The sequence below is a fragment of the Glutamicibacter soli genome (genome assembly GCF_052322135.1).
GTDB lineage: Bacteria > Actinomycetota > Actinomycetes > Actinomycetales > Micrococcaceae > Glutamicibacter > Glutamicibacter soli.
Genome location: NZ_CM125969.1, coordinates 2229171 through 2284729 on the forward strand (window position 1 = coordinate 2229171; position 55559 = coordinate 2284729).

Annotated in this window: 54 protein-coding genes, 7 tRNA genes and 1 riboswitch (2 of these 62 cut by a window edge); of the genes, 30 read left to right on the top strand and 31 right to left on the bottom strand. The window is 67.5% G+C overall.

Translation table 11 applies throughout. The features are described 5' to 3' along the window. From ACTX90_RS10540 to hisI, 4 genes are all read right to left on the bottom strand, one after another. Window positions 1–145: the 5' portion of an HGxxPAAW family protein gene (locus ACTX90_RS10540; protein WP_047119394.1), read on the bottom strand. It extends 104 nt beyond the left edge of the window; 145 of the gene's 249 nt are visible here — the first part of the coding sequence; its start codon is at window positions 143–145; the stop codon falls past the left edge of the window. 148 nt (window positions 146–293) lie between these two features. After that, the gene (locus ACTX90_RS10545) at window positions 294–884 is read right to left on the bottom strand and encodes a Trp biosynthesis-associated membrane protein (protein ID WP_443442061.1); all 591 of its coding nucleotides are present in this window, start codon (window positions 882–884) and stop codon (window positions 294–296) included. Next, complete coding sequence (locus ACTX90_RS10550; RefSeq protein ID WP_047119396.1) at window positions 881–2449, bottom strand: anthranilate synthase component I; 1569 nt, start codon at window positions 2447–2449, stop codon at window positions 881–883. Before ACTX90_RS10550 ends, ACTX90_RS10545 begins: the two co-directional genes overlap by 4 nt. 102 nt (window positions 2450–2551) lie before the next feature. Continuing rightward, window positions 2552–2953, bottom strand: a complete 402-nt coding sequence (gene hisI / locus ACTX90_RS10555) for a phosphoribosyl-AMP cyclohydrolase (RefSeq protein ID WP_047119397.1) — start codon at window positions 2951–2953, stop codon at window positions 2552–2554. Window positions 2954–3113: 160 nt separating this feature from the next. Here hisI and ACTX90_RS10560 point away from each other — a divergent pair, with 160 nt between their 5' ends. Further along, window positions 3114–3731: a TIGR03085 family metal-binding protein gene (locus tag ACTX90_RS10560; RefSeq protein WP_443442062.1), complete on the top strand. Its 618-nt coding sequence runs from the start codon at window positions 3114–3116 to the stop codon at window positions 3729–3731. Between the two features lie 97 nt (window positions 3732–3828). Here the strand turns inward: ACTX90_RS10560 and hisF are convergent, their stop codons facing one another. From hisF to ACTX90_RS10625, 13 genes are all read right to left on the bottom strand, one after another. Further along, window positions 3829–4599: an imidazole glycerol phosphate synthase subunit HisF gene (gene hisF / locus ACTX90_RS10565; RefSeq protein ID WP_047119399.1), complete on the bottom strand. Its 771-nt coding sequence runs from the start codon at window positions 4597–4599 to the stop codon at window positions 3829–3831. A gap of 28 nt (window positions 4600–4627) precedes the next feature. Next, window positions 4628–5476 carry an ATP phosphoribosyltransferase gene (hisG, locus tag ACTX90_RS10570; protein WP_047119400.1) on the bottom strand — a complete coding sequence of 283 codons (849 nt, stop codon included), beginning with the start codon at window positions 5474–5476 and terminating at the stop codon, window positions 4628–4630. Between the two features lie 147 nt (window positions 5477–5623). Then, a complete protein-coding gene (locus ACTX90_RS10575) occupies window positions 5624–5887 on the bottom strand; it encodes a phosphoribosyl-ATP diphosphatase (protein ID WP_047120776.1) in 264 nt (87 codons plus the stop codon). Window positions 5888–5996: 109 nt separating this feature from the next. Continuing rightward, entirely contained in the window at window positions 5997–6488 is a 492-nt protein-coding gene (gene ribH, locus ACTX90_RS10580) for a 6,7-dimethyl-8-ribityllumazine synthase (RefSeq protein ID WP_047119401.1), read from the bottom strand. Window positions 6489–6523: 35 nt separating this feature from the next. Next, entirely contained in the window at window positions 6524–7777 is a 1254-nt protein-coding gene (gene ribB, locus ACTX90_RS10585; RefSeq protein ID WP_424677986.1) for a 3,4-dihydroxy-2-butanone-4-phosphate synthase, read from the bottom strand. Further along, entirely contained in the window at window positions 7777–8403 is a 627-nt protein-coding gene (locus ACTX90_RS10590; RefSeq protein ID WP_047119403.1) for a riboflavin synthase, read from the bottom strand. The genes ribB and ACTX90_RS10590 overlap by 1 nt, the downstream gene beginning before the upstream one ends. Window positions 8404–8507: 104 nt before the next feature. After that, window positions 8508–9548 carry a bifunctional diaminohydroxyphosphoribosylaminopyrimidine deaminase/5-amino-6-(5-phosphoribosylamino)uracil reductase RibD gene (gene ribD, locus ACTX90_RS10595; RefSeq protein WP_443442063.1) on the bottom strand — a complete coding sequence of 347 codons (1041 nt, stop codon included), beginning with the start codon at window positions 9546–9548 and terminating at the stop codon, window positions 8508–8510. A gap of 5 nt (window positions 9549–9553) precedes the next feature. Then, on the bottom strand, window positions 9554–10255 hold the full coding sequence (pnuC, locus tag ACTX90_RS10600; protein ID WP_047119405.1) for a nicotinamide riboside transporter PnuC: 702 nt from the start codon (window positions 10253–10255) through the stop codon (window positions 9554–9556). 119 nt (window positions 10256–10374) lie between these two features. Beyond that, window positions 10375–10512, bottom strand: a riboswitch (FMN riboswitch). Between the two features lie 41 nt (window positions 10513–10553). Then, window positions 10554–11216 carry a ribulose-phosphate 3-epimerase gene (rpe, locus tag ACTX90_RS10605; RefSeq protein ID WP_053798341.1) on the bottom strand — a complete coding sequence of 221 codons (663 nt, stop codon included), beginning with the start codon at window positions 11214–11216 and terminating at the stop codon, window positions 10554–10556. Window positions 11217–11312: 96 nt separating this feature from the next. Further along, window positions 11313–12875, bottom strand: a complete 1563-nt coding sequence (locus ACTX90_RS10610) for an RsmB/NOP family class I SAM-dependent RNA methyltransferase (RefSeq protein ID WP_047119407.1) — start codon at window positions 12873–12875, stop codon at window positions 11313–11315. Then, window positions 12872–13804 (bottom strand): methionyl-tRNA formyltransferase, encoded by a 933-nt coding sequence (fmt, locus tag ACTX90_RS10615; protein ID WP_047119408.1) that lies wholly within the window; start codon window positions 13802–13804, stop codon window positions 12872–12874. The genes ACTX90_RS10610 and fmt overlap by 4 nt, the downstream gene beginning before the upstream one ends. Before the next feature lie 3 nt (window positions 13805–13807). Further along, entirely contained in the window at window positions 13808–14371 is a 564-nt protein-coding gene (gene def, locus ACTX90_RS10620; RefSeq protein ID WP_047119409.1) for a peptide deformylase, read from the bottom strand. An 86-nt stretch (window positions 14372–14457) separates the two neighbouring features. Continuing rightward, window positions 14458–15207 (bottom strand): cytochrome, encoded by a 750-nt coding sequence (locus ACTX90_RS10625; protein ID WP_443442064.1) that lies wholly within the window; start codon window positions 15205–15207, stop codon window positions 14458–14460. A gap of 294 nt (window positions 15208–15501) precedes the next feature. On the opposite strand from ACTX90_RS10625, the gene ACTX90_RS10630 reads away from it, so the two are divergent. The 9 genes from ACTX90_RS10630 to ACTX90_RS10670 all read left to right on the top strand — a co-directional run bounded on the left by ACTX90_RS10630 (window position 15502) and on the right by ACTX90_RS10670 (window position 18030). Further along, window positions 15502–15574: transfer RNA gene (locus tag ACTX90_RS10630), tRNA-Gly, on the top strand. Window positions 15575–15628: 54 nt separating this feature from the next. Continuing rightward, window positions 15629–15699 (top strand) — tRNA-Cys (locus ACTX90_RS10635). Between the two features lie 26 nt (window positions 15700–15725). After that, window positions 15726–15797 (top strand) — tRNA-Val (locus tag ACTX90_RS10640). 46 nt (window positions 15798–15843) lie between these two features. Continuing rightward, window positions 15844–15919: transfer RNA gene (locus tag ACTX90_RS10645), tRNA-Gly, on the top strand. A gap of 52 nt (window positions 15920–15971) precedes the next feature. Then, a tRNA-Val gene (locus ACTX90_RS10650) sits at window positions 15972–16043 on the top strand. 22 nt (window positions 16044–16065) lie between these two features. After that, window positions 16066–16141 (top strand) — tRNA-Gly (locus tag ACTX90_RS10655). Between the two features lie 18 nt (window positions 16142–16159). Next, window positions 16160–16232 (top strand) — tRNA-Gly (locus ACTX90_RS10660). Window positions 16233–16449: 217 nt separating this feature from the next. Continuing rightward, window positions 16450–16668 carry an antitoxin gene (locus ACTX90_RS10665; protein ID WP_047119410.1) on the top strand — a complete coding sequence of 73 codons (219 nt, stop codon included), beginning with the start codon at window positions 16450–16452 and terminating at the stop codon, window positions 16666–16668. Window positions 16669–16839: 171 nt separating this feature from the next. Then, window positions 16840–18030, top strand: a complete 1191-nt coding sequence (locus ACTX90_RS10670) for a benzoate/H(+) symporter BenE family transporter (RefSeq protein ID WP_120989271.1) — start codon at window positions 16840–16842, stop codon at window positions 18028–18030. A 21-nt stretch (window positions 18031–18051) separates the two neighbouring features. Here ACTX90_RS10670 and zapE read toward each other — a convergent pair whose 3' ends face one another. After that, entirely contained in the window at window positions 18052–19092 is a 1041-nt protein-coding gene (gene zapE, locus ACTX90_RS10675) for a cell division protein ZapE (RefSeq protein ID WP_047119412.1), read from the bottom strand. 209 nt (window positions 19093–19301) lie between these two features. Between zapE and ACTX90_RS10680 the strand changes: the two genes are divergently transcribed. The 3 genes from ACTX90_RS10680 to ybaK are packed head-to-tail and all read left to right on the top strand — an operon-like array spanning window position 19302 to window position 21196. Next, window positions 19302–20216, top strand: coding sequence for a sulfurtransferase (locus tag ACTX90_RS10680; RefSeq protein ID WP_047119413.1), 915 nt, complete (start codon window positions 19302–19304; stop codon window positions 20214–20216). Continuing rightward, window positions 20213–20653, top strand: a complete 441-nt coding sequence (locus tag ACTX90_RS10685; RefSeq protein WP_424573010.1) for a SufE family protein — start codon at window positions 20213–20215, stop codon at window positions 20651–20653. The genes ACTX90_RS10680 and ACTX90_RS10685 overlap by 4 nt, the downstream gene beginning before the upstream one ends. A gap of 39 nt (window positions 20654–20692) precedes the next feature. After that, complete coding sequence (ybaK, locus tag ACTX90_RS10690; RefSeq protein WP_047119415.1) at window positions 20693–21196, top strand: Cys-tRNA(Pro) deacylase; 504 nt, start codon at window positions 20693–20695, stop codon at window positions 21194–21196. 21 nt (window positions 21197–21217) lie between these two features. On the opposite strand, the gene ACTX90_RS10695 is transcribed toward ybaK, so the two are convergent. Next, window positions 21218–22441, bottom strand: a complete 1224-nt coding sequence (locus tag ACTX90_RS10695; protein WP_047119416.1) for an alpha/beta hydrolase — start codon at window positions 22439–22441, stop codon at window positions 21218–21220. 61 nt (window positions 22442–22502) lie between these two features. On the opposite strand from ACTX90_RS10695, the gene msrB reads away from it, so the two are divergent. The 8 genes from msrB (at window position 22503) to ACTX90_RS10735 (ending at window position 32109) form a co-directional block, all read left to right on the top strand. Beyond that, a complete protein-coding gene (msrB, locus tag ACTX90_RS10700; RefSeq protein WP_424573011.1) occupies window positions 22503–22925 on the top strand; it encodes a peptide-methionine (R)-S-oxide reductase MsrB in 423 nt (140 codons plus the stop codon). 148 nt (window positions 22926–23073) lie between these two features. Beyond that, the gene (locus ACTX90_RS10705) at window positions 23074–24459 is read left to right on the top strand and encodes a DUF6421 family protein (protein ID WP_047119418.1); all 1386 of its coding nucleotides are present in this window, start codon (window positions 23074–23076) and stop codon (window positions 24457–24459) included. 38 nt (window positions 24460–24497) lie between these two features. After that, a complete protein-coding gene (locus ACTX90_RS10710; RefSeq protein ID WP_082344788.1) occupies window positions 24498–25244 on the top strand; it encodes an SDR family NAD(P)-dependent oxidoreductase in 747 nt (248 codons plus the stop codon). Between the two features lie 149 nt (window positions 25245–25393). Beyond that, entirely contained in the window at window positions 25394–26455 is a 1062-nt protein-coding gene (locus ACTX90_RS10715; RefSeq protein WP_047119420.1) for a threonine aldolase family protein, read from the top strand. Between the two features lie 77 nt (window positions 26456–26532). Next, complete coding sequence (locus ACTX90_RS10720) at window positions 26533–27171, top strand: DUF3000 domain-containing protein (RefSeq protein ID WP_047119421.1); 639 nt, start codon at window positions 26533–26535, stop codon at window positions 27169–27171. A gap of 38 nt (window positions 27172–27209) precedes the next feature. Beyond that, window positions 27210–28457, top strand: a complete 1248-nt coding sequence (locus ACTX90_RS10725; RefSeq protein WP_047119422.1) for an HRDC domain-containing protein — start codon at window positions 27210–27212, stop codon at window positions 28455–28457. A gap of 304 nt (window positions 28458–28761) precedes the next feature. Continuing rightward, a complete protein-coding gene (locus ACTX90_RS10730) occupies window positions 28762–29970 on the top strand; it encodes a thiolase family protein (RefSeq protein ID WP_047120778.1) in 1209 nt (402 codons plus the stop codon). A 12-nt stretch (window positions 29971–29982) separates the two neighbouring features. Next, window positions 29983–32109, top strand: a complete 2127-nt coding sequence (locus tag ACTX90_RS10735) for a 3-hydroxyacyl-CoA dehydrogenase NAD-binding domain-containing protein (protein ID WP_443442065.1) — start codon at window positions 29983–29985, stop codon at window positions 32107–32109. A gap of 84 nt (window positions 32110–32193) precedes the next feature. On the opposite strand, the gene ACTX90_RS10740 is transcribed toward ACTX90_RS10735, so the two are convergent. Beyond that, the gene (locus tag ACTX90_RS10740) at window positions 32194–32772 is read right to left on the bottom strand and encodes a dihydrofolate reductase family protein (RefSeq protein ID WP_047119424.1); all 579 of its coding nucleotides are present in this window, start codon (window positions 32770–32772) and stop codon (window positions 32194–32196) included. 134 nt (window positions 32773–32906) lie between these two features. Here ACTX90_RS10740 and ACTX90_RS10745 point away from each other — a divergent pair, with 134 nt between their 5' ends. Next, window positions 32907–33380, top strand: a complete 474-nt coding sequence (locus ACTX90_RS10745) for a Rieske (2Fe-2S) protein (RefSeq protein WP_053798350.1) — start codon at window positions 32907–32909, stop codon at window positions 33378–33380. An 86-nt stretch (window positions 33381–33466) separates the two neighbouring features. On the opposite strand, the gene ACTX90_RS10750 is transcribed toward ACTX90_RS10745, so the two are convergent. Beyond that, entirely contained in the window at window positions 33467–34441 is a 975-nt protein-coding gene (locus ACTX90_RS10750; RefSeq protein ID WP_047119426.1) for an aldo/keto reductase, read from the bottom strand. Between the two features lie 135 nt (window positions 34442–34576). On the opposite strand from ACTX90_RS10750, the gene argG reads away from it, so the two are divergent. Next, the gene (argG, locus tag ACTX90_RS10755; RefSeq protein ID WP_443442066.1) at window positions 34577–36004 is read left to right on the top strand and encodes an argininosuccinate synthase; all 1428 of its coding nucleotides are present in this window, start codon (window positions 34577–34579) and stop codon (window positions 36002–36004) included. Window positions 36005–36133: 129 nt separating this feature from the next. Here the strand turns inward: argG and ACTX90_RS10760 are convergent, their stop codons facing one another. The 6 genes from ACTX90_RS10760 to dxs are packed head-to-tail and all read right to left on the bottom strand — an operon-like array spanning window position 36134 to window position 40481. Next, window positions 36134–36397 carry a hypothetical protein gene (locus tag ACTX90_RS10760; RefSeq protein ID WP_146955824.1) on the bottom strand — a complete coding sequence of 88 codons (264 nt, stop codon included), beginning with the start codon at window positions 36395–36397 and terminating at the stop codon, window positions 36134–36136. A 44-nt stretch (window positions 36398–36441) separates the two neighbouring features. After that, the gene (locus tag ACTX90_RS10765; protein ID WP_424573017.1) at window positions 36442–36777 is read right to left on the bottom strand and encodes a hypothetical protein; all 336 of its coding nucleotides are present in this window, start codon (window positions 36775–36777) and stop codon (window positions 36442–36444) included. A gap of 6 nt (window positions 36778–36783) precedes the next feature. Next, on the bottom strand, window positions 36784–37275 hold the full coding sequence (locus tag ACTX90_RS10770; protein WP_443442067.1) for a GNAT family N-acetyltransferase: 492 nt from the start codon (window positions 37273–37275) through the stop codon (window positions 36784–36786). Between the two features lie 18 nt (window positions 37276–37293). Further along, window positions 37294–37863 (bottom strand): hypothetical protein, encoded by a 570-nt coding sequence (locus ACTX90_RS10775; RefSeq protein WP_047119431.1) that lies wholly within the window; start codon window positions 37861–37863, stop codon window positions 37294–37296. A 60-nt stretch (window positions 37864–37923) separates the two neighbouring features. Further along, a complete protein-coding gene (locus ACTX90_RS10780) occupies window positions 37924–38517 on the bottom strand; it encodes a DUF402 domain-containing protein (RefSeq protein WP_443442068.1) in 594 nt (197 codons plus the stop codon). After that, complete coding sequence (gene dxs / locus ACTX90_RS10785) at window positions 38514–40481, bottom strand: 1-deoxy-D-xylulose-5-phosphate synthase (protein ID WP_053799427.1); 1968 nt, start codon at window positions 40479–40481, stop codon at window positions 38514–38516. The genes ACTX90_RS10780 and dxs overlap by 4 nt, the downstream gene beginning before the upstream one ends. A gap of 291 nt (window positions 40482–40772) precedes the next feature. Here dxs and ACTX90_RS10790 point away from each other — a divergent pair, with 291 nt between their 5' ends. The 7 genes from ACTX90_RS10790 to ACTX90_RS10820 are packed head-to-tail and all read left to right on the top strand — an operon-like array spanning window position 40773 to window position 49330. Further along, window positions 40773–43253 carry a GMC oxidoreductase gene (locus tag ACTX90_RS10790; RefSeq protein WP_120989260.1) on the top strand — a complete coding sequence of 827 codons (2481 nt, stop codon included), beginning with the start codon at window positions 40773–40775 and terminating at the stop codon, window positions 43251–43253. After that, on the top strand, window positions 43240–45141 hold the full coding sequence (locus ACTX90_RS10795; protein WP_146955826.1) for a hypothetical protein: 1902 nt from the start codon (window positions 43240–43242) through the stop codon (window positions 45139–45141). Before ACTX90_RS10790 ends, ACTX90_RS10795 begins: the two co-directional genes overlap by 14 nt. Further along, window positions 45138–46190 (top strand): alpha/beta hydrolase, encoded by a 1053-nt coding sequence (locus ACTX90_RS10800; protein WP_244910783.1) that lies wholly within the window; start codon window positions 45138–45140, stop codon window positions 46188–46190. Before ACTX90_RS10795 ends, ACTX90_RS10800 begins: the two co-directional genes overlap by 4 nt. Continuing rightward, window positions 46187–47113 (top strand): acetoacetate decarboxylase family protein, encoded by a 927-nt coding sequence (locus ACTX90_RS10805; RefSeq protein ID WP_161446993.1) that lies wholly within the window; start codon window positions 46187–46189, stop codon window positions 47111–47113. Before ACTX90_RS10800 ends, ACTX90_RS10805 begins: the two co-directional genes overlap by 4 nt. After that, window positions 47110–47607, top strand: a complete 498-nt coding sequence (locus ACTX90_RS10810; RefSeq protein ID WP_053798359.1) for a hypothetical protein — start codon at window positions 47110–47112, stop codon at window positions 47605–47607. The genes ACTX90_RS10805 and ACTX90_RS10810 overlap by 4 nt, the downstream gene beginning before the upstream one ends. Next, window positions 47604–48029 carry a hypothetical protein gene (locus tag ACTX90_RS10815; RefSeq protein WP_161446992.1) on the top strand — a complete coding sequence of 142 codons (426 nt, stop codon included), beginning with the start codon at window positions 47604–47606 and terminating at the stop codon, window positions 48027–48029. Before ACTX90_RS10810 ends, ACTX90_RS10815 begins: the two co-directional genes overlap by 4 nt. After that, the gene (locus ACTX90_RS10820; protein ID WP_443442069.1) at window positions 48026–49330 is read left to right on the top strand and encodes a patatin-like phospholipase family protein; all 1305 of its coding nucleotides are present in this window, start codon (window positions 48026–48028) and stop codon (window positions 49328–49330) included. Before ACTX90_RS10815 ends, ACTX90_RS10820 begins: the two co-directional genes overlap by 4 nt. A gap of 52 nt (window positions 49331–49382) precedes the next feature. Here the strand turns inward: ACTX90_RS10820 and ACTX90_RS10825 are convergent, their stop codons facing one another. From ACTX90_RS10825 to ACTX90_RS10840, 4 genes are all read right to left on the bottom strand, one after another. Further along, window positions 49383–50273, bottom strand: coding sequence for an aminoglycoside phosphotransferase family protein (locus ACTX90_RS10825; protein ID WP_443442070.1), 891 nt, complete (start codon window positions 50271–50273; stop codon window positions 49383–49385). A 166-nt stretch (window positions 50274–50439) separates the two neighbouring features. Next, window positions 50440–53148, bottom strand: a complete 2709-nt coding sequence (gene acnA, locus ACTX90_RS10830) for an aconitate hydratase AcnA (RefSeq protein WP_047119440.1) — start codon at window positions 53146–53148, stop codon at window positions 50440–50442. A 191-nt stretch (window positions 53149–53339) separates the two neighbouring features. Continuing rightward, a complete protein-coding gene (locus tag ACTX90_RS10835) occupies window positions 53340–54662 on the bottom strand; it encodes a class I SAM-dependent RNA methyltransferase (protein WP_052772400.1) in 1323 nt (440 codons plus the stop codon). 5 nt (window positions 54663–54667) lie between these two features. Then, a protein-coding gene (locus tag ACTX90_RS10840; RefSeq protein WP_181728012.1) for an APC family permease crosses the window boundary here: on the bottom strand, window positions 54668–55559 show its final stretch. It continues 1127 nt past the right edge of the window; the window shows 892 of its 2019 coding nt (coding positions 1128–2019); the start codon falls outside the window, past its right edge; the stop codon is at window positions 54668–54670.

A 55559-nucleotide genomic window follows, 5' to 3' on the forward strand; every position in this document is an offset into this window, starting at 1 on the left:
AGAAGGTCCAGTTCAGGTTCGCGAAGGCGATGCCGCCGGCAATCGCGCCGACCATCATGGTCAGGACGCAAGCCCAGGCTGCGACGGAGTTACCGTGGCCAATCTGCTCGGTGTATACCGGATCGATCTCGGTTTTCTGCGACATTGCTCGATGTCTCCTTGGTTGTTGTGGTGCGTGCGCCTGCCCGGTAGCCGGGCCTGCACGGTGATCTGCTTGCTTCCATTCTGCCATCTGAGTTCGCTTCAGTCCTATTCCTGCGGCGAACGTGTCGACCAGGTGGCCGGAATCACGTTCAGCGCGGGTCCTCGGTGGGGTCTTCGCCGTCGGAAAGCTGCTCCCAGCTGGAGATGTTCCGCGAGGAGGCGTCCTTGGGTTCAGCCGCGGTTTTCCCCGCCGACCGGGAATACTTGTCCGCCTTGATCGCCCAGCTGCGGGCGACGGCCAGCACCAGCACCGCCTGCACGCAGATCAGCGCACCGCCGGCGATGGCCACCGCCGGCCAGGCGCTCACGGAGTACTCGGCGGCGTTCTGCGCCAGGCCGGTCGCGGTGGACACCGCGGTGAAGGCGGCGGCCTGCGGATCGGCCAGCGTGGCCACGCCGGCGGAGATGATCGCGAGGCCTGCCAGCAGGCAGATGGCGGCGATGATGTAGCGGGAGATCTTGCCGGCGATCAGCAAGGCCAGTGAGCCGGCGAGCACCGCGATGGACAGCGCGGTGGTTGCGGCCGCCGCGGCGGCGCCGTCGACCACGATCTGCGGGATCTGCACGGTGCCGGACTGCACATCGACGGTGATCCAGGTGCGGGTGGCGGACCACAGCACGATCACGGCGCCCAGCGCACCGAGGAAGGCCAGATTGCGGGCAGTCAGTTTCTGCTTCACTTGCTCTCATCCGATTCGGTGGTGGTGTGCGCGGCATGCATGGACTGCGCGGCCCAGACGGCCCGCAGCGGCGCGGCCGCCTTGTTCACGGTTTCCAGGGCCTCGTCGGCGAACCTCGAGTCGTTCACGATGCCGCCGCCTGCCTGCACGTAGGCGCGCCCGCCCTTGAGCAGGGCGGAGCGGATGGCAATGGCCATGTCCATGTCCCCGGCGAAGTCCAGGTAGCCCACGACGCCGCCGTAGATGCCGCGGCGGTAGGGCTCGTACTGATCCAGCAGCTGCAGGGCGCGCGGCTTGGGCGCCCCGGACAGCGTCCCGGCCGGGAAGGTCGCGGCAAGCACGTCGTACGCGTCCACGTCCTCGCGCGCCTTGCCCACGACGTTTGAGACCAGGTGCATGATGTGGCTGAAGCGCTCGACCTCCATGAACTGGGTGACCTCCACGCTGCCGGCCTGGCAGACCTTCGAGAGGTCGTTGCGCGAGAGGTCCACCAGCATCAGGTGCTCGGCGCGTTCCTTCTGGTCGTTGACCAGCGACTTCTCATGCAGCTGGTCTTCCTCGTAGTTCGCCCCGCGCGGCCGGGAGCCGGCGATCGGGTGGGTGACGACGTGGCCGTCGTTGACGGTGACCAGCGCTTCCGGGGAGGAGCCGACGATCTGGAACGGCTCGCCGTGCTCGTTGACGAAGTTGAACAGGTACATGTAGGGGCTGGGGTTGGTGGCGCGCAGCACGCGGTAGACGTCCAGCGCGTCGGCCTGGGTTTCCAGCTCGAAGCGGCGCGAGACCACGATCTGGAAGACCTCCCCGTCCACGATCGCCGTCTTGGACTTGGCCAGCGCATCCAGGTAGCCGGATTCCTCCCAGGAGTGCGTGACGGAGGACATCAGCTGCTGAGCGGGCACGTCGGTGCCGGACAGCGCCGCGGCGGTGCCCGGCAGCGGGGCGTCGAGCTTCTCAAGCATGCCCTGCAGGCGCGTCACGGCGGCGTCGTAGGCCGCCTCGGCGCGTTCGTCGCTGTCATCGAAGTTGATGGCGTTGGCGATCAGCGTCAGCGTGCCCTCGGTGGCGTCGTGCACCGCCATGTCGCCGACCAGGTTCATGCTCAGCTCGGGCAGGTTCAGGTCGTCGGCCGGCGGGTGGGGCAGCTTCTCCCAGTGGCGCACGCAGTCCCAGCCGATGAAGCCGACCATGCCGCCGGTCAGCGGGGGCATGCCGGGGATCGGCTCGGTGTGCAGGGCGCGCACGGTGTCGCGCAGCACCTCGACGCCGACGCCGCCGGTGGGCAGGCCGGCCGGGGCGTTGCCCTGCCAGTAGGCCTGGCCGCCGCGGGTGCTCAGGGTGGCAGGCGAGTTCACGCCGATGAAGGAGTAGCGGCTCCAGACGCCGCCGGCCGCGGCCGACTCCATCAGGAAGGTGCCCGGGCGGCCGCCGGCCAGGGTGCGGTACAGGCCGATCGGGGTGAGCGAGTCGGCCAGCACCGAGACCGTCACCGGGATGACGCGGCGGGTGGCGGCCATGGCGAGGAATGCCTCGCGGGTGGGGGTAATCGTGCCGAGGGTTTTCATCTGTTTCTTCTTCTACGCGCTGATCGATGCTCTGGTCGTCCGGCCCGTGCGCGGGCCTTGGTGCGGGCGATGCCTGGGCAGTGCGGCCGGATCCGGTGCGGCCTAGGCCGGGCGGTGGCCGACGACGGCCGGCAGCTCGCGGCCGGTGAAGCAGGATTCGGTGCCGGTGTGGCATGCGGCGCCCACCTGGTCGACCTGCAGCAGCAGCGCATCGCCGTCGCAGTCCAGCGCCGCGGACTTGAGGAACTGGAAATGTCCGGAGGTATCGCCCTTGCGCCAGTACTCCTGGCGGGAGCGGGAGAAGAAGGTCACCCGGCCGGTGCCCAGCGTGCGGCGCAGGGCCTCGTCGTCCATCCAGCCGAGCATCAGCACCTTGCCGGTGTCGTGCTGCTGCACGATGGCGGCGAACAGGCCGTTGGCATCGCGCTTGAGACGCTGCGCGATCGCAGGGTCGAGTTCCGGGGATTCGGGGTCCGGGCGCGGACCCTCATGAGAAGTAGCCATCCCCTACAGCATACTGCGTGCGCGCCCGATCCCGTGCCCCGTGACCTGCGGGTTGACGCCGGCCGGGCCCGGAGGTGCCCGACACCCGCCGCGCATTGCGCGCACGGCACCGCGAAGCGTGCTAGTTTCAGAGGTGATGCACTTAGTTCACGCTTCCCGATTGGCGTTGGCCGAGACGCTGCTGGCCGCAGGTCCCACCGCCGAAACCCTGTGCGCCGGCTGGCAGACCCGCCACCTGGCCGCGCACCTCGTCCTGCGCGAGAATTCGCTGCTCTCTGCCGGCACGGTGTTCAAGCCGCTGTCCGGGAAACTGGAGGAGAAGCTGCGGCAGACCGCCGCCGAGGCGCAATCCCCCGAGCGCTACGCCGCGCTGGTGCGCCGCTTCCGCTCGGGGCCGGCGAAGTACTCGCCGTTCGCCATCGACAAGGTCGACCAGGCCGCGAACCTGAGCGAATACTTCGTCCACACCGAGGACGTGCGCCGCGCCCGCGGGCAGTGGGCCCCGCGCGTGCTGGACAAGGAGTACACCGAGATGCTCTGGCAGTCGCTGACCCGGATGTCCCGGCTACTGTTCCGCAAGGCCCCGGTCGGCATCATCCTCACCCGCCCGGACGGCCAGCGCCACGTGGCGAAGAAGGCCCGCAACGCGGTGTCGATCAGCGGCCCGGTGCCGGAGCTGATGCTCTATGCGTTCGGGCGCACCGAGCACTGCCTGGTCACCTTCGAGGGCGGGGACACCGCGCTGGAAATCATCAAGCGCTACAAGCCCTCGCTCTAGTCCCCGCCGCCTGGACCCTCAGTCCGCGGGCGTTCACGACGGCGCAAAAAGTGCCGGCCCCCTGGTGGAAGGGGCCGGCGCTTTTCTGCCTGCGGCGTTAGCGGACCGGGTAGCCGGCCTCGCGGATCTTCTGCTTGACGCGGGCGATCATGTCGATCGGGCCGAAGTGGAAGATCGAGGCGGCCAGCACCGCGTCGGCGCCCGCCTCGATGGCCGGCGGGAAGTCCTCCGGGCGCCCGGCACCGCCGGAGGCGATCAGCGGGACGCTGACCTCGGCGCGCACGGCGCGGATCATTTCCAGGTCGAAGCCGTCCTTGGTGCCGTCGGCGTCGATGGAGTTCAACAGGATCTCCCCCACGCCGCGCTCGGCCGCTTCCTTCGCCCAGGCCACCGCGCACATGCCGGTGCCCTGGCGGCCGCCGTGGGTGGTCACCTCGTAGCCGGAGGCGATCGACGGGTCGGTGGTGCGGCGCGCGTCCAGGGACAGCACCAGCACCTGCGAGCCGAAGCGCTCGGTGATCTCGTTGATCACCTCGGGGCGGGAGACGGCGGCGGTGTTGATCGAGGCCTTGTCGGCGCCGTTGCGCAGCAGCCGGTCCACGTCTTCCACTGCGCGCACGCCGCCGCCGACGGTCAGCGGGATGAACACCTCTTCGGCGGTCTGGCGGACCACCTCGTAGGTGGTTTCGCGGTCCGAGCTGGACGCGGTGACGTCCAGGAAGGTCAGCTCGTCGGCGCCGGCCAGGTTGTAGCGGCGGGCGAGCTCCACCGGGTCCCCGGCGTCGCGCAGGCCTTCGAAATTCACGCCCTTGACCACGCGGCCGGCATCGACGTCGAGGCAGGGAATCACTCGAATTGCAACGCTCATCGCGAATTGCTCCTTGGGTGCGGGCCGGCTAGATGCGGCAGGCGTGGATCTGGCTGACCAGGATGGCGCGGGCGCCCACGTCGTACAGCTCGTCCATGATGTTGTTGGTCTGCGACTTCTTGACCATGGCGCGCACCGCGCACCATTCGGAGTTCGCCAAATCGGAGACGGTCGGCGACTCCAGGCCCGGGGTCAGCGCGCAGGCCTGCTCCACCAGGTCGCGGCGCACGTCGTAGTCCAGCATCACGTACTGGCGGGCGACGAGCACGCCGCTCAGGCGCCGGGTGAGCACGTCCAGGCCAGCAGGCTGGTGGCCGATGCGGCCGATCAGCACGGCCTCGGAGGCCAGCAGCGTCTCGCCGAAGATCTCCATGCCGGCGGCCTTGATGGTGTTGCCGGTTTCCACCACGTCGGCGATCGCGTCGGCCACGCCCAGGCGGACCGAGGACTCGACGGCGCCGTCCAGGCGGACGACGGAGGCGTCGATGCCCGACTTCTCAAGGTAGTGGCGCAGCAGCACGTCGTAGCTGGTGGCGATGCGCTTGCCGTTCAGCTGGCTGGCGTCGGTGTAGGCGCCGACCGGGGCGGCGAAGCGGAACGCCGACTTGCCGATGCCCAGCGGGATCAGCTCCTCTACGTCGTCGTCGACATCCGCGTCCAGGTACAGGTCGCGGCCGGTGATGCCGACGTCCAGGATGCCACGGCCGACGTAGACGGCGATGTCGCGGGGGCGCAGGTAGAAGAATTCAACGTGGTTGTCCTCGTCCACCATGACCAGTTCGCGCGAATCGCGGCGCTGGAGGTAGCCGGCCTCCTTGAACATGGTGGAGGCGATATCGGACAGGGCACCCTTGTTGGGCAGGGCTACGCGGAGCATAAGGTGACTCGTTTCAGGAGTGTGGCGCTGCGGCGTGGTGCCAAAAACAAGCGCCAAGGAGTGGTTTCGTTGGCCGTTGCTACTGCCGCCGTGCGTAGGCGCGGTGCGGATCGCCGGACAGGGATCCGACCGCGGCCCGCGCGACGGCTAGAGATGCTTGTAAACGTCGGCCAGGGACATTCCCTTGGCGATCATGAGGACCTGCACGTGGTAGAGCAGCTGCGAGATTTCCTCGGCGGCTTCCTGGTCCGATTCGTACTCGGCGGCCATCCACACTTCGGCGGCTTCCTCGACGATTTTCTTGCCGATGCCGTGGACACCGGAGTCGAGTTCGGTGACGGTACGAGAGCCTTCCGGGCGGGTTTGGGCCTTGAGCGACAGTTCGCTGAAGAGCTCCTCAAAAGTTTTCACATCCACCAGTCTAGCGTTTCGCGCGGTCGGGGCCGAACTCGGGGCCTGCTTTGTGACGGCTCGGCCCCGGGCTCGGACCCGGCCGCGCGGCGGTGCTCCGGCCGGCGGCTCAGCCCAGCGCCGCGACGGTCATGACCGCGGCGCTGTAGGCCTCGTAGCCCTTGTCTTCGCTGGAGTTCTCCAGTCCCGCGCGGTCCAGGCCCTGCTGCTCGGTGTCGCAGGTCAACACGCCGAACCCGATCGGGGTCTTGGTGTCCACGCTCACATTGGTTAAGCCGTTGGTCGCGGCCAGGCAGACGTAGTCGAAGTGCGGGGTGCCGCCGCGGATGACCACGCCCAGGGCGATGACCGCGTCGTAGTCCCCGGCCAGGGTGGCTGCGGCGACCGGCAGCTCGAAGGTGCCCGGGACGCGGATCAGCGTGGTGGACGCTTCAAGCCCGGCGTCCTTCGCTGCGCGCTGGGCGCCGTCGATCAGCCCGTTCATGATGACCTCGTGCCAGCTGGCCGCGAGGATGGCGACCTTCAGCTGGGAGAAGGCGTCGCCAGCGGCCAGCGCCTTCAACTCCTCGGCGACGTTGGCGGGTGCTCCATGCTTGCTCATGGTGGGATGTCCTTTGTTCGTGTCGGTGTCGGCGCTCAGGCGCCGTGGTAGGTTTGCGCCTGCGCCTCGTCCTGGGCGGAGTCCTGCGGCAGGCCCAGCTGGTGGCCGAAGCGGGCCTGCTTGGTGCGCAGGTAGGCTTCGTTCTCGCGGCGCGGCGGCACCAGGCTGGGCACCAGCTCGGCGACCTGGATGCCGGCCTCGGTGAGCTTGTCCCGCTTGTCCGGGTTGTTGCTCAGCAGCCGGATGGATTGCAGGCCCAGCTTGGCCAGGATCGCGGCGACCGCGAAGTACTCGCGCGCGTCGGCCGGGAAGCCAAGGTGCAGGTTCGCATCCAGCGTGTCCAGCCCGCGCTCCTGCAGGGCGTAGGCGCGCAGCTTGTTGACCAGCCCGATGCCGCGGCCCTCGTGGCCGCGGATGTAGACCAGATGCCCGCCCTCGGCGGCGATCCGGGTCATCGCGGCCTGCAGCTGCTCGCCGCAGTCGCAGCGGTAGGAGCCGAGCACGTCGCCGGTGAGGCACTCGGAATGGATGCGCACCAGGTTGCCGGGCTCGGCGCCGTCCGGGCCCGGATGGCTGAGCACCAGGTGCTCGTGGCCCTCGACCAGCGCGGCGCGGGCGGTGAATTCGCCGAAGCCGGTGGGCAGCGCGACCGGGTCGGTGAGCTCGATTGCGTCGTTGATGCGGCGCCATCGGGCCAGGTCGTCGATCGTGATCAGCGGCAGGCTGTGCTCGGCGGCGAAGACGCGCAGCGCGTCCAGCCGCATCATCTCGCCGTTGTCGTGGGTGATTTCGCCGATCACGCCCACCGGGGACAGGCCTGCGGCGCGGCACAGGTCCACGGCGGCTTCGGTGTGGCCGCGGCGCTCGAGCACCCCGCCGGCGGCGGCGCGCAGCGGGAAGATGTGCCCGGGGCGGTGCAGCTGCTCCGGGACGGTGTCCGGGTCGGCGAGCAGCCGGCTGGTCAGCGCGCGGTCGGCGGCGCTGATGCCGGTGCTGATGCCGCTGGCGGCGTCGCAGCTGACGGTGAAGGCGGTGCCCTTGGCGTCCTGGTTGATGCCGACCATCGGGGCCAGGCGCAGCGCGTCGGCGCGTTCGGCATCCAGCGGAACGCAGATGACCCCGGAGGTGTAGCGGATGGTGAAGGCCATCAGCTGCGCGGTGGCGTGCTCGGCGGCGAAGATGATGTCGCCCTCGTTTTCGCGGTCTTCGTCGTCGACGACCACTACGGCGCGGCCGGCGGCCAGCGCGGCCAGGGCGGCGGGGATGGAATCAAAGGATGCGGCAGCCATTAGTTTCGACCTCCAAAAGCGTTCAGGCGGGCGACGTACTTGGCCAGGACGTCGACCTCGATGTTGATGCGGTCCCCGACCTGGCGGGAGCCCATGGTGGTTTCGGCCAGGGTGATGGGGATGATGCCGACCTCCACCCAGTGCCCGCCGGCAGGCGTATCGGCCGGGGAGACGGCGGTGAGCGTCAGCGAGATGCCGTCCAGCGCGATCGAGCCCTTTTCCGCGGTCAGCGGGGCGTACTGATCGGGCACCGAGACGCGGAAAGTGGTCCACTGCCCGTGGTCCTCGCGGGCCAGCACGGCGCCGACCGCGTCGACGTGGCCCTGCACGACGTGGCCGTCGAGCCGGGCCCCGGCCGGGGTGCAGCGTTCGAGGTTCACGATGGAGCCCTCGGCCAGCTGGCCGGTGGTGGTGCGGTTCAGCGTTTCGCCCATGACGTCGACGCTGAGCGTGTCCCCGTCCAGCGCGGTGGCGGTCAGGCAGACGCCATTGACTGCCAGCGAGCCGCCCAGGCCCAGGTCCTCGGTGTGCCCGGGGGCCTTCAGGGTGAGGACCGCAAGGTCCTTGCGCGGATCGGTGGTGATGCCGGTGATGGTGCCGGTTCCGGTGACGATTCCGGTGAACATGGTTGGTGGTTTCCTTAGTCTGAAGTGCGTGGGACCGCTGGTTTTCGGGTGCGGCAAAGCCGCCGCCCGGGGCGCGGTGGTGGTGCGGGAGTGCTGGATGGCGCCTAATTGTCCGGCAGCGGTTCCAGGTGCAGCATAATGTCGGGGCCGAGCCGGGCTAGCGTTTCGCCGCTGAAGGCGTCGATCCGGTAGGCGCGCGCGTCACTCAGGGTGCGGGTGGCGGCGATGTTCACCGAACAGTCCCCGGCGCCGATGATGACCGGCGCCTGGTAGCAGTAGATCTCGTCCGCGAGGTCGGCGGCGATGAAGGCCGAGGCGACGGTGGCGCCGCCCTCGATCAGCAGGTGCCCGTAGCCCAGCTCGCTCGCGCGGGCGATCAGCTCGTGCACCTCGCGGGTGCGCACCTGTTCCCAGTGCTCGTCGAAGGCCAGGGCCAGGGTTCCGGGCAGTTCACGGCGGCCCATGACCAGCCGGTGCGGCTGGCGCGGCAGCGCGGTGCCGTCGGCGGCGCGGGCGTTCAGCCGCGGGTCGTCGTGCACCACGGTGTTGGTGCCGACCACGATCGCGTCCACCCGGGCGCGCAGCGCGTGGGCGTGCGCCCGGGACTGCGCTGAGGTGATCCACTGGCTGGTGCCGTCCGGAGCGTTGATGCGCCCGTCCAGGGACTGGGCGGTCTTGACCGTGATGAACGGGCGGCCCTGTTCCTTGGCGCGGATCCAGCGGTGGTTCAGCTCGCGGATCGCGGAGGCCTCGCGCGCCTGGCTGACCTTCACGCCGGCGGCGGAAAGGTAGTCCGCTCCCCCGCTGGCGGCGGTGTCGTCGGCCTGCCCGTAGTGCACCGCGCCGAGGCCCGCATGGGCGATGGCCGCCGCGCAGGGACCGGTGCGCCCGGTGTGGTTGCACGGCTCCAGGGTGACGACCATGGTCAGCGTGGCGGCGCGTTCGCGGGAGATCCGGCCCAGGCGGCGCAGCGCGTCGATCTCCGCGTGCGGGCTGCCGGCGCCCTGGTGGTAGCCGGTGGCGATCAGCGAACCGTTCTCGTCCAGGATGCAGGCGCCGACCAGCGGGTTGGCGCCGCGGTGTCCCCGGCGGGCGGTTTCCAGCGCGGTTTCAAGTGCCGCGTCGAGCTGCTGTTCGGTGGCCATGGCGGTTACCGCTTGGACTGCAGGGTCGGGTCGGGCAGCTCGGTTTCCACCGCCGGCTTGTCGCCCTTCTTGGCCCGGGCCCAGACGAAGAAGCCGATCAGCGTGAAGGCGCCGTAGAACAGGTACATGAACGCGCTGGCGTAGTAGCCGGCGGAGAACAGCAGCGGCACGCCGACCGCGTCGACCGCGACCCAGATCAGCCAGAACTCGACCCAGCCCTTGGCCATGCCGAAGGTCGCCAGCAGCGATCCGACGAAGGTCCACGCGTCGGCCCAGACCGGCTCGTAGGAGCCGAGGATGCGGAACAGCGGGGTGAGCGCCACGGTGCCCAGCACCAGCGTGGCGGCCAGGCCAAGGCGGATCTTGTTCGAGGCCCAGACGGGGGTGACGGCGCTGCCGCTGCCGTCGCGGGCCTGCTTCCAGCGGTACCAGCCGAAGATCGAGACCGAGATGAACATGATCTGGCGGCCAGCCTGGCCCCAGAGGTTCGCGGCGTAGTCGGTGTCGAACAGGCTGCCGAGGAATACTGTCAGCAGCAGCAGGTTGCCGACGATGCCGACCGGCCAGGCCCAGACCTTGCGGCGCATGCCGCCCACGGCGCTGGCCAAGCCGAAGATGTTGCCGACAACCTCGCGCACCAGCAGTGCCGAGGAACCTACCGCAATTTGTGAATTAAAAGCTTCAATGAGCCACCGCAGGAAATCCATCTTTCCACCCTTCTCGAAGCGGCGGCTCCGGGGGGTGTGCATTTGATGGACCTGCGGCATGGGCCGAAGAATACGGCTCCGCTCAGGGAACCGCCGGCACTACCGCAAGGCAAATCAAATTCGTGCTTCTCCCATCCAGACTTTAACTGTCGGTACCGGAATTCCACCGGCTCAACCGCTTCCTCGGCTTGTGGCCTTGGACGCGGGTCGCGGACTATCACCGCCGGTTCGGACTTTCACCGACCCCGGAGCACGTATTTACGTTTACATTCGTTATTGTTGCATACTTTGTGGCGCTTCAGTGCGCACCCAGCGCAAGATTGCGTAATACGTCGATTTCCACCGACGGCTCCGGCGAAGCGTACACCGCGGACCCGGCGACGAACACGTCGGCCCCGGCTTCCGCGGCGCGCAGGATGGTGTCGCGCGAGACGCCGCCGTCGATCTGCAGGGCGATGGGTTTGCCGGAGCCGTCGATGGCGGCGCGGGCGCGGCGGATCTTGGGCAGCACCAGGTCCAGGAACTTCTGGCCGCCGAAACCCGGTTCGACGGTCATCAGCAGCAGCATGTCCAGCTCGCCGAGCATGTCCAGGTAGGGCTCGATCGACGTGGCCGGGCGCAGCGCCATGGCGGCCTTGGAACCGGCGGCGCGCAGCTCGCGGGCCAGCCGGATCGGCGCAGCGGAGGCCTCCACGTGGAAGGTCACCGAGTCAACACCCAGCTGCGCGTATTCCGGGGCCCAGCGGTCGGCGTCCTCGATCATCAGGTGCACGTCGATGGGCAGCTCGCTGACCTTGTGCAGCGCCTCGACCACCGGCTTGCCCAGGGTCAGGTTGGGCACGAAGTGGTTGTCCATGACATCCACGTGCACGCCGTCGGCGGTGTGGATGCGCTGCAGCTCGCGCTCCAGGTTGGCGAAGTCGGCGGAGAGGATCGAGGGGTGGATGCGCGCGGTGCTCAACGGTGGCTCCTTGGGTTCGGGCAGGGGCTGGATACTTCTCAAGCCAATACTGCCAGCGTCCGGGCGGACGCTGGCAGTTGGTGACGCGGCGCGGCCTTATTCGGCCGGGGCGGCCTTGGTCAGCAGCGCCATGAACATCGCGTCGGTGCCGTGCAGGTGCGGCCACAGCTGCGCGGTGGAGCCCTCGCCCAGCGCGTGGCCGGCGGCCGGTGCGTCCTGGTACATCACCTTGGCGACCTCGGCGCCGGTGTCCAGCAGCTTGGCCTGCGGGGTGCGCTTGAGGAAGTCCTCCACCACCAGGCGGGTTTCGGCCTGGTGCGGCGAGCAGGTCACGAAGCCGACTACCCCGCCCACGCGCACGGCGCGGAAGGCGGCGTCCAGCAGCTCGCCCTGCAGGGCGGTGAGCTCCGGGATATCGCGCGGGGCCTTGCGCCAGCGCGATTCGGGGCGGCGGCGCAGCGCGCCCAGGCCGGAGCAGGGGGCGTCGACCATGATGCGGTCGTAGTCCCCGGCGTAGTCTTCCCCGCCGTAGGCGCGGCCGTCCTGCTGGGTGACCATCCAGTAGTCGTGCGGCACCGCGTCCATGGAGTTCTCCACCAGGCGGGCTCGGTGGGCGGTGGGCTCGTTGGCGGTCAGCCGGGCGTCGCGCTGCACGGCCAGCGCGCCGAGCAGGGCCGCCTTGCCGCCGGGGCCGGCGCACAGATCCAGCCAGTAGCGGTCGTCGCCGGCTTCCGGCAGCTCCACGTTGGCCAGGGCGCGGGCCATGACCTGGCTTCCGGCGTCCTGCACGCGCACGGTGCCTTCGCGCACCCCGGGGACCCGGGCCACGTCGCCGTGCTTGTAGGTGGCCGAATCGGCCAGCAGGGTGCCGGGTTCCGCGCCGGATTCCAGCGCGCCGGACAGGTCGCCGAGCCCAGGCAGGGCCACCAGGTTGACCACCGGGGCGGCGTTGTCGGCTTCCAGCAGCGCTGCCAGCTCGCCGGCGTCGCGGCCGTGGGCGATCAGCGCGCCGCGCAGCGCGCGCACGATCCAGTCCGGGTGGGAGTGCTCGATGGCCAGCTTCGCGGCGTCGCCCTCCGCGGCGGCGGTGAGCTGCTCGATCCATTCGCCGGCCTCGCGTTCGCTCACGCGGCGCAGCACGGCGTTGATCAGCCCCGAGGGGCCGGCGCCGATCTGCGCGCGGGCCAGGGACACGGTCTCGTCCAGGGCGGCGTGCTTCGGCACGCGCATGGCAAGCAGCTGGTGGGCGCCCAGGCGCAGCGCGTCCAGGATCGCCGGGTCCAGCTCGGCCAGCGGGCGGTCGACCAGCGTGGTGAGGATCGCGTCGTACAGCCCCTGGCCGCGCAGCGCGCCGTAAGCCAGTTCGGTGGCGAAGCCCGCGTCGCGGCGGTCCAGCTGGTATTCGCGGATCAGCTTGGGCAGCACCAGGTTGGCGTAGGCATCCGCGCCGGACACCTCGCGCAGGGTCTTGAAAGCGACCAGGCGGGCCGGGTCGGCGCTGCGCTTGCGCTGGCCGGGGGCGGCTTGCGAGTACTGGCGCGGGCGCCCGCCCTGGCCGCGGTTGCGGGTGCGCCCGGCCTCGTTGCGGCGCTGGCCGTCGCCGTGCTCCGCGCCGCGGCGCCCTGGGCGGGAATTCCCGCGCTGTTCGTTCGCGCTCATGCGAAGCTCACTTCCGTTCCCTGGGTCAGCATGCCGCGGGCCCAGTCTGAGGCGTTCATCATCTTCTTGCCCGGGGGCTGGATCATTGTCGGTTCAAGGGCCCAGGTGGCGGTGCCGATGAGCACTGTGGGCTGCTTGCCCGGTTCGATGCGCAGCTGCCCGGGAGCCAGGCCGGCCACGTCGCGGCGTTCGCGCAGCGGGCCGAACTTGTAGCGCTGGCCCCCCACCGCGCACCAGGCGCCGGGGAACGGGGTGGTGCCGTGGGCGCGGCGGCGGATCTCGGTGGCCGGGCGGGTGAAGTCCAGCTGCGCGTCCTCGTCGGTGATCTTCGGCGCGTAGGTGTGCGACCCGGTCTGAGGGACCGCGACTGCCTGGCCGGCGTCCAGCGCCTGCAGGGTCTGCACCAGCAGCATCGAGCCGGAGGCGCTGAGCCGTTCCAGCATCACTCCGGCGGTATCCAGCTCGTTGACCACCTCGGTGACCTGGCCGAAGACCGGGCCGGTGTCCAGCCCGGTTTCCAGCTGGAAGGTCACCGCGCCGATGATGTCGTCGCCGTTGATGATGGAGTGCTGCACCGGGGCGGCGCCGCGCCAGTTCGGCAGCAGCGAGAAGTGCAGGTTGATCCAGCCGTGGCGCGGGACCAAGAGCGCGGCTTCCGGGACCAGCCCGCCGAAGGCGACGATGGCGGCGGCGTCCAGATCCAGGCCCTGCAGCTGCTCGGTGACCTCGGCGGTGATCTTGGAGGCCTTGATGACCGGCAGGCCGAGCTCCGCGGCGCGGGCGGCAACCGGCGAAGGGGTCAGCACGCGCTTGCGGCCCAGCGGGGCGTCGGGGCGGGTGAGCACGGCGGCGATGTCGAATCCTGCCGCGTGCAGCGAGTCAAGGGAGGTGACGGCGACCTGCGGGGTGCCGGCGAAGAGGATGCGCACGGGCTACTTCCCCAATCCTGCGCCGAAGCTGGAGCCCAGCGATCCGGAGCGCTTGGCGATGGTCTGGTTGGCGGTCTGCGAGTAGCTGGTGGCGCGCAGCTTGCGCCAGGCCGCCTTCTTCTCGTCGGCGGGCAGGCGGTCAAGGAAGAGGATGCCGTCCAGGTGGTCGGTTTCGTGCTGCACGCAGCGCGAGAGCATGCCTTCGCCTTCGAGCACCAGCGGGGTGCCGAACTTGTCGAAGCCGGTGGCGCGCACATGGCGGCGGCGCGGGACCGGGGCGGCGATGCCGGGGATGGACAGGCAGCCTTCGACCTGGTCCTCCTGGAAGTCATCGCTCAGCTCGAGCACCGGGTTGATGATGTGCCCGCGCTCCTCGCCGATCTGGTAGGTGAAGACGCGCAGCGATACGCCGACCTGCGGCGCGGCCAGGCCGGCGCCGTCGACGTTTTCCATGGTCTGGTCCATGTCCTCGACCAGCTTTTGGATTTCCGGTCCGAACTCGGTCACCTCCTGCGCTGGGGTGCGAAGGACGGGATCACCGATGATCCGAATTCCCAAAATTGCCATAGTTCTTCAAACTGCCTTCTGTTGTTTTCAGCGGATCGCCCGGTCCAGCCGCGCCAGACCCAAGCCCATCCAGTCTACGCGGTCGATCACGGCTGGCGCTGAGGTGGTGGAGTGATTTCCACCAGCGTGGCCCGTGACCTGGCGATCCTGTAGGACGCCTCCCAGTTGCGGCGCAGCGCGTAGAACTTGGCCCAGTAGTCGGGCATGGCGGCCGCAGGCGCCATGAAGGTGCGGCTGCCGGTGGGGCCCAGGGCCACCGCCAGCAGCATGGTGTCAGCACCATACGGCCACGGCTCCCACTGCCCGGCCTCCGCGTCGGCGACCCGCTCCTCGGCCTTGCAGGCGGCGGCAAGCTGCATGATCACCTTGTCGTCGGGCCGCTTGACGAAGCCGTCGCGGTCGCTGGTCTTTGTTTTGTAGTCGACCAGGCAGTCCCTTCCGCCGATCTTCGCGACCAGGTCGATGGTCCCGGCGTAGCCGATGCTCTCGTTCCACACGGTCACCTCCGCGGCCACCGGCTCCACCCGGTAGTCGCGCCACCAGAATTCAAAGTGGGCGGCGTAGTCCTGTTCGCCATGGGCCTGCAGCAGTTGGCGCGCCGAATCCAGTTCGTGCGGCTGGCCTAGTTCCGCCAGCGCCCACTGCTCTGCATAGTTGTGCACCCGGTCGCCACGTGCGGCCGCCGCATCACGGTAGGACTCCGCCGCGGTAGCCGAATCACGCACGAGCGACCTCATACGGCCGAGCTCGGAGATGGACGCGGCAAGCCGGGCATCCTCGGATAAGGACTTGGCTGCCATGTAGCCCGCCCAACCGGTGAGGTCGACATGGTCCATACCAATGATTGTCGTAATCGATGGAACCGTTGCCTCGCCGCCGACCCGGCGGCTGTACATGCGGCCACGATCGGTCTGAATCGCTAGTTTCGGTGACGTCATATACACGATGATTGCACCGCAGGTGGACACTTCGCCCCTAGTCGCCGCGCGTTTAGGAATTATTCCCCGTAATTCCGCGGGTTTTGGGCTTTGTGAACCAGATCTCAGCCTTTCGATTTGGAAGCTTGGGAAAACTCGTATAGAGTTTTTACTCGTTGGAAAGAACGAAAACGTTCCAACAACAACCATTTTGCGGACATAGCTCAGCTGGTAGAGCGCAACCTTGCCAAGGTTGAGGTCGCGAGTTCGAACCTCGTTGTCCGCTCGCAAAAAGATACACCGACTAGGTAAAACTAGTCGCCTGGCTTCGGCCGGATTTGGTGGGGTGGCCGAGAGGCGAGGCAGCGGCCTGCAAAGCCGTATACGCGGGTTCGAATCCCGTCCCCACCTCGCAATGAAGATTGCTCATCTTTTTTGCGCGATTGGCGCAGCGGTAGCGCGCTTCCCTGACACGGAAGAGGTCACTGGTTCGATCCCAGTATCGCGCACGGAACTCGTAGTCCACCAGATTACGGATTTCATAACTAAATATATGCGGTCATAGCTCAGCTGGTAGAGCGCAACCTTGCCAAGGTTGAGGTCGCGAGTTCGAACCTCGTTGACCGCTCCAAGAATTCATCGGTAAAATGATAATTCTGTCGGGATTCTTCATTGAATCTTCGGCGCGATTGGCGCAGCGGTAGCGCGCTTCCCTGACACGGAAGAGGTCACTGGTTCGATCCCAGTATCGCGCACTGGATACAGTTCAGTGTCCATGCGGTCATAGCTCAGCTGGTAGAGCGCAACCTTGCCAAGGTTGAGGTCGCGAGTTCGAACCTCGTTGACCGCTCCATAACTTCATATAGATCCTGCGGTCATAGCTCAGCTGGTAGAGCGCAACCTTGCCAAGGTTGAGGTCGCGAGTTCGAACCTCGTTGACCGCTCCGAAAAACTTGGGACCCACACATCAGTGTGGGTCCCAAGTTTCTTTCTCAGCTAAAACTGTTAGTAGTTTCCTGCTCAGCGGGCACTTCCGTGGCTTCGATCTGGCCCTGAAACATATTTGTTCGCCGTGTGAACTACCCAACGCGAAGGCTGCACCCTATGATGGGACGCAGGAGTTGAGGGCAAGAGGCCCTCCGTGTTGAAGGGAGGTGTCCATTGGCAGGTTTTAACGAGCTAAAGGGCAAGGTCGAAGGACTGGCACTGAAAGCCGGAGAATTCGCGAGCCAGAACTCTGACAAGATTTCAGACGGCATCGACAAGGCCGGGGACTTCATCGACCGCAAGACCGGCGGCAAGTACGCCGACAAGGTCGATGGCGTTCAGGATGGAGCCAAGAACTTCCTGGGCAACCTCGGAAACAAGGATCAGGCCTAACGTCCAGTCGTTAGAGCTTTGGCCTTACCCTAGGCACGTAGGAAAGCGCCACCCCAGCGGGTGGCGCTTTTCTACGTTTCCGGGCAGGTTGCCCGCTCCTGCCGATCCCACATCTTGGTCGGCGGATCGCCGCAATTTCCCACCCGGCTCGCGAACCGATAGAAACTAAGCATGGAAAGCAACATCATCAGCCGTCCGCGTCTGCCACGCGAAGCCGTGCTCGCCGGGTTCATCACCACCATGGTCGGGTTCACGTCGTCTTTCGCAGTGGTCATCACCGGGCTGCTGCAGGCGGGAGCAAGCCCCTCACAGGCATCCTCCGGCCTGCTCGCGCTGACTTTCCTAGTGGGAGTAGCCTCTCTGGTACTGTCCCTGAAGCACCGGCTGCCGATCACCGTTGCCTGGTCCACACCGGGCGCGGCGCTGCTGGCAAGCCTGGCTGCGGGCAGTTTCAGTTTCGCCGAATCCGTCGGCGCATTCATTATCAGCGGCGTGCTGATCATGCTCACCGGGCTCATCCCGGTGCTGCACCGGCTGCTGACTTCGATTCCCGTGCCGATCGCCCAAGGAATGCTGGCCGGCGTGCTGATTCCGCTGTGCCTCAAGCCCTTCACCGCGCTGGGCAGCATCCCGGTGGCGGCGGTGCTGATCCTGGCGGTGTTCCTGGCGGGGCTGCGTTTCCTGCCGCGTTATGCGGTGGCCCTGAGCATGCTCGGCGCTGTGGGGTGCGGACTGTTCTCGATCGGCGCTTCCCATTCCTGGGCGCAGATCGAGGTGCTTCCGACGCTGGAATTCGTGGCGCCGGAGTTTTCCTGGCAGGCGGTGGCGAGCATCAGCCTGCCGCTGTTCATCGTGACCATGGCCTCGCAGAACATCCCGGGCGTGGCAGTGATGTCGTCCTTCGGGTTCCGCACCCCGTGGCGTTCGAGCATGTTGTCCACCGGGTTCGGGAGCGCCGCCGGCGCCTTCTTCGGCGGCCATGCGATTAATCTGGCGGCGATTTCCGCCGCCCTGTCCGCCGGCGAGTCCGGTGGCAAGGATCCCGGACAGCGGTGGAAGGCCTCGGCCTCCTCCGGGGTGTTCTACCTGGTGTTCGCGCTGGGATCGGCGCTGGTCGCCTCGCTGGCGACGCTCTCCCCCGCCGGGTTGTTCGAGGCCGCTGCGGGCCTCGCCCTGCTGGCGACCTTGGCCAATGCGATGCTCGGGGCCATGAAGGAGCCTCGCTGGCAGCTCAGCGCCCTGGCCACGATGCTCGTGGCCGCGGCGAACGTGACGCTGTTCGGTATCGGCGGGGCGTTCTGGGCGTTGGTGATCGGCCTGTTAATACACGTCATCGCCGAGCAGGTGACTGCCCGGCGATGAGCTGGAAGTGCGGGGCGCGGTTTAGAGCGCCGCTTCGCCGATCTGGCCTTCGCGGGCCAGCGCGGTGAGGCGCGAGACAGCGCGGAAGTACTTCTTCTGGTAGCCGCCGGCCATCATTTCCGGGGTGAACAGCTCGCTGAACGGCTTGCCCGAGGCAACGATCGGCACATCCTTGTCGTAGAGGCGGTCGGCGAGCACCACGAAGCGCAGCGCGATGGCCTGGTCCGTGATGGTGTCGACGTTGTGCAGCACCAGCACGTCGGTTTCCGAGAGCAGCTGCCGGTAGCGTGAGGGGTGGACCTTGGACAGGTGGGCCACCAGGTCCGCGAAGTTGTCCACGGCCAGGGTCTTATCCGGGTAGCGTTCGGCGGCGAAGGATTCGATGGCGGAGTCCTCCAGCGGCTGCGGGGCTTCGGGCAGGCCGCGGTGGCGGAAGTCCTCGCCCTCCACGCGGTGCACGTCGAACTGCTCGGAGAGGGTCTTGATTTCGCGTTGGAAGTCCACCGCGGCGAAGCGGCCCTCGCCCAGCGCGCCGGGCAGGGTGTTGGAGGTCGCGGCAAGCTTCACCCCGGCGTCGGACAGCTCGCGCATGAGGCGGGACATCAGCACGGTGTCCCCCGGGTCGTCAAGCTCGAATTCGTCGATGCAGACCAGCGAGTACTGGCTGAGCACGTCGACTGTCTGGCGGAAGGACAGCGCGCCGACCAGGTTGGTGTACTCCACGAAGGTGCCGAAGGCCTTGCGGCCGGGAGCGGCGTGCCACAGCGAGGCGAGCAGGTGGGTCTTACCCACGCCGAAGCCGCCGTCGAGGTAGATGCCGTTCTTGGTTACCTTCTTCTTCCCGAACAGCTTGCCCAGGAAGGAGCCCGAGGAGCTCTTGCCCACCGATTCGGCGAAGCTGGTGAGCTTGTGGACCGCCTCGGTCTGTGAAGGCTGGTTCGGGTCCGGGCGGTAGGTATTGAAGGACACCTCACCGAAGCGGTATGACGGATGGAATCCGGCGAGCAGCTCGTCGATCGACAGCTGCGGGATGGTTTCGCTCAGGTGGGTGATCGTCGCCATGGGCTTCGGGGATCCTTCGGTTGAATGCGGTGATGTGCGGGCGGCCCGCGGGCGGCCCATCGGCCAGTTTACCTTGAATGACCCGCAGAAACGGTGAAATGTCGCACCCCACACAGTGCCGGGGCGCTCGGAGCACTAGGCTAGAAGCAGAGCAAGCGATCGGCGGGGATCTCCCGCCGCCCCGATACCGTCAAGGAACGTGATAGAAAATGCCTTTGCCCGTTGAGTCCAACGAGAAGTATGCAGCGTATGCCCATCCTGAACGGCTGGTCTCCACGCAGTGGGTCGCGGACAACCTGGGCGCCGAGAACCTGGTGGTGCTGGAGTCCGACGAGGATATCCTGCTGTACTCCACCGGGCATGTGCCGGGCGCGCTGAAGATCGACTGGCACACCGAGCTGAATGACGAGGTCACCCGCGACTACGTCGACGGCGAGGGCTTCGCGGCGCTGATGCAGGCCAAGGGCATAAGCCGCGAGAGCACCGTGGTGATCTACGGCGACAAGTCGAACTGGTGGGCTGCCTACGCGCTGTGGGTCTTCACCCTGTTCGGCCACGAAGATGTGCGCCTGATGGACGGCGGACGCGACAAGTGGATCGCCGAGGGCCGCGAGCTGAGCACGCAGAAGCCGGCGGTCTCCCCGTCGCAGTACCCGGTGATCGAGCGTTCGGACGAGGCAATCCGCGCCTTCCTGCCGCAGGTGCTGGAGCACCTGGGCAACCCGCTGATCGACGTGCGCTCCGCCGAGGAGTACACCGGCGAACGCACCCACATGCCGAACTACCCGGAGGAGGGCGCGCTGCGCGGCGGGCACATCCCGAGCGCCGCGTCGGTGCCGTGGGCCCGCGCCGCCGCCGAGGACGGCACCTTCCGCTCCCGCGCCGAGCTCGAAGCGATCTACCTGGACGAGGCCGGGCTGAAGCCGGGCGACGACGTGGTGGCGTACTGCCGCATCGGCGAACGCTCAAGCCACACCTGGTTCGTGCTCAAGCACCTGCTGGGCTTCGAGTCCGTGCGCAACTACGACGGCTCGTGGACCGAATGGGGCAACGCCGTGGGCGTGCCGATCGTCCGCGGCGCCGAGCAGGGCGAGGTTCCAGCCAAGCGCGGGGTGCGCGCATGAGCACGATTCCCGCAGAACTGGCCGAAATCATCGAGGAATTCACCGAGGTGCCCGAGGCCGACCGCCTGGAGCTGCTGCTGGAGTACTCCCGCGAGCTGCCCGAGCTGCCCGAGCGCCTGGCCGAGCACCCGGAGCTGTTCGAGCAGGTGGTCGAATGCCAGTCGCCGCTGTTCCTGGTGGTGGAGGTGTCCGCCGCGGACGCGAACCCGGTGAACCTGTTCTTCTCCGCTCCTCCCGAGGCGCCGACCACCCGTGGTTTCGCCTCGGTGCTGGCCGCCGGGCTGGACGGAAAGGACGCCGCCGCGATCCTGGCGGTGCCCGATGACATGCCGCAGCAGCTGGGACTGACCCGCGCGCTCTCGCCGCTGCGCATGCGCGGCATGACCGCCATGCTGGGCCGCATCAAGCGCCAGATCGCCGAACAGCTCGCCGCCTAGGCGCGGCGCAACATACCGCGCAGGAAGGTTCAAACGCCCGTGGGCAAGAAGAAACACGCCGCCTCCACCCCGGCCACCGCGGCCCTGGATGCCGCCGGGATCGGCTACGTGGCGCACAGCTACACGCACAGCGACTCGGCTGAAAGCTACGGCGGAGAAGCGGCCGAGCAGCTCGGGGTTCCTGGCGCCCGGGTGTTCAAGACGCTGATGGTCGCCACCGGCGCCACCGCGGCCCAGGACCTGGCCGTCGCGGTGGTGCCGGTGGACAGCATGCTGGATCTCAAGGCGGTCGGCGCGGCGCTGGGCACCAAGAAGGTGCAGATGGCCGACAAGGCCGCAGCCCAGCGGCGCAGCGGCTATGTGCTGGGCGGGATCTCCCCGTTCGGGCAGCGCCAGCACTCCAGCACCGTGATCGACGACAGCGCACTGCAGTTCGAGACGGTGTTCATCTCCGGCGGGCGCCGCGGCTTCAGCCTGGAGATCGCCCCGCAGGATGCCGCGAAGGCCACCGGCGCCATCTGGGCGTCGATCGCCGCCGGCTAGGCGGTCCGGCGCGGCGGTCGGCTACCTCGCCGTATATGCGTTGATCCGCGCGGCGAGGAAGTCACTGACCGCTTGCGTGAATCCGTCCGGATCCACGTTCGGCTCCCTGGTATGCCCGGCCAGGGTGAAGGTCTTCAGGCTGACCAGGTCCGGGCGCAGCGCGGCGAGCTTCAGGCTCGGCCCGTTGGGCACGAACTGGTCGTCCCTGCTATGCATGAGCAGGATCGGGTGGGACAGCTCCTCGGCCCGGTCCACCCAATTCAGCCGCTTCAGGTTCACCGGGGCGGCCTGGCCGGTGATCCAGCGCCCGGCCTCGTTGGACAGCAGCCACTGGCCGAAGCGCCCGACCGACTGCGGGATCTTGTTCGCCCGCGCCTGGTGGGAGAGCACGTCGACCCAGTTGATCACCGGGCCTACCAGCATCAGCGAATCCACCCGGTCGGCCAAGTCCGAGCGGTCGGCCATCTGCAGACTGATCGCCCCGCCCATCGACCAGCCCAGCAAGATGACCTGCCGCGCGCCGCGCGAGGTCGCGAAGTGGACCGCGGCTTCGACATCCAGCCATTCGGTGTCTCCCAGCCCGTAGCGCCCATCGGGGGCGGTCGGTGCCAGTCCGTCGTTGCGGTAGCTCATCAACAAGGTGCTCACCCCGGCCTTGGCCAGAGCGGGCAGCGCGCGGATGGATTCGGTGCGGCGGGCCCCGCGCCCGTGCACCCCGATCACCCAGACGTCCTGGTGGCTGGTCCCGGGCACCAGCCAGGCCGGTCCGTCGCCCACGTCGAGGCTGACGCTCACGTCCTCGGCCTCGAAGCCCAAGTCCGAGGGGTGCTCGTACATCGCCCCGGAGAGGTAGCCGCGCTTGACCCCGTCCAGGGTGCCGCGGTAGACCTGCTCGATCTGCCGGGCCACGATCTTCGGTTTGCCCGCGACATCCTGCGGAGCCGACAAACGCACCGCGCAGGCATCGAATTCGGCCAGGAAGGTGCACCCGCCGGGTTCGGCGGTCTCCGCGTCGCGGGCCAGATGCATCCACAATTTGCCCTGCGCGTCGGTGGTAATCTCGCGGATGACCGCGTTCGAGGCGCGCCGCTCCTCCGGGGTGACCACGCGCCGGGCGAAGTACCCGGCCAGCGCGGAAACGCTGGCGGCCACCAGCGAACCTGCCGCGACTCCCAGACCGGCGCCGATCAGGGTCGCGGGAACTGTCTTGCGTGGTTCGAGCTTGTCGACGATTTTCCGAGCCATGTTTTCATCTTTGCAGATGGCGTGTTGGGAATCATCACGCCCCGGAGGTAGTTTCCTAAGTATGAACGAAAACCAGAACACCGAAGACCGGAACCCCGCCGAGATCGATTGGCGCCAGGTTCTCTCCCCCGAAGAATTCCACGTCCTGCGGCAGGCCGGCACCGAACGCCCGTTCACCGGCGAATACTGGGACACGACGACCGAGGGCGTGTATTCCTGCCGTGCCTGCGGCTCCGAACTGTTCGCCAGCACCACCAAGTTCGACGCCGGCTGCGGCTGGCCCTCGTTCTTCGCACCGCTGGCCGAAGACCGCGTCCGCTACATCACCGACAAGTCGATGGGGATGAAGCGCGTGGAGGTGCGCTGCGCCAACTGCGATTCGCACATGGGCCACGTGTTCGAGGGCGAGGGCTTCGGAACCCCGACCGACCTGCGGTACTGCATGAATTCGCTGAGCTTGAAGCTGCGCGAAACGCAGGGCTAAACAGTGCTCAGCGTGAAGCGACGCAAGTCACCCCAAGAATAAGCATTACTTATTCACCGAGGAGTCAGAATTACTTTTCCTTTCGATGGGCGTAGCGTTCTAGTCAAGCAACTGAACGCTGCCCTACCGAAGAAGAAGGTGTATCTCAATGACCCAGATTTCCGCAGAACCACGGCCAACCAGCCCCTCCGACGCCCGCCGCATCGCCGAGTCCGACGCATGGCTTGGACTCAAGGCCGCCGCCAGTGAATTCCAGGGTCTGCAGCTCAAGGACGGCTCCGTGGCCGAGCCCGAGCAGCGCGTCCGCGCCGGCGAGCTGGTCGACACGATCGTCGACTCCATCCAGACCCTGCGCGGCTTCTTCGCCCACGAGGCCGACTACCTGGACAAGCTCGTCGCAGACCTGAGGCGCTGGGCCGAGCAGGGCTTCGGCGTGCCGGACTTCCTCGATTCGCTCATGGAATTCCAGCCGCAGACCCAGCGCGTGGACGGGCTGATGCACCTGGTGCTCTTCCCGATGTACACCCAGAACGGATCCACCAACCGCCACCTCGAAGCGGTGCTGGTCCAGGTGATCTGGCCCGAGTTCATTTCGCAGCTCGAGGCCGGCGAGTACTCGAACAAGCTGTTCGTGCCGCTGCGCTTCATCGACTTCACCGCCGGCTACGACACCAACTCCGCGGTGCTCTTCCCGGAGTCGGTCGCGATCCGCGAGACCCCGTCGTTCACCTGGGGCGCGATCTTCCAGGACCGCGAGGCCGCGCGCTTCCGCAAGGTACTCAAGGCCGCCGCGCAGATCACCAACCTCGAACTGCCGGACGACGCCGCGGCGCTGCTCGAAGACCAGCAGCTGGCCGAAGAGGCGTTCATCATGTGGGACCTGATCCACGACCGCACCCACATGCGCGGGGACCTGCCCTTCGACCCGTTCATGATCAAGCAGCGCATGCCATTCTTCCTGTACTCGCTCGAGGAGCTGCGCTGCGATTTGACCGCGTTCCGCGAATGCATGAAGATCGCCGCCGATCCGAAGGCGGACGACAAGACCGCGAAGATGGCCAAGCTGGTGCAATACGCGGTGATCTTCGACCGGATCTTCCGCTTCGCGATCACCGGTTCGCGCGTGCGCAACTACGACGGCCTGGGCGGCCAGCTGCTGTTCGCCTGGATGCACCAGCACCACGTGCTGCATTGGACCGATACCAAGCTGCGCATCGACTGGGCCGAGGTGCCCGCGGTGGTCGCCGCGCTGGGCGACTCGATCGACGAACTGTACTGGAAGTCCATCGACCGCCCGAAGCTGGCCCACTGGCTGGCCGCCTACGAGCTGGTGTCCGCCACCGTCACCCCGCACCCGGCCTCGGTCTGGGCCAAGGGCCCTCAGGCGCTGCCGCTGACCGCGCCGCTGCGCGAGATCACCGACCAGGTGATGGACGACGAGTTCCCGCTGTCCATGTTCTACGAGGCGCTGTCCAAGAAGATGACCGCGGTCATCGAGTCCACTCGCGGCATGACCGGCGCTGACCGCATCTAGTCGGCCCTTTTCAGGCCCGCTTGATTTAGGCTAGGTACGTGAGCGAACAAACATTGGACCAGAAGCAGCAAGGCCGCAAGGCCCCGGTGGTTCTCATCGCCGGGGCCACCTCGGCATCCGGCATCGCCTGCGCGAAAGCGCTGATGGAGGCGGGAGCCAAGGTGCTGGCCATCGGCAGCGATGCGGATCGGCTGGTGGAGCGCATGCCGCGCGGCGTGCTGCGCTACCAGTGCGATCTTGCCTACCACCCGGCGGTCGAGCACCTGCGCGACACCATCCACGGCCTGCACGGCCCGATCGACGTGCTGCTGCACCTGGTCGGCGGCTGGCGCGGCGGCAAGTCGATCGCCGGGCAGAGCGACGAGGACTGGGATTTCCTGCACGAGTCGGTCATGACCACGCTGCGCAACACGAGCCGCGTGTTCGTCGACGACCTGGTGGCCTCCGAGGCCGGCCGGCTGGCGATCGTCAGCTCCGAATCGGTGCTGAACCCGACCCCCTCCAACGCGAACTACGGCGCCGTCAAGGCCGCCGCGGAGCACTGGGTCAACGCCGTGGCCCGGCTGTTCACCAAGCAGGCTCCGCAGGCCGCGGCCTTCAGCTGGGTGGTCAAGGCGCTCAGCGACAAACCGGCCGACCAGGCGCCCGAGGGGCACACCCCGGTCGAATTCCTGGCCAAGGCCGCGGTGGACGCGCTGCGGACAGACGCCGCGAAGCTCAACGGCACCCGCGTCGCGCTGCCCAAGGCCGGCGCGAAGGCCACGCCCGCGGCGCCCGAGGCCTAGCCCGCGCACGCCTGCCCGCAACCGCTCCCGGCGGCGGGCAGGCGTCGTGCCGTCACCGGCGCGGAACACGGCCCACCGGCCGATGTGCCGCGCGCACCATTTTCCCCGGCCCACCGGCCGGCTCCGACCTGCAAAGGACCTCACCCATCATGACCTTCAGCCACGACACGGCACTGCGCGGATTCGCCTCGGACAACTACTCGGGCGTGCACCCGCGGATCCTGGCGGCCATCGAGCGCGCCAACGGCGGCCACCAGATCTCCTACGGCGAGGACCAGTACACCGAGCAGCTCGATGCGCTGGCGCGCGAATTGTTCGGCGAGCAGGCGGCGATCTTCCCTGTGTTCAACGGCACCGGCGCCAATGTCACCGCGCTGCAGTCGCTGCTGCCGCGCTGGGGTGCTGTCATCTGCGCCTCCAGCGCCCACATCAACGTGGACGAGAACGGCGCCCCGGAACGCGTGGGCGGCTTCAAGCTGCTGCAGGTGGACACCCCGGACGGCAAGCTGACCCCTGAATTGATCGACCAGCAGGCCTGGGGCTGGGGCGACGAGCACCGCGCGCAGCCGCTGGCCGTGTCGATCACCCAGGCCACCGAGCTGGGCACGCTGTACACCCCCGAAGAGCTCAAGGCGATCACCGCGCATGCCCACCAGCTGGGCATGAAGGTGCATTTGGACGGCTCGCGGCTGTCCAACGCCGCCGCCTCGCTGGGCGTCCAGCTGCGCGAGCTGACCACCGACGCCGGGGTGGACATCGTCTCGCTGGGCGGCACCAAGAACGGCATGCTGCTGGGCGAGGGCATCCTGACGCTGCGCAGCGAGCTGGCCGCCGACATGAAGTACCTGCGCAAGATGAACATGCAGCTGGGCAGCAAGATGCGCTTCATCTCCGCGCAGCTGATCGAGCTCTACGGCACCGGGCTGTGGCGCGAGCTGGCCGGGCATTCGAACGCCATGGCCGCGAAGCTGGCCGCCGCGGTGCAGCGCATCGACGGCGTGGAACTGGTCTACCCGACCCAGGCCAACGGCGTGTTCGCGCAGCTGCCCACATTGGTCAGCGACGAGCTGCGCCAGCACTTCCGCTTCTACGACTGGGACCGCGCCGCCGGGCAGGTGCGCTGGATGTGCTCCTTCGACACCACCGAGGCCGACGTGGACGCCTTCACCGCGAAGCTCGAAGAACTGATGGGCCAGTTCGCGACCGCCTAGCTTCGAACTCCAGTTGGCCGCGGGCCGACCGGCGCGCCGTACCGCACCAGCGGTGCGGCGCGTTTTAGACTCTGACTGTGACCAATGAACGCCCTGCCGCCGCCACCCCGCCGGCCTTCGCCAAGGCCTTGGACGAGTTGTCCCGCGCCACGGTGCGCAAAGAGCTTCAGTTCACCGAAATCCCGGCCCCCGGACGCCTCGCGCCCTTCGCCCTGGCCCTGAGCGGGGACGTGCTGGAGCACGCCGGCCCCAGCCACGGTCGCCTCGGCAAGGAATTGGGCCGCACCCCGTTCCTGCAGCCGGCCGAGCAGCTGGCCACCGGCCGCTTCATCCTGCTCTACGACCCTGCCGGGCAGCAGCTGTGGAACGGCAAGTTCCGCATCGTCACCTACATCCGCGCCCGGCTCGAGAACGACATGGGGCAGGACTCCATGCTCGCCTCGGTCGCCTGGAGCTGGCTGGAGGACGCGTTGTGCGAACGCGGCGCGGCCTATCATTCGGCCGGCGGCACCGCCACGCGCGTGATCTCCGAATCCTTCGGCAACATGGCCGGGGAGCAGGACCACATCGACATCGAGCTGCGCGCCTCCTGGTCCCCCGAATCCGAAGACCTGGGGGTGCACCTGAGCGCCTGGGCGGACATGGTCTGCACCTTCGCCGGGCTGCCTCCGCTGCCCGAGGGCGTGCAGCAGCTGCCGCGCCGCCGCCTGAGCTAGCGCCGAAGTTCCCCGCGCGGTCTTAGAATGGAATCACCATGAGCAATTCCCAGCCGACCGCACCGTTATCCGCCTCCGACGACTCGCAGCCTTCCGCGCCGCCGCTGATCCCGCTCACCGCGCCGCGCGATGGCGTGCCCGAAGTCATCGACACCCCGCCGGCGCTGCGCCGCGCGGTGCGCGCCCTGCGCGCGGGAACCGGAGACCTGGCGGTGGACACCGAACGCGCCAGCGGCTTCCGCTACGGCCAGCGCGCCTTCCTGATCCAGATCCGCCGCGAAGGCGCCGGCACCTGGTTGATCGATCCGGAAACCCTGGAGGACCTGTCCCCGCTGGTCGAGTTCGCCAACGAGCAGCCATGGATCCTGCACGCCGCCACCCAGGACCTGCCCTGCCTGAACGAGCTGGGCCTGGCCCCGGCCTCGCTGTTCGACACCGAGCTGGCCGGGCGCCTGGCCGGATTCCCGCGCGTCTCGCTGGGCACCATGGTTGCCGAGCTGCTGGGCCTGGCGCTGGCCAAGGAGCACTCCGCCGCCGACTGGTCCACGCGCCCGCTGCCCGAATCCTGGCTGACCTACGCGGCGCTGGACGTCGAGGTGCTCGAAGAGCTGCGCCAGGAGGTCACCGGCGTGCTCGAGGAGCAGGGCAAGCTGGAGTTCGCCCGGCAGGAATTCGCCTTCGAGCTGATTCCGCCGCAGGTCGCCGAGGTGGCCGAGCCGTGGCGCAAGCTCTCGGGCATCCACAAGATCAAGAGCAAACGCAACCTGGCAGTGGCCCGCGAGCTGTGGCTTTCGCGCGAATCGCTGGCCAAGAGCCGCGATGTCGCCCCGGGCAGGCTGCTGCCGGACCGCGCCATCATGGCGGCGATCGAGCACCGGGCCAACTCGGTGCCGGCGCTGCTGCAGATCCCCGGTTTCCACGGGCGCAGCGTGAAGCGCGACGCCCCGCGCTGGCTGGATGCGGTGCGGCGCGGCCGCAGCACCCGCGACCTGCCCGAGCTGCGCACTGATAAGACCGGGCTGCCCAACCCGCGCGCCTGGAGCGAGAAGAACCCGAAGGCCGCGGACCGGCTGGCCGCCGCCAAGCTGGTGGTGACCGAGGTCAGCGAGGCCTGGAACATCCCCGCCGAAAACCTGCTGACCCCCAAGTTCCTGCGCGAACTGTGCTGGACTCCCCCGGCGGTGCTCAGCGAGGGCTCCATCGACGAGGCCCTGAGCGCGCTGGGCGCCCGCCCGTGGCAGCGCGAGCTGCTGGCCGGCAAGCTGGCCGCCGCGATGAAGGCCTAGCCGAAATTCGGGTTCACCTTCGCCCGGCCTGTGAACCGCACCGTTGCATACCGCTGCCGCATGCAGCACCCTGCCGCCGAGCCCTCGGCGCGGGTGCCGCATGCGGCTTTTGCGTCCCCTGCGGCCCCGATGCCGGCCAGCCGGCGGGATCTCCACTTGCGCTAAAAGTTACTCATGAGTAACGTATGAGGCAGGTCACTGTGACGGTGGCCACTGCCGGGCCCCTCCGGCAGGCAGAACCTACCCCGCAAGGAGCCCGCCGGTGAGTGCCAACACCACGACCGAGCACGAGAACGCAAGCAGAATGCTCGATGACCGCGACGTCGTCTTCATCGACGGGGTCCGCACCCCGTTCGGCCGCGCCGGCGAGAAGGGCATCTACCACGGCACCCGCGCCGACGACCTGGCAGTGAAGGCCGTGCGCGGCCTGCTGGAGCGCAACCCGCAGGTGCCGGCCGAGAAGATCGACGAGGTCTCGCTGGCGGCCACCACGCAGACCGGCGACCAGGGCCTGACCATCGGGCGCACCGTGGCGCTGCTCTCCGGCATCCCGCAGTCGGTGCCCGGCTACGCGATCGACCGCATGTGCGCCGGCGCGATGACCGCGGTGACCTCCACGGCCGGCGGCATCGCCTTCGGTGCCTACGACCTGGTCATCGCCGGCGGCGTGGAGCACATGGGCAACCACCCGATGGGCGCCGGGGCCGATCCGAACCCGCGCTTCGTATCCGAGCGCATCGTCGACCCGCAGGCGCTGAACATGGGCAACACCGCGGAGAACCTGCACGACCGCTTCCCCGCGATCACCAAGGAACGCGCCGACCGCTACGCGGTGGCCTCGCAGGCCAAGCTCGCCGCCGCCTACCAGAACCAGCAGATCCAGCCTGACCTGGTCTCCGTGGCCGCCAAGCGCCCGGGCGAAGGCTGGGCGGTGCACCGCGTGGACGAGCCGCCGCGCCCGGGAACCACCATGGAATCGCTGAGCGAACTGCGCACCCCCTTCCGCGCCCACGGCCGGGTCACCGCCGGCAATGCGGCAGGCCTGAACGACGGCGCCACCGCCGCGCTGCTGGCCAGCGGCCAAGCCGTGCGCGAGCTGGGGCTGGCCCCGAAGATGCGCCTGGTCTCCTTCGCCTTCGCCGGCGTCGCGCCGGACGTGATGGGCTACGGCCCGGTCCCCGCCACCGAGAAGGCACTGGCCAAGGCCGGGCTGGAGATTCAGGACATCGGATTATTCGAGATCAACGAGGCCTTCGCCGTGCAGGTGCTCTCCTTCCTTGACTACTACGGCATCGACCAGGAGGACCCGCGGGTGAACCGCTACGGCGGCGCCATCGCCGTCGGCCACCCGCTGGCCTCCTCCGGGGTGCGGCTGATGACCCAGCTGGCCCGCCAGTTCTCCGAGGACCACTCGGTACGCTACGGGATCACCACCATGTGCATCGGCCTGGGCATGGGCGGCACCGTCATCTGGGAAAACCCGAACCACCCCGACTTCGGCAGCAAGGCCTAAAGGAGCAGAACCATGACCGCAGCAACTTCACAGAACTTCTCGGACGTCGCCGAGCTCATGCGCGACGAGACCGTCACCCACTCGCTGGTCTCCGACGTTCTGCTGCCCAGCGGCAAGGTGCTGGCCCTGCTGACCCTGGACAACGGGCTGGACCACCGCAAGCCGACCACGCTGGGCCCCAACGGGCTGATCGAGCTGCGCGCCGCGCTGGAAACCCAGGCCGAGCGCGCCAAGGCCGGGGCGATCCACGCGCTGGCCATCACCGGCAAGCCGCACTTCCTGATCGCCGGCGCGGATTTGTCCGCGGTCACCCGGCTGCGCTCCCCCGAGCAGGGCAGCGCCATGGCCTCCCTGGGCCACCACGCCTACGACCTGCTAGCCGACCTGGGTGTGCCGACCTTCGCCTTCGTCAACGGACTGGCCCTGGGCGGAGGCCTGGAGATTGCGCTGGCCTGCACCTACCGCACCGTCAGCACCGCCGCCGGCGCGCTGGGCCTGCCCGAGGCGTTCCTCGGGCTGATTCCGGGCTGGGCCGGCGTCTACCGCCTGCCGCGCCTGGTGGGCCCGGAGAACGCACTGAAGGTCATGATCGAGAACCCGCTGAACAACAACAAGACCCTCTCCGGGCCTGCCGCCTACAAGATGGGTGTAGCCGATGCCCTGTTCGAACCGGCGGACTTCATTGAGCATTCGGTCGCGTTCGTCGACGGCGTGCTCAACGGAGAGCTCGAGGTGCGACGCCCCAACGCGGTGGACCCGCGCCATCCCGAGGTGGCCCGCCGCTGGCTGGAGGCCGCGGATGCCGCGCAGGCGTTCGTCGACGCGAAGCTGCACGGCGCCGCCCCCGCCCCGTCCAAGGTGCTGGAGGTCTTCCGCCAGGGCCTGACCCTGACCCAGCCCGAATCGGCGCAGCTGGAAATCCAGGCGCTGACCGAGCTGATGGGCAGCAGGCAGTTCCAGAACACGGTCTACGCCTTCTTCGACCTGGTGCAGAAGCGCGGCAAGCGCCCGGCCGGAGCGCCCGACGCCAGGCTGGCCCGCCCGGTGACCAAGGTCGGCATCGTCGGGGCCGGGCTGATGGCCAGCCAACTGGCACTGCTGTTCGTGCGCCGGCTGAACGTGCCGGTGGTCATCACCGACCTTGACCAGTCGCGCATCGACAAGGGACTGGGCTACATCCACGGCGAGATCGACAAGCTGCATGCCAAGGACCGGATGAGCCAGGACGCGGTCAACCGCGCCAAGGCGCTGGTCTCCGGCTCGGTCTCCAAGGAGGGCTTCGCCGACGCGGACTTCGTCATCGAGGCGGTCTTCGAGGAGCTGGGCGTGAAGAAGCAGGTCTTCGCCGAGGTCGAGGCGGTCGTCTCCCCTGAGTGCGTGCTGGCCACCAATACCTCCTCGCTCTCGGTCACCGAGATGGGCCGGGACCTGATGCACCCCGAACGCCTGGTGGGCTTCCACTTCTTCAACCCGGTGGCCCTCATGCCGCTGCTGGAGATCGCCGCCACCGAATGGACCAGCGACACCGCGCTGTCCACCGCGTTCGTGCTGGGCAAGGCGCTGAGGAAAACCACCGTGCTCGCCCAGGATGCGGCGGCGTTTGTGGTCAACCGCGTGCTGCTGCGCCTGCTCAGCGAGGTCCAGGCGGCCTTTGACGAAGGCACCGACGCCAAGACCGCGGACAACGCCCTGTCCAGCATGGGCCTGCCGATGACCCCGTTCACCCTGCTGTCGATGGTCGGGCTGCCTGTGGCCCAGCATGTCACCGAATCCCTGCACGCCGCCTTCGGCGACCGTTTCGCGGTGTCGCAGAACCTGCAGAAGCTGATCGACGCGAAGGTCACCTCGCTGTGGGTCTCCGACGAGCAGGGCGGCCAGGTGCTGAACCCGGCAGCGGCGCAGGTCATCATGCAAGGAAGCAACCCGTCAAGTGCGGAGCAGATCCTGGCTCGGGTCCAGGACGCGCTGGCCCAGGAGATCGGCTTGCTGCTCTCCGAGGGTGTGGTGGCCGAAGCGGCCGACGTGGACCTGTGCATGATCACCGGCGCGGGCTGGCCGATGCACCTGGGCGGCATCACTCCGTACCTCGACCAGGTCGGCGCCTCCGAACGCGTCAACGGAGCAAAGTTCAACAACTGACCAGGCGCATCACTGCGGGGTCCTTGGCGGCGGCATGCGCCGGCCGAGGGCCCCGCCGTCGTGTTCTGCAACTGGAGGGAAGCGCTAGGCCCGCTCGTACTGCGCCAGCGCGACCCCGGATTCGAAGGCCTGCACGGAGGTGCTGCGCCAGGGCTGCGGCTGGTAGGAGCGGTCGCCGAACAGCCGGATGCCGCCGCCGAAGGTCACCGGGTTGATCTTCAGCGCCAGCTGGTCGATCTCCTCGGCCAGTGCGGCGGCCAGCGAGCCGCCGCCGCACAGCCAGATGTCCTTGCCGTCTTCCTTTTTCAGTTCGCGCACCAGCTGCACCGGATCCCGGTCCGTGAACAGCACGTCCTGGCTGCCTTCCGGGCCCTGCCGTCCGTGCGTGAACACGACCTGGCGAAGGTGGGCGTAGGGGCTGGCCAGATGCTGGTCGGGCATCCCGACCGCGTAGGTGTTCCATCCCATCAGCACGGTGTCGAAGGGCCCGTCCTGGATTGGGATACCCACGGCTTCGGCCAGGACGGTGGGCACGGTGCCGCGGAACTGCTCGCCGATGGCTTGCATGTGGTCCCCCTCGGCGAGGAACGCGTCGAATTCCCCTGCCGGTCCGGCGATGAATCCATCCAGGCTTACCGCCACGTAGTAGGTCAAGGTGCGCATGGGTTCTCCTCGGCTCGGGGTCCTTCTCCGCTGGCATTGGCGAATTCGCCCACTCTACAGAGATACGGCGTCCGGAAACAGGGTGTGGTGCGCCTTCTTGGCGACGTCACAGATAATTCTGCAACAATGAAGCCATGACTGACTTCGCCCGACCAGCCCGCCGCACGTTCATGTGCGCCTCCGCCGCGATCGGTTCGGCAGCCCTGCTAACCGCCTGCGGCAACGGAGAATCAGCGGTTGAAACCCCAGAGGCCAATTCCATCCCCGAACCGAGCGGCGAAGGCCAGGTGCTGATGCCGGTCTCGGACCTGCCGGTCGGCTCGCGCGCCTCGGCGCCGGCCACCTACCCGGACGGCAGCGCGACCGCGGTCATGGTGTTCCGCCCGGATGAGAAGACCGTGCTGGCCTACTCGAACAAGTGCACCCACCAGGGCTGCGCGCTGACGCCGAAGTCGCAGGACGAGAACTTCTACTGCGCCTGCCATGGCTCGAAGTTCGCCCCGAAGGACGGCACCGTGGTGGCCGGCCCGGCCAAGGCGGCGCTGCCGCGCTACGCCGCGGAAATCAAGGACAAGAACATCGTCGTCTACGTCACCGCCGACGCATAGATCCCTGCTGGTTTGCTGTCGCTTAAAGCGCCATGCGGCGGACTCCCCGATTCGGGGGTTCCGCCGCATGGTGTTTTAGGCTCCGTTTAGAACGGCGCGATCTTCTCCGGGGCCGGGAAGATCTCGTCCAGCTCCGCGCGCTCGGCCGGGGTCGGCACCCAGCTGACTGCCTCCGCGTTGGCCGTGATCTGCTCGGGACGGGTGGCTCCGGCGATCACCGAGGCGACCGGTTGCTGGGCCGCCAGCCAGGAGAAGGCCAGCTGGATCTCGGTGAGCCCGCGCGCTGCGGCGAAGTCGGCGAACTTCTGCAGCTGCTCGAAGTTGCTGGATTCCACCAGGTACTGCCGTGAATGCGTCAGGCGGCTTCCTTCGGGCGCGTGGCCCTTGGAGTACTTGCCGGTGAGCAGCCCGTTGGCCAGCGGGAAGTAGGGAAGCACGCCGAGCCCGAATTCCCTCGCAGCCGGAAGCACCTCCAGCTCTGCGCGGCGGTCGATGAGGTTGTAGTGGTTCTGGGCGGAGATGAAGCGTTCGGTGCCAAGCTCCCGGGCCACGTACTCGGCCTGCGCGATCTGCCAGCCGGACCGGTTTGAATGCCCGATGTAGCGGACCTTCCCGCTGGCCACCAGGTCGTCCAGCACCCGCAGGGTCTCCTCGATCGGGGTATTCGGATCCGGGGTGTGGAACTGGAACAGGTCGATGTAGTCGGTGCCCAGACGCTTCAGCGAGGCCTCGACCGCCTTGACGACATAGCGGCGCGATCCGCGCGCTGAGAAGTCTGGCCCATTGACCCCGCGCATGTCCATGCCGAATTTGGTGGCGAGGATGATGTCCCCGCGGGCGCTGCCCAGCGCGGCGCCCAGGCGGATTTCGGAAAGGCCCGGTTCACGCCCGTAGGTGTCGGCCACGTCGAACAGCGTGATTCCTGCCTCCAGCGCGGCATGGACGACCGCGTTGGTCCCCTCCTGGGACTCGGTGGCGGTACCGGTCCGCCCCAGGTTGTTGCAGCCCAGACCGACGACGGAAACACTCAGGCCGCTGCGGCCAAGTTGGCGGAATTCCATGGACACCTCTTCACTTCATAGTTGTGCTCCGCTTCACTGGAGCGTCGTATACCCATAGGCTATCTGCTAGGTCTCCGCGCCCCGGCATTCAGTCTCAATTCACTACAATGCATATTTATCCATTAGGATGGAAACATGTCTAAAGTTCTTACCAATCTCCCAGTAGGCGAGCGCGTCGGTATCGCGTTCTCCGGTGGCCTCGACACCTCCGTTGCCGTCGCCTGGATGCGCCACAACGGCGCCATCCCGTACACCTACACCGGCGATCTCGGCCAGTACGACGAGCCGGACATCGACGCCGTTCCGGGCCGCGCCCTGGAGTACGGCGCCGAGGCTTCGCGCCTGGTCGACTGCAAGCCGGGCCTGGTCGAAGAGGGATTCGCCGCCCTGGCCTGCGGCGCCTTCCACATCCGCTCGGGCGGAAAGTCGTACTTCAACACGACCCCGCTGGGCCGCGTGGTCACCGGCACCCTGCTGGTGCGCGCCATGCGCGAGGACGGCGTGGACGTCTGGGGCGATGGTTCGACCTACAAGGGCAACGACATCGAGCGCTTCTACCGCTACGGCCTGATGGCCAACCCGAAGCTGCGCATCTACAAGCCGTGGCTCGACCCGCAGTTCGTCGCTGAACTGGGCGGTCGCCAGGAGATGAGCGAGTGGATGGTCGCCCACGGCTTCCCCTACCGCGACTCGGCTGAGAAGGCCTACTCCACCGACGCCAACATCTGGGGCGCCACCCACGAGGCGAAGACCCTGGAGCTGCTGAACAGCTCGATCGAGAACGTCGAGCCGATCATGGGCGTGAAGTACTGGGACGAAAGCGTTGAGATCACCTCGGAAGATGTTTCCGTCACCTTCTCCGCCGGCCGCCCGGTCGCCATCAACGGCAAGGAATACGTCGACCCGGTAGCCCTGGTCAACGAGGCGAACATCATCGGCGGACGCCACGGCCTGGGCATGAGCGACCAGATCGAGAACCGCATCATCGAAGCCAAGTCCCGCGGCATCTACGAGGCTCCGGGCATGGCGCTGCTGTTCATCGCCTACGAGCGCCTGGTCAACGCGATCCACAACGAAGACACCGTGGCCAGCTACCACAACGAAGGCCGCCGCCTGGGCCGCCTGATGTACGAAGGCCGCTGGCTGGATCCGCAGGCCCTGATGCTGCGCGAGTCCCTGCAGCGCTGGGTCGGCTCGGCCATCACCGGCACCGTGACCATCCGCCTGCGCCGCGGCGACGACTACACCATCGTCGACACCACCGGCGAGAACCTGAGCTACCACCCGGACAAGCTGTCCATGGAGCGCGTGGGCGACGCCGCCTTCGGCCCGGTGGACCGCATCGGCCAGCTGACCATGCGCAACCTGGACATCGCCGATTCCCGCGGCCGCCTGGAGCAGTACGCTGCCATGGGCCTGGTCGGCGGCACCACCGCCAAGCTGGTGGGCTCGCTGGAGGCCGGCGGCGCCGACGCGATCGTCGACGCCTCCCCGGTGGACAGCGACGAGCTGGCTACCGACCGCGCCAACGAGCTGGCCGCCTTCGATTCAGGCACCGACTAGGCTCCGACGCCCCTGCGTTGAACGCTAAGAGCTCGGGCGGATGCTTCCTTGATTGGAAGCATCCGCCCGAGCTTTTTTGTTGCCTGGACCCCTGCGCGGCCTGCGCGCAGGGTTGCAGCGCGGCGGGGTTTAGGAGGTCAGCCCGTTGAGCGCCGCCAGGGACTGCAGGGCCATGATGAATCCGACCAGCGCGAGGAACCTGAGGGTGCCGTGCAAGGCCGCCCCGAGCCGGGTGTCCTTCGCCGGGAGCGTGACCGCTTCGTCCGCCAGCCAGGTGACCAGCGTGATCACGGTGCCGATCAACGCGATCTGCTCCTCGGGAAGCGACATCGTCTTGGCCAGCGCGAGCCCCGCGGAAAAGCCGACCAGCACCTGGGCGGCCGGCCACAGCATCGCTTTCAGGGTGCGGCGGGGCTTGGCCCGCTCGACGGCCACAGCTAGGCTTCGATCAGCTGCAGCAGCGGGCTTACCGCGATGGTGAAGCCGACCAGCGAGACGATGCGCAGCACCAGCCGGATGCGGGCGCCTGAGTTGGTGTTGGGTTCCGGAAGGCGGAATCCCTGCTCGACGATCCAGGCGGCGATCACCACGATCACGCCGGCCAGCGCCAGCTGCGCGTGGTCGACGCCGGAGAACAGCGAGGTGATGCCGATGCCGATGATGACGCCCACGCAGGCCTGGAACACCAGATGCAGCGGCACCCGGGTGGCCCCCAGGTGGGTTGGCTTGCGCTTGGCGCCGGCGTTGTCGTCCCGGTCTTCTTGAGGAATCATGAGTCCCTACTTCTGCTTGTCGTTGTGCGCGCCGTCGCCGGGCGCGAAATCTTGAAGTGTCCGGCACAGCAGCACTCCGGCTCCCCCGGTGATGTGGACCGTGCCGAATCCGGCGGCCCGCGCCCCGAGGGTGAATCCCAGCGAACGCTGCAGCGCCAGCGAGGCGGTGTTCCGCGCATTCACCACGCACCAGGCGGCATCCGCCCGCTGCGCCACCCAGCTCAGCCTGGCCAGGCCCAAGGCCGTGGCCACTCCGCGGCGCTGCCAGCCGGGGTCGATCTCGACCCCGCCCAGGTGGTAGCCCGCCGGGGCCACCGGGTCCTGCGGATCCCACCACTGCGCCTTGGCCCAGCCGACCAGGCGCCCGTCCTCGGACATGGCGGCCAGCAGGCACCCGCCGGGAGCGAAGCGCTCCGGGGCGCTGGTGCGGCCCAGGCTGCGCGACAGCTCGCGCACGGCGCGGTAGTCCTGCGGAACCAGTGGCCGGATGCCCACCATGGATGCGCGCCGCGGAGCCTAGTCGAGGCTGAACGGCTTGGGCGGCATCGGGTAGGCCATGCGCGCCTGATCCAGGCCGTCGTACGGGGCGGTGGCGATGACCATCTTGGTGAAGTCCAGCTTGGCTTCGCGGATGCAGACCTTGATGGCGTTGACCGCGAGCTTCGGGGCTGGCGAGAGGATGCGGATGTTCAGCTTGCGGTTGCCGAAGTCGCTGGATTCCACGGTGCCCAGGCCACGCCAGGCCAGGTGACCGGCCAGCGCCTCGGTGGCCTTGTTCTGCAGGTACTTGTCGCGCGCGGTGCCCTCGGCAGTCTTCAGCGCGTACTGCACGATGACCCAGGACTGCTCCTGGTCGGAGAGCTCCTTGTAGCCCTCGGCGGCGCAGGCCTCGGCGAAACCGGCGAACAGCTCGTCGGCGCGGTCGGCGGTGACGTCCTGCACCTCGCTGGTCTGCGACATGTGGCCCACCGGACCGTGGTTGACCACGAACTGGCCCAGCTCTTCGTCCTCGAACTGCTGGAACCACGCTTCGCGGAACTGCAGTTCGTTCTTCTCGTTCATCCGGTAGGTGCGAATGATCGCCATCGGTCTCCCCCAGGGGTTGGTTTCTCGGTGTTTTGTCTCAAAGTGCGTGGTGTTGCCGGCTCAGCCGACGTGCTGCACGCTGCGGGCCCGGACCAGCCAGCGCCGCCGGTGCTCGGCGTTGAATGGCGCCGCGTCAGCGCGGACCGCATCGAGCAGCACCTTGCTTTCGGCGCGGATCGAGCGCTGCAGGGCCTCGGGATAGCCCATGCTCAGGCGGTGCTGGTCGAACTCGTCCTCGTCGTCCAGGAAGGTGCCGCGGCTGTGCGAGCGGATCACGTCGAGGTCCAGGTCGATGGAGTTCACTTCCCAGGCCCCGCGCTTCATCCGCCGCCAGCCGATGCTGCCGGCCAGGTCGATGTAGATGTCGAAGTCCTCGTCCGGATCGTCGTACAGCGTGGCGATCCACTGGCCTTCGGAGGGGAACAGGCACAGCGCGTCGCAGGCGGCCAGGTGCGCGGTTCCCGGGCGGGAGACCAGCGATCCGGCCGGCTGGTGCACCCAGTGGCCGTACTCGTCGGAGCCGAGGTAGAAGCCGGGCACCACCCAGTGCGGGCTGGCGTCGTACTTCCAGGCGCGGGCCACCACCAGCGCGCCGGCGGCGACGCTCGCAGGGTTGCGGGGCAGCCCTTCGGGGCAGCCGGGCTGGGCGCTCACAGCTTGGGGATCTGTCCGGTGGGCAGGTCCTGGCCGGGCAGCGGCCGGGCGAAGGGGACCTTGGTGCCCAGCACCTGGGCCAGCGTGTCCCGGGCAACCTGCTGGGCGGTCAGGCCGACGCGCTCCAGCACCTCGGCACGGGTGCCGTGGGCCAGGAACTTGGTTGGCAGGCCCACCTCGTTCAGCGCGGTGTCCACCCCCGCGGCGCGCATCTCGGTGCGCAGGCGCGAACCGACGCCGCCGGCGCGCACCCCGTCCTCGATGCAGACCACGATGCGGTGGCGGGCGGCCAGCGAAATCACGGAGGACGGCATGGGCAGCACCCAGCGGGGGTCGACCACCGTCACCGAGACGCCCTGGCTGTTCAGCCGCTGGGCCACGTCCAGGGACAGCTCGCTCATCGCTCCGACGGAGACGATCAGCACGTCCGGCGCGGCGCGGTCGCCCAGCCGGGCCAGCACGTCCACGCCGTCGGGCAGCCGGTCGATGGACTCGACCTCTTCGCCCACGGAGCCCTTGGAGAAGCGCACCACGCTCGGGGCGTCGTTGATGTCCATGGCTTCGCGCAGTTCCTCGCGCAGGCGGGTGGCGTCGCGCGGGGCCGCCAGGTGCAGGTTCGGGATGATCTGGGTCAGCGCCATGTCCCACATGCCATGGTGGCTGGCGCCGTCCGGGCCGGTCACGCCGGCGCGGTCAAGCACGATGGTGACCCCTGCCTTGTGCAGCGCGACGTCCATCAGCAGCTGGTCGAAGGCGCGGTTCAGGAAGGTTGCGTAGACGCACACCACCGGGTGCAGGCCGCCGAAGGCCAGGCCGGCCGCGGTGGTCATCGCATGCTGCTCGGCGATGCCCACGTCCAGCACGCGGTCCGGGTGGGCATCGGACATCTTCTTCAGGCCCACCGGCAGCAGCATGGCGCCGGTGATCGCCACAACGTCCTCGCGCTCGTCGGCGATCTTGGCGATCTCGTCGCCGAAGACGCTGGTCCAGCTCTGCGCGCTGGGCTTGGCGACCGGGGCGCCGGTGGCAGGGTCGATGACGCCCACCGCGTGGAACTGGTCGGCCTCGTCGGCCAGGGCCGGCGCGTAGCCGTGGCCCTTCTCGGTCAGCGCGTGCACCAGCACGGGACCGCCGTACTGCTTGGCCTGCTGGAGCGCTTCCTCCACGGCGGCGAGATTGTGGCCGTCGATCGGGCCGATGTACTTCAGGCCAAGGTCCTCGAAGAGCCCCTGCGGGGCCCACCAGTCCTTGATGCCCTTCTTGGTGGCATGCAGCGACTTGTAGGTGAAGCTGCCGACCGGGCCGGAATCCTTCAGCCGGCCCTTGAGCTTGTCCATGGCGGACTCGTAGGCGGGGTGGGTGCGGAACTTGTCCAGCTGCTGGCGCAGTCCCGCGAGCTGGTCGGCCAGGCCGCCGATGGTTGGGGCGTAGGAGCGGCCGTTATCGTTGACCACGATCACCGCCTTGCGTTCCTTGTCAGCGGCGATGTTGTTCACCGCTTCCCAGACCATGCCGCCGGTCAGCGCGCCGTCGCCCACCAGGCCCACGGCATAGCTTTCGGTGCGGCCGGTCAGCTTATTGGCCCGGGAGATGCCGTCGATCCAGGACAGCGAGGACGAGGCGTGGGAGGACTCGACGATGTCGTGCTCGGATTCGCCGCGGTCGGGGTAGCCTGACAGGCCGCCCTGCTGGCGCAGCGTTTCGAAGTTCTGGCGCCCGGTGAGCAGCTTGTGCACGTAGGACTGGTGGCCGGTGTCGAACACGATGGAATCGGTCGGCGAATCGAACACGCGGTGCATGGCGATGGTCAGTTCCACCACGCCGAGGTTCGGCCCCAGGTGGCCGCCGGTGCGGGCGACGTTGTCGATGAGGAAGGCGCGGATCTCCTGCGCAAGTTGGGTGAGCTGATCCAGGGTAAGCGCCCGCAGGTCGCTTGGTTTTTTAATGGTCTCGAGTAAAGACACAGTCATCCCCTTCACATTTCTGCCCATGCGGGCACCGCAAGTCCGTGCGAAACAACTAGTCTATCGCGCACTTGACTGCTCCCATTATCCGCCACCTTTTGGGCTGGAACCAATTTTTCGATGATGATGTTGGCTACGCCCAGCTTGGCCGCGGTCGCGACGACGGAAAAGAAACTAGAAGCTGTCGAATTTCCCTCTTTCCACCCTCGCGCCGCGTAGGTAAAATGAGCCTAATTCTGGACACGGGGCTTTCCACCTCGCGAATCTGCTAAGTCTTCCCAGGAGGGGGACATGGGGGAAATTCGTGCCGGCCAAGTGCCGACGGAATATGTAGATGCAGTTGTGGTCGGTTCGGGGTTCGGCGGTTCGGTGGCAACCTACCGCCTGGCCGACGCCGGCAAGCAAGTGGTCCTGATGGAACGCGGCCGGTCATACGGGCCCGGCGATTTCGCCCGCTCTCCGTCGGAGCTGTCCACCGCCTTCTGGGATCCCAGCGAAAAACTCTACGGACTGTTCGACGCGTGGACCTTGCGGGGCCTGGAGGGGCTGGTCTCCAGCGGCCTGGGCGGCGGCTCGCTGATCTACGCCAACGTGCTGCTGCGCAAGGACGAAAAGTGGTTCGTCAACGAATCCCCGCTGCCCGGCGGCGGGTACGAATCCTGGCCCATCGGATACCGCGATCTCGAACAGCACTACCAGCGCGTCGAGGACATGATCGGGGTGGACCGCTACCCCTACCAGGACACCGCCAAAACCAACGCCTTCGAGCAGGCCGCCCAGGCCGGCGGCCACACGGTGTTCCGTCCCCCGCTGGCGGTGAGCTTCTCCACCGATGCGGACTCCCCCGCCCAGCCGGGCCGGATGCTGCCCTTGGCGGACTACGGCAACCTCCACGGCAAGCCGCGCACCACCTGCACGCTGTGCGGCGAATGCGATCTGGGCTGCAACTCGGGCGCCAAGAACACCCTTGACCACAACTACCTCTCAGCTGCGGCGGCCACCGGCAACGCCGACATCCGCACGCTGCACGAGGTGCGCGGCTTCTCCCGCGCGTCGGACGGCAGCTGGCTGGTGCGCTACGTGATCCACGACCCTCAGCACCCCTCCTCAACCGGCGACCTTCCCGAACGGCTGATCCGCTGCGCCAAGCTGCTGCTGGCCGCCGGCACCTTCGGCACCAGCTACCTGCTGCTGCGCAACCGGATGACCTTGCCCGGGATCAGCCCGGCGCTGGGCACCCGCTTCAGCAGCAACGGAGACCTGCTCGGACTGCTGTTCAATGCCAGCGAGCAGGTCGAAGGGCGCACCGTGCCGCGCCAGCTGTACGGGAACCGCGGACCGGTCATCACCAGCACCGTGCGCGTCGCGGACGCGCTGGACGGCAACGGCGCCACCGGCCGCGGCTACTACCTGCAGGACGCCGGCTATCCGGCGTTCTTCAACTGGCTCATGGAACTCTCGCAGTTCCGCGAGGCTCTGCCCCGGGCCGGCAAGGTGGCCGCCAAGATCATCGAGAACCGGCTGTTCCAGCGAAATCGCAGCAGCATATCTGCCGATCTGGCCATGGCGCTGGGCCCTGGACGCTTTTCCAGCACGGCGCTGCCCCTGCTGGGCATGGGCCGGGACGTGCCCGACGGGCGCATGTACCTGCGCGAGGGCCGGCTGGCAGCCGACTGGACGCTGTCCACCTCGCAGGAGTTCTTCGAATCCGTGCGCGGTGCCATGCGCGGCATCGGCGACCAACTGGGTGCTGCTTTCAACGACAACCCGCTGTGGAAGGCCCAGCGTGTGGTCACGGTGCATCCGCTGGGCGGGGCGCCGATCGGCGCCAATGACCAGGTCGGCGTCTGCGACCCGTGGTCGGAGGTGTACGGCCAGCCGGGCCTGTACGTGGTGGACGGCGCCGCCATGCCCGGCCCGGTCGGCCCGAATCCGTCGCTGACCATCGCCGCGATGGCGGACCGGGCCTGCGAGCACCTGCTCGAGCAGTCGTGGGCCTCCCCCGTTGTCGCGGCCGGATCTTCCCTAGCCGGTGCGGCGCCGGAGGGCGGACCTGTTGACGCGCATACCGCGCAGGACCCGGCCGCCCCGGTCGAGCCACTGAATCCCCGGGCCACCTCGGTGGCGTTCACCGAAACCATGCGCGGGCATTTCACGCTGGGCGTGGGCGAGCCGGCCTCGGGCCTGGCACAGGCCTCGCTGCGCCACGAACGCATGATGTTCACCCTGACCATCACGGCCAAGGACATCGACCGCTTCACCGCCGATCCGCGCCACCCGGCGAGCGCCGAGGGCTTCCTCGACGCGGATGTGCTCGGCGGGCACTGCCCGGTGCTACGCGGCTGGTTCAACCTGTTCGTGCCGGATGAACAGGAACGCCGGCTGATGCTCTACCGCCTGCATGTCCAGTCCCCGGGCGGGCGGCAGCTGACCCTGGTGGGTTTCAAGGACATCCATGACGGGCCGGGCGTGGACCTCTGGCCGGATACCACAACCCTGTTCGTGCAGCTGCTGGAAGGCCACGTCTTCCCGCCGGCACCGGAACACCCTGCGGCCTCCGGGCTGCTGGCGGCCGAGGACCCGGCGGTGCTGGGATCCGGCATCCTGTATATCGAGCCGCTGGACTTCGCGCGCCAGCTCACGACCTTCAGGGCGCAGGGGCCGCGCAAGGTCCAGGCGCTGTCGGCCTTTGGCGGGCTGTTCCTGGGGTCGCTGTACCGCAGCTACCTTGCGCCGCGCCGTGTCCGGAAGAACGATCATGAACCAGCATGAGTTGGAGCAGTTCGAGCATGAACTGGGGTTCCGCCCGCGGCCGGCGGCGCGCTGGCTGTCCCCGCCCGAGCTGGTGCGCACCGGAATCAAGGCGCTGGCCGCCCAGGTCTTCCTGGGGTTCATGGACAACCGGGAGATGCAGAGCATTTTCCCGCAACGGGCCATGGACCTGGCCGAATTCCCGCCGCAGGAGCAGGGCCGCTGGATCGACTTCATCGCGGATCTCGGCGATGGTTTCGACGCGACCTACACCATGGCCTGGGCGCTGGCCCAGCCCGAGCTGCAGGTCCAGGCCGCGCAGCCCGGCCAGCCGCCGGTAAGGCTGCCCAAGTCGCAGCTGCTGGTCATGGGCGGGGACGAGGTCTACCCGGCGGCCTCCGAACGCGCCTACGAGGACCGGCTGGTGCGACCCTACCGTGCCGCTTCGCTTCCGGGGCCGGCGGCCGCGCTGCTGGCCCTGCCCGGGAACCACGACTGGTACGACGGGCTGACGGCCTTCGAACGCATCTTCTGCCAGCAGGCGAAGATCGGCGGGTGGCAGACCCTGCAGTCCCGTGGCTACTTCGCCGCGCGGCTGACCAACCTGGAAGCCAACACGGTGCAGAAGACCTGGTGGCTGGTCGCGCTGGACAGCGAGCTGGGCAGCTACATCGACCGGCCGCAGCTGCAGTACTTCGAGGCGGAGGTGACGCGGCACCTGAAGCCGGGCGATGCGATCATCCTGTGCGCCTCCTCCCCCACTTGGGAGGCCACCGGCACGTTGCCGGACGGCGACCCGAACGCGAACAACGCGTTGCGCTACTTCGAGAACCACTACCTGCTGCAGTGCACGGACCCGGCGACCGGGGAATCGACGCCTACCGGGGCGCAGATCCGGGTGCGGCTGAGCGGGGACAAGCACCACTACGCACGCTACGCCCAGCTGCACGAGCAGGCCGGACCCGAGGACCCGCGCCGCGAGCAGCTGCTGACCTGCGGCCTGGGTGGCGCCTTCCTTTCGGGTGCCCGGCACCTGTCGCCCGAGCTGCTGTTGCCGCCCACCGGTTCGCGGGAGATGGTGAATCCGGCTGAGCGCCAGCGGTATGCGCTGGCCGAGACCGTGTTCCCGACCCCGACGCAGGAGCGGGCGCTGCACTGGCAGCTGGCCAACCCGTTCAGCGCGTTTTTCCTGCCTTGGCGCAACCCCTGGTTCAGTACCGGGCTGGGCGTGGTGCACCTGGCCTGCTTCATGTTCTTGTGCACCGTCTTCTCCGGAATCACCGGCGACTCGTATCCCGAGGCGCTGGGTTCGGGCGACTGGGTCCACGCCGTGGGCATCGTGGTGTTCCTGTTCGTGGTGCCGCTGCTGATCGCCCTGCTGCTGTGGCTGGCGCGCAATGCCCGGGGGCTGTTCCAGGACGGGTCTGAGGCCTCCGGGAAATCCAATCCGATGGTGCAGCCGCTGCTGATCGTGGGCCTGCAGCTGTTGTTGGCCTCGGCCATTTTCACCGGGCTCATCGCCCTGCCCTGGCAGCGGAACTGGAGCGCAGGGTGGATCACCGTGCTGCTGGCGGCGGTCTACGCCACGGTGCTGGGCGCCGCCGTAGGCACGATGGTCTTCGCCCTGCACCTGGTGTTCGCCCCGCCCGGGGCTGTGGGCAGGTTGAAAATGACGGCGCTGGCCTACGAGGACGGCAAGGGCTTCTTGCGGATGCACCTGCGCGACGACGGCACCTTGGTGATCTACCCGGTGATTGCCGATACCGTCGTCCACGACTGGGATACCGGACCCAGCACCCAGAACCAGATGCGCCCGGTGCCCGCCGACGGGCTGCCGCCGCTGCGGCTACTGGAAAACCCGATCACCGTGAGCATCAACGGCTTCAGCACCCCGGGAGGTGTCCAATGACCACCATGCAGACAACCCGCGCCGATCATGCGACCGAGGTGGTGCAGTTCCGCGCCGACGACGGGCTGCCGCTGACACTGGTGCATGTCGCCTCGCGGCGCCGCCCGGACGCCCCGCGCGGGCCGGTGCTGCTGGTGCACGGGGCCGGGGTGCGCGCCGAGCTGTTCCGCCCGCCGATCGCGCGCACCCTGGTGGACGCCCTGCTGGATGAGGGCTGGGACGTGTGGATGCTGAACTGGCGTGCGTCTATCGACCTGCCGCCGGTGGCCTGGACGCTGGACGACGCGGCGGTGTTCGACCATCCTGCGGCGGTGCGCGAGGTGCTGGCGCGCACCGGGGCGGATTCGCTGGCCGCGTTCGTGCACTGCCAGGGCTCGACCTCCTTCACCATGGCCGCGGTGGCAGGGCTGCTGCCGCAGGTGCGCACCATCGTCTCCAACGCCTGTTCGCTGTTCGTGGATGTCCCGTGGGTATCCCGGCAGAAAATCACCCACCTGCTGCCGCTGCTGGGCGGGTTCACCCCGATGCTCTCCCCGCGCTGGGGCTACAAGTCCCAGGGCTACTTCTCGCGCATCGTGCGTTCGGGGGTGAAGCTGACCCACCACGAATGCGACAACACCGTGTGCCGGCTGGTGTCCTTCACCTACGGGGCGGGGCATCCGGCCCTGTGGTCCCACGCGAACCTGGACGATGCCACGCACCGCTGGATCATCGGGGAGTTCGCCGGCGCCCCGCTGTCTTTCTTCCGCCAGATGGCCGGGTGCGTGAAGGCCGGATACCTGGTGCCCACCGGGCAGCACAGCCAGCTTCCCGACTCGCTGGTGGACGGGCCGCCGCGCACCGAGGCACGGTTCTCCTTTATCGCCGGGGCGGACAACCGGTGCTTCCTGCCACAGGGGCAACGGCGCACCTACGAATTCTTCGACTATTACGCCCCCGGGGAGCATTCGCTGCACGTGATTCCCGGCTACGGACATCTGGATCTTATTTTCGGCAGGGATGCCTGGCGCGACAGCTATCCCTTGATCCTTCAGGAGCTTGCATCATGAATCTGCTACCCCCGCTGCGCTCGGCGCTGCGCCTGCTGCCCTCGGCACTGCCGGCTCGGCAGCGGCAACTGTCCGGGCAGAAGGCCACCGTGGACGGCATCAGCTACCTGCTGCCGGTCAATTCCGAACCCTCGCCGGTGCTGATGACCGCGTTTCCCATTGACGCCCGTGCCGCCGCGAAGCTGATCCCGGGCGAAGAGCTGCATCCGTTCAGGCTGCCAGGCGGACGCTCGCTGCTGGTGGTCACCGTGATCAACTACCTTGCCACGGACATCGGCGCCTACATCGAATACTCGCTGGCGCTGGCTGTCACCCGTGGCATGCGCCCGGCACCGCCGCTGCTGCCCATGCTGTTCCAGAAAACCCTGAACCTGGGGCAGTACGTGGTGGATTTGCCGGTGAGCACTGAAATTTCGGTCAAGGGCGGCAAGGGGATCTGGGGCATGCCGAAGCACCAGGCCAGCTTGGACTTCAAGGTGACGGATCGGACGGTGTCCAGCGCCTATGAGCTGGACGGGGTGAAGGGCGCGCTGGTGGAGATCGAGCGCCCGGCGCCCACCGCGCTGCCGATCAAGGTCGGCGCGGTGAACTACTGCTCGTTCCGCGGCATGCTCTACAAGTCGAGCATCTACTTCCAGGGCACCGCCGACGTGTCGATCGGCCGGCAGGCCAAAGCTCGGCTGGAGTTCGGCGACCTGCCGCAGGTGGCAGGACTGGCGGGACTGGATTTCGACCCGCAGCCGGTGTTCACCCTGTATATTCCCGATTCCCACGGGGTGCTCGATGACCACTACGAGGCGTGGTTCCAGTACGGCCGGGACCGCGCCCCCTACGGCGGGGACGGCATGGATTCGGTGGTCGGGCTGGGGTTGGGCGAAGAATGGCCCGATCCGCCGCGGCGGGGCGAAAGCCGTGTCCAATGAGTACTGCCCTGGCTTGGACCGCACTGATTTCGGCACTGGTGACGGTCTTCGGCGCATCGTTGTATCTCGGATTCATGACGGTGGCGCAGTTCTTCCTGCGCCCGGTATTCCTCGGCTTGCGGCTCGATGAGCTGTCAACGGTCTTCGCCGTGCCCATCACTGCAATCACCCGCTTTCTGGGGATCATGTTCCTTCCCTTGTTGGTCGCCCCGCTGATCCAAATATGGCTGGGACGCACCCACGTGTGGACGCTGGTATTCTCTATCGCCGCCGCCGCGTCGTACATTTTCCTGGCCTTGTGGTACGCACTGTCCATGCGTCCGGTTAACCAGCAGCTGCTCACTGGAGCGGTGTCCGAAGAGCCGGAGTTGCGTGCCAAGATGCACCAGTGGGTCTCGCGCAACTGGGCGAGATTCTATGCAGCACTGATTTACTGGGCGGCCGCGGTCGGCTATCTGCTGGCAGGCCATGAACTGTGGGAGGCACTGCCATGAAATGCACACACGTCGAATCCGGCCCCGCGTCCATGCTGGCTCGCGCGGCACTGGGGATCGGAGCGGTGACAGTGGTGTCCGGCGCAAGCCAGGCAGCAGCTCCGGGACTCGTGCTGAAGCTCGTGGGAGCCGAGAATTCGCCGGCGACCCGCCAGCTGTTCGGCACGGTCGGCATGTTCATGACGATCACCGGCGGGCTGTTGACCCACTCGATGCTCTGCCGCCAGTCGATGCGCCTGGCGCTGTTCTGGTCGGTGCTGCAGAAGGCCGGCGCGGTCGGCGCGGTCGCGATCGGGGTGCGCCGCGGCGTGTTCGCCCGCCGGGCGCTGGCCGTCGCGGCCTTCGACTTGCTCTCGGCCGCGGTGCTGGCCGCCGGCCTGGGCGCGAAGATGCTCCCGAAGCATGAACGGACGCAGCAGTGAAACGCTCGCTGGTGCTCGCCGGCGGAGGCATGCGCGTCGCCTGGCAGGCTGGCGTGCTCAAGGCCCTGGAAGAAGCGGGCCTGGAATTCACCCACGTGGACGGGACCTCCGGCGGAATCCTGAACACCGCCATGATGCTCTCCGGCCAGGATGCAGACCAGATGATGAAGCACTGGACCTCGGTGAAGGTCTCCCAGTTCTCCTCGCCGCTGCCGCTGCGCGACTACCTGCGGGGGCCATGGAACCTGCCGGCGCTTTCCGGCCCCGAAGCCATGGTGACGAAGCTCTTCCCCTCCATGGGGGTGGATGTGGACGCCATCCGGAAAAGCAAAATTCCCGGGACGTTCAACATCGCGAACTTCACCGAGAAGCGCAGCATCGCGGTCTCATCCAAAGACGTGGACCCGCAGCTGCTGGCGGCGGGCATGAGCTTGCCGATTTTCACCGCGCCGCTGCATCGCGACGGGGCCACCTGGACCGATGCGGCGTGGATCCGGGATGCGAATATCACCGCTGCGCTGGATCATGGCGCCAGGGAAATCTGGCTGCTCTGGTGCGTGGGCAACTCCCCGTACTGGGGCAACGGCCCGCTGGAACAGTACGTGCACATGATCGAGATGAGCGCCACCGGCGGATTGCTCGCTGATTTCGAGCAGGCCAAGGCCGCCGGACGTGAATTCGTCCTGCATGTCATCAAACCGGAGCATCCGCTGCCGCTGGACCCGGTCTTCTATCTGGGGCGGATCAGCGCGTCCACGCTGATGTCCATGGGCTACCGGGACGCGGTCGCCTATCTTGAGCGGTCTCGGCCGGAAGGGGTTCGGGCCGATTACCGATGCACCGCCATGACCGATGGGCCGGTTGGCGTCAGCTGGAGCGAGCGCCTTTCCGGGCATGGGTTCGGGCTGAACTTGACCGTGTGGCTGCCGCTGGATGATGCGGTACCCGGAGCAGTCACCGGTTTCCTCGCCAAGCGGCGCGTGAAACATTTGGTTCCGTTGGCCGACGGCAGCATCGTGCGCACCGCCAGCAGCTGGGAGTACCGGGCGCGGGCCCGGATCGATGGCGACTGGGTGCCAGTGGCCATCCGCCGCGAAGTTCCTGCCGGGGAATCGATCTTCGACCAGCTCCCCCGGGCCGAGGCCGACATCGGCACCCAGCACCCGAACCTGCGGATGGGATTGCGCGGACGGATCCGCATGCTCATCTCGTTGGAGCCCTTCGGTGCCCACGGACTTCGACAGCGCATCTTCGCCGCCAGGGACGTCTTGAAGATGCTGCGCACCGCACGTTCCGGCTAGGGCTGCCGCCGCAGCGGAAGTTCGGAGAGAGACCTGAACCAGTCCAGGGTCGTCAGCACCCGGCGAGCTGCAAGGCCCGGCCGAACATACGATGGCCCTGGGCTTCGAAGTCCTCGGCGCCGAGGCGGTAGGCATAGATGACCGTGCCGATGGCTTCATGCAGGCATTCGATCGGCCAGCTGCGTGCCTGCCGCGGGTCTCCGCCGTAACCCTGCAGGAAGGCCGATTCAAGTTCGGGATGCCCCAGCCATTGCTGGTTGGCCAGCCGCACCAGGTCCGTGGACGGTGCACGGTAGTCGAAACGGCCGAAATCGATGACCTTCAATTTTCCGTGGTCGCTTAACCAGTTGCGCGGCTGCCAGTCTCCGTGGGTTGGTACCAGCCGGACCGTCCGTGGCTGATAGGCCCGCAGGACCTCGTACGCCCGGCGCTCGTTCTCCGGATCGATCCGGTGCTCTTGGCTGAGCCGATTAAGGCTCATCGCCAGCAGCTTGGATTCATATGCTGAGTCAAGATGCCCCTCGCCCTGATGCAGGGTTCGCAGGGCGTCTCCAGCCTGCCGGTGGAATTCCGGGTCCAGTTCCCGTGCGGTGTGCTCGCTGAGGCCTCCGGGAAGATATTCAAGGATCATGAGCCTGGCCGAGGAATCGGCGAAAAGCAGCGCAGCGCCGTACCCCGACTCGACCAATGCCGCCGTCGGCCCTTGGTGAGCTGCAAGTTCACGCTCGAAATGGTGGTTCGAAGATCCGGCGCTTTTCAGGATGTAGTCGCTACCCGCCGTGCGCAGGTGCAGGACCAGGGTATCGGTTTCGTGCCAGGAAAGGTCGGTGGCCATGGTGCAGCCCGGAAGCCAGCGTTCGACAGCATCGAGTTGCGCGGGATCAAGGAATTGATCAAGAAGGAGTTTTCGAGTCGTCATTTCGCGCATCGCTGTTTTCATCATGGCAGGGCTGGTTGGCGGTCCGGGTGGATCCGGGCAGCTACTTGGTGCCCGAACATTCTCGCTCGATTAAAACGTGAGACCCAAGGCCGGGGCCTTGGGTCTCACGGTGTTCCGGTGATGCGGAACTACCTAGGGTTCACGTCGATCAGTGATCGAAGCGGGATCCTTAGTTGGCGGCTGCGATCTGGCGCAGCACGTACTGCAGGATGCCACCGTTGCGGTAGTAGTCTGCTTCACCCGGGGTGTCGATACGCAGGACTGCGTCGAACTCGACGACCTTGCCGTCTTCAGCGGTTGCGGTGACCTTCAGGGTCTTCGGGGTGACACCGTTGTTCAGTTCGGTGACGCCGGAGACTGCGAAGGTTTCGGTACCGGTCAGGCCCAGCGAGTCAGCCGACTCGCCTTCTGGGAACTGCAGCGGCAGAACGCCCATGCCGATCAGGTTCGAGCGGTGGATGCGCTCGAAGGACTCGGTGATGACGGCCTTGACGCCCAGCAGCGCGGTGCCCTTGGCAGCCCAGTCACGCGAGGAGCCCGAACCGTATTCCTTGCCACCCAGAACGACCAGCGGGGTGCCGGCAGCCTTGTAGTTCTCTGCAGCGTCGTACACGTACGACTGCGGAGCGCCTTCCTGGGTGAAGTCGCGGGTGAATCCACCCTCGACGCCGTCCAGCAGCTGGTTCTTGATGCGGATGTTCGCGAAGGTACCGCGGATCATGACTTCGTGGTTGCCACGGCGCGAGCCGTAGGAGTTGAAGTCCTTGCGATCCACGCCGTTCTCGATCAGGTAGCGACCAGCCGGGGTGTCCGACTTGAAGGAACCCGCAGGCGAGATGTGGTCGGTGGTGACCGAGTCGCCCAGCTTGAGCAGCACGCGAGCGCCCTCGATGTCCTGGACCGGCTGCGGCTCGGCGGTCATGCCCTCGAAGTATGGCGCCTTGCGGGCATAGGTCGACTTCTCGTCCCATGCGAAGGTGTCGCCCTCAGGGGTGTCCAGTGCCTTCCAGCGGGCGTCGCCCTCGAAGACTCCGTCGTAGCCCTTGGCGAACATGTCCTTGTCGATCGACGAGTCGATGATCTGCTGGACCTCGACAGGCGATGGCCAGATGTCCTTCAGGAAGACGTCGTTGCCCTCGGTGTCCTTGCCCAGCGAATCGGTCTCGAAGTCGAAGTCCATGGTGCCAGCCAGGGCGTAGGCGATGACCAGTGGCGGGGAAGCCAGGTAGTTCATCTTCACGTCCGGGTTGATGCGGCCTTCGAAGTTGCGGTTGCCCGAGAGCACTGCGGTGGCGGCGAGGTCGTTGGCCTGAATGGCCTCGGAGATCTCGGTATCCAGCGGACCGGAGTTGCCGATGCAGGTGGCGCAGCCGTAGCCGACCACGAAGAAGCCGAGCTTCTCCAGGTATGGCAGCAGGCCGGAAGCCTCGTAGTATTCGGTGACGACCTTCGAGCCCGGTGCGACCGAAGTCTTGACCCATGGCTTGGAGGACAGGCCCTTTTCGGCGGCGTTGCGAGCGAGCACTGCTGCTGCAAGCATCACCGAAGGGTTGGAGGTATTGGTGCACGAGGTGATCGATGCGATCGAGACCATGCCGTGGTCGATGGTGAACTTCTGTCCATCTTCCTTGGTGACCTCGACGGCTACCGATGGACGGCCGACGCCCTGGGTGTCCTCGGTGGCCGACACGTAGTTGTGCAGGTCCTTGCGGAACTGCTCCTTCGAGCTCGACAGCTCGATGCGGTCCTGTGGACGCTTCGGGCCGGCGATCGATGGAACCACGGTGGACAGGTCCAGTTCCATGTACTCCGAGAAACGGATCTCGCGGCTTGGATCGTGCCACATGCCCTGTTCCTTGGCGTAAGCCTCGACCAGTGCGATGTTCTCTTCGCTGCGGCCGGTCAGGCGCAGGTAGTCGAGGGTGACATCGTCGATCGGGAACATGGCGGCGGTCGAACCGAACTCAGGGGACATGTTGCCGATGGTTGCACGGTTGGCCAGCGGCACTGCTGCCACGCCCTCGCCGTAGAACTCAACAAACTTGCCCACAACACCGTGCTTGCGCAGCATTTCGGTGATGGTCAGCACCACGTCGGTTGCGGTTGCGCCGGCAGGGATCGAGCCTGAAAGCTTGAAGCCGACAACGCGTGGGATCAGCATGGAGACAGGCTGGCCGAGCATTGCTGCCTCGGCCTCGATGCCGCCAACGCCCCAACCCAGCACGCCCAGGCCGTTGACCATGGTGGTGTGCGAGTCGGTGCCGACGCAGGTGTCAGGGTAGGCACGCAGCACGCCGTCGACCTCGCGGGTCATGATGGTGCGCGCCAGGTACTCGATGTTGACCTGGTGCACGATGCCGGTTCCCGGCGGGACGACCTTGAAGTCGTCAAATGCGGTCTGGCCCCAGCGCAGGAACTGGTAGCGCTCGCCGTTGCGCTGGTACTCGATCTCCATGTTGCGCTCGACGGCGCCTTCGAAACCGAAGGTGTCGATCTGCACCGAGTGGTCGATGACCATTTCGGCAGGAGCCAGTGGGTTCACACGGGTTGGGTCGCCGCCCAGTTCCTTGACGGCCTCGCGCATGGTGGCAAGGTCGACGACACATGGAACGCCGGTGAAGTCCTGCATGATCACACGGGCCGGGGTGAACTGGATTTCGGTGTTCGGCTGTGCCGAAGCATCCCACTGTCCCAGAGCCTTGATGTGCTCGCCGGTAACGTTCGCACCATCTTCGGTGCGAAGCAGGTTCTCCAGAAGAACCTTAAGGCTGTAAGGAAGGCTTTCTGCGCCTTCGACCGTATTCAGTCGGTAAATTTCGTATTCGGTTCCATTGACGTCAAGTACGCCCTTGGCACCGAAGCTGTCCACATTGCTCACGTGGGACTCCTCTCGCCAGACACTCATTCTGTTGCACGTACACACTCGCATTCCAGTTAGGAGTTCCTAACTGAGATTCTCATGCTTGTATCGTTGCAGAGCTAAAAACAGTCTATCGCCAACTAGGACAAAAAGAATGAACGGGGATAATTTTCCGCCAAATTCGTGTCCAAACGGCAATATTCGATGGTCTAACGGCGCACGAAGAGCCCAATCGACTCCATATGGTGGGTGTGCGGGTACAAATCGTGAATCTCCATGTGCGCTAATTCGTAGCCGCGCGAGGTCAAACGAGCGGTGTCCCGGGCGAAAGATGCGGGGTCGCAGGAGACGTAACAAATGCGCGAAACGCCGCTGGAACCCAATTCGGCGGCCACCTGCTTGTCGATTCCGGCCCGCGGCGGGTCGAGCACCACCGCATCGAGCTGGGCGTCGCGCGCGACCTGGCGCAGCACGCGCTCCACGCGTCCGCGGATGACGCTGGCCTGGCGCAGCTCGCGCAGGTTCTTCTTGGCATCCGCGTGGGTGCCGGGGGCGCCCTCGATGGAGAACACGCGCCCCTCAGGGCCCACCGCCTTCGCCAGCGGCAGCGAGAACAGGCCCGCCCCGGCGTACAGGTCCGCGATTTGCTCGCCGCGCGCCGGCTCGGTCAGCTCCATGACCCGCTCGCTGAGCACGGTGGCCGCCGCGCGGTGCACCTGCCAGAAGCCTTCGCCGGTGATCCGGAAGCTCTCCCCCAGCACCGACTCCTGCAGCCAGCTGCGCCCGGTCAGGGCCTGCAGCTCGCCGCGGCCGTCGGCGGCCGAGCCGCCCTGCTGGCTGAAGGCCGCCACGTTCACGCCCTCGGGGAACTGGCGGGCCGCCTTGCGGGCGGCGCCGGGGCGGGATTCGGCCAACAGGATCAGCACCGTGGAATCGTCGCTGCTGGAAACCGCGGCCTCCACCCGCTCGATGCCGGAGAAGTCCATCGTGTACAACCCGGTGCGCTCGATGGCCGGGTGGGCCAACGGCATGGAGTCGATAGCTGTGAGCGTATTGCTGCGGAAGCCGCTCATGGCCAGTTTGCCTTCGGCGTCCACCGAGTAGGACATGCGGGTGCGCCAGCCCAGGCCGTCGTCCTGTCCGGCCACCGCCTGCACGGCCGGGAAGTTGTAGTCCTCGGCCTTCATCCCACCCAGCCGGGTCAGCTGCTCGGCGGCCACCCCGGCCTTCAGCTCGCGCTGGTGCTCCAGAGTGATGTGGCCGAATTCTGCGCCGCCCACCGGGTCGCGGTGGCGCAATGCGTCGGCCGCCTCCCAGAAATGCGGCACGCGGTGCTCGCTGGCCTCGTGCACCTCGACGACATCCGCGCGCCAGAACTTCGCGTTCTCGTCGCTGTCGGTCAGCCGGACTGTGACCAGCTCGCCGGGGATGCCGTGGCGGACGAAGATGACCCGCCCCTCGTGGCGGGCCACGGTGTGTCCGCCGTGGGCGATGGCGCCCAGACGCAGTTTCAGGGTGGGTGATTCGGTCACGACGGTTAGTCCTTCGGCAGGGGGTTCGATTCGCGGTGGGCCGAGGATTCCTCGGTCGGCCCTCCGCCCAGGGCGTTCTTGGCGCTCAGCAGGCGCCAGGGCACGGAGGCGATGAGCACTCCGGGTTCGTAGTGCAGCCGGTTCTTCACCCGCAGGGCGGTCTGGTTGTGCACCAGCTGCTCCCACCAGTGGCCGACCACGTATTCGGGAATGTAGACCACGATCAGATCCCGCGGGGATTCGCGCTTGATCGAGCGGATGTGCTCGATCAGCGCCCCGGGGATGTCGCGGTAGGGCGAGGCCAGCGCCGTGATGGGCACCGGGATGCGCAGCCGCTCCCAGTCCTCCAAGGTGCGCTGGGTCTTCTGCGGCTCCACGTCCACGATGATCGCCTCGAGCTTCGAGGGACGGCTGGCCCGGGCGAAGGCCAGGGCGCGCAGCACCGGCTTGCGGACCGTGGAAACCAGCACCAGGGCGTGCACTCGCGCCGGCAGCGCGGTGGCCTGGCCGCCGTCCTCGATGGACAGCTCGGCATCCACCTGCTGGTAGTGGCGGTGCAGCGAATTCATGACGAGCATCAGCAACACGATGCCCAGCACCGCGATCCACGCGCCGTGCACAAAGCGGGTGGCCAGCACGATCAGCAGCACCAGCCCGGAGAGCACCAGGCCCACCAGGTTCAGCAGGCGCTGGCGTTTTATCGCGGCGCGGATGCGCCGGTCCGCGACCGGCACCAGTTCGCGGTGCCAGTGCTTGAGCATGCCAAGCTGGCTGAGCGTGAAGGAGACGAACACTCCCACCACGTACAGCTGGATCAGGATGGTGACATCGCCTTGGAACACCAGGACCAGCAGCACCGCGGCGACGCCCAGTGACAGGATGCCGTTGGAGAAGCCC

Bases quoted from the DNA above. Each gene is read 5' to 3' on its own strand.
- ACTX90_RS10550 (WP_047119396.1), bottom strand. From the start codon at position 2,449: ATGAAAACCCTCGGCACGATTACCCCCACCCGCGAGGCATTCCTCGCC.
- hisI (WP_047119397.1), bottom strand. From the start codon at position 2,953: ATGGCTACTTCTCATGAGGGTCCGCGCCCGGACCCCGAATCCCCGGAA.
- hisF (WP_047119399.1), bottom strand. From the start codon at position 4,599: ATGAGCGTTGCAATTCGAGTGATTCCCTGCCTCGACGTCGATGCCGGC.
- hisG (WP_047119400.1), bottom strand. From the start codon at position 5,476: ATGCTCCGCGTAGCCCTGCCCAACAAGGGTGCCCTGTCCGATATCGCC.
- ribH (WP_047119401.1), bottom strand. From the start codon at position 6,488: ATGAGCAAGCATGGAGCACCCGCCAACGTCGCCGAGGAGTTGAAGGCG.
- ribB (WP_424677986.1), bottom strand. From the start codon at position 7,777: ATGGCTGCCGCATCCTTTGATTCCATCCCCGCCGCCCTGGCCGCGCTG.
- ACTX90_RS10590 (WP_047119403.1), bottom strand. From the start codon at position 8,403: ATGTTCACCGGAATCGTCACCGGAACCGGCACCATCACCGGCATCACC.
- ribD (WP_443442063.1), bottom strand. From the start codon at position 9,548: ATGGCCACCGAACAGCAGCTCGACGCGGCACTTGAAACCGCGCTGGAA.
- pnuC (WP_047119405.1), bottom strand. From the start codon at position 10,255: ATGGATTTCCTGCGGTGGCTCATTGAAGCTTTTAATTCACAAATTGCG.
- ACTX90_RS10610 (WP_047119407.1), bottom strand. From the start codon at position 12,875: ATGAGCGCGAACGAACAGCGCGGGAATTCCCGCCCAGGGCGCCGCGGC.
- def (WP_047119409.1), bottom strand. From the start codon at position 14,371: ATGGCAATTTTGGGAATTCGGATCATCGGTGATCCCGTCCTTCGCACC.
- ACTX90_RS10625 (WP_443442064.1), bottom strand. From the start codon at position 15,207: ATGGACCATGTCGACCTCACCGGTTGGGCGGGCTACATGGCAGCCAAG.
- ACTX90_RS10670 (WP_120989271.1), top strand. From the start codon at position 16,840: ATGGAAAGCAACATCATCAGCCGTCCGCGTCTGCCACGCGAAGCCGTG.
- zapE (WP_047119412.1), bottom strand. From the start codon at position 19,092: ATGGCGACGATCACCCACCTGAGCGAAACCATCCCGCAGCTGTCGATC.
- ACTX90_RS10680 (WP_047119413.1), top strand. From the start codon at position 19,302: ATGCCTTTGCCCGTTGAGTCCAACGAGAAGTATGCAGCGTATGCCCAT.
- ACTX90_RS10685 (WP_424573010.1), top strand. From the start codon at position 20,213: ATGAGCACGATTCCCGCAGAACTGGCCGAAATCATCGAGGAATTCACC.
- ACTX90_RS10695 (WP_047119416.1), bottom strand. From the start codon at position 22,441: ATGGCTCGGAAAATCGTCGACAAGCTCGAACCACGCAAGACAGTTCCC.
- msrB (WP_424573011.1), top strand. From the start codon at position 22,503: ATGAACGAAAACCAGAACACCGAAGACCGGAACCCCGCCGAGATCGAT.
- ACTX90_RS10705 (WP_047119418.1), top strand. From the start codon at position 23,074: ATGACCCAGATTTCCGCAGAACCACGGCCAACCAGCCCCTCCGACGCC.
- ACTX90_RS10715 (WP_047119420.1), top strand. From the start codon at position 25,394: ATGACCTTCAGCCACGACACGGCACTGCGCGGATTCGCCTCGGACAAC.
- ACTX90_RS10725 (WP_047119422.1), top strand. From the start codon at position 27,210: ATGAGCAATTCCCAGCCGACCGCACCGTTATCCGCCTCCGACGACTCG.
- ACTX90_RS10730 (WP_047120778.1), top strand. From the start codon at position 28,762: ATGCTCGATGACCGCGACGTCGTCTTCATCGACGGGGTCCGCACCCCG.
- ACTX90_RS10735 (WP_443442065.1), top strand. From the start codon at position 29,983: ATGACCGCAGCAACTTCACAGAACTTCTCGGACGTCGCCGAGCTCATG.
- ACTX90_RS10740 (WP_047119424.1), bottom strand. From the start codon at position 32,772: ATGCGCACCTTGACCTACTACGTGGCGGTAAGCCTGGATGGATTCATC.
- ACTX90_RS10745 (WP_053798350.1), top strand. From the start codon at position 32,907: ATGACTGACTTCGCCCGACCAGCCCGCCGCACGTTCATGTGCGCCTCC.
- ACTX90_RS10750 (WP_047119426.1), bottom strand. From the start codon at position 34,441: ATGGAATTCCGCCAACTTGGCCGCAGCGGCCTGAGTGTTTCCGTCGTC.
- argG (WP_443442066.1), top strand. From the start codon at position 34,577: ATGTCTAAAGTTCTTACCAATCTCCCAGTAGGCGAGCGCGTCGGTATC.
- ACTX90_RS10760 (WP_146955824.1), bottom strand. From the start codon at position 36,397: ATGCTGTGGCCGGCCGCCCAGGTGCTGGTCGGCTTTTCCGCGGGGCTC.
- ACTX90_RS10765 (WP_424573017.1), bottom strand. From the start codon at position 36,777: ATGATTCCTCAAGAAGACCGGGACGACAACGCCGGCGCCAAGCGCAAG.
- ACTX90_RS10770 (WP_443442067.1), bottom strand. From the start codon at position 37,275: ATGGTGGGCATCCGGCCACTGGTTCCGCAGGACTACCGCGCCGTGCGC.
- ACTX90_RS10775 (WP_047119431.1), bottom strand. From the start codon at position 37,863: ATGGCGATCATTCGCACCTACCGGATGAACGAGAAGAACGAACTGCAG.
- ACTX90_RS10790 (WP_120989260.1), top strand. From the start codon at position 40,773: ATGGGGGAAATTCGTGCCGGCCAAGTGCCGACGGAATATGTAGATGCA.
- ACTX90_RS10795 (WP_146955826.1), top strand. From the start codon at position 43,240: ATGAACCAGCATGAGTTGGAGCAGTTCGAGCATGAACTGGGGTTCCGC.
- ACTX90_RS10800 (WP_244910783.1), top strand. From the start codon at position 45,138: ATGACCACCATGCAGACAACCCGCGCCGATCATGCGACCGAGGTGGTG.
- ACTX90_RS10805 (WP_161446993.1), top strand. From the start codon at position 46,187: ATGAATCTGCTACCCCCGCTGCGCTCGGCGCTGCGCCTGCTGCCCTCG.
- ACTX90_RS10810 (WP_053798359.1), top strand. From the start codon at position 47,110: ATGAGTACTGCCCTGGCTTGGACCGCACTGATTTCGGCACTGGTGACG.
- ACTX90_RS10815 (WP_161446992.1), top strand. From the start codon at position 47,604: ATGAAATGCACACACGTCGAATCCGGCCCCGCGTCCATGCTGGCTCGC.
- ACTX90_RS10825 (WP_443442070.1), bottom strand. From the start codon at position 50,273: ATGATGAAAACAGCGATGCGCGAAATGACGACTCGAAAACTCCTTCTT.